Genomic DNA, 57,671 nt, shown 5'->3' on the forward strand with positions numbered 1-57,671 from the left:
GTCGAATCACACGGCGGCCGACTACCGTGAGACACCGGTCCTCGCTGAGGCCGGAACCAGATAGCCGAGCCTCCGCCGAACTCGGGGCGATTCAGCCGTAGTGTTGCCGCAGTCGGCAGATTGTTTCCACCACCGTCGGGCTTGTGCCGAGTCTTCGGTGTCGAGTGCGAGCAGGCCCAGTTGAAGCATCGCGCCGGCATGTCCCTTGCGCGCTGCGTGTTCCCACCAGGATTGGGCTTGTTCGCTGTCACCGGCATTCTTGGCCAGCCGTCCAAGACCTGTCATCGCGTGTTCGTTGCCGAGGTCTGCAGCCTGGCGCCACCATGACCGTGCCTGATCCAGGTCGCCCGTTTCGTCGGCCAAGGCGCCCAGTTCATACATCGCTATGGCACTGCCGTGCGCGGCCGCTTGTTCCCACCAGGATCGGGCTTGATCGTCACCGGTCAACGTCGCGGCCTGCCCACCCAGTCTGAGCATCGCATCCACGTGGCCGCCGTGAGCCGCTTGTTCCCACCAGGTCCTGGCGTCGATCCGATCACCATGGTGATCGGCGAGCATTCCCAGGTGGAACATTGCGTCCGCGTCCTTGCTCTGAGCGGCGCGCTCCCACCAGGACTTGGCGCCGTCGAGGTCACCGCGGAGGGCAGCCTCGAGTCCGAGATTGAAATGGCTGCTTCCGCTGCCCGCGATGTGGTCGGTGCTGTCGTCCAGTGGTGCGTCTTCTGTAGTGAACAGTTCGGCTTGTTCCCACCAGTGTTGTGCTTGGGCTGCGTCGCCTTCTTCGGCGGACAGATTGCCTAGGTAGTGCATGGCTTCGGCATCGCCGTAGTCTGCTGCTGCGGACCACCATTTTCGGGCTTTGGTGTTGTTGCCCTGCTGGTGTGCTTCCCGACCGAGGCGGACCATCGCTTCGGTGTCTTCCTGCTGGGCGGCACGTTCCCACTGGTATTCCGGTGCTGATGCCGGTCGGTCTCGTCGAAGCCATTGTGGTTTGCCGAACGTGCCAGCCATAACGCCTCCGTCTGTCGGCCGTCGATGTCGAGGTCGGCCAGTTGCTCGGCAATATAGCGGCACGGTCCGAAGCTGATCATTTCGGGGACAGAGTTGTCCGTCCCATTGCCGATGGGACTGTGGCTCGGTGGCGGTTGGTGGTGAGATCGGCACGCTCGGTCAGCGGCTGCTCACCGCCGGGTGATCTGAGTGTCCGATCTTGCAGCAACGACGGTGCGGTGGCCGCGGGCGCTGGTGTCTTGCCGCCGAGGACGGTGGATTGTCGACGGCACGTGAAAACTGGTTCTGGCTCACTTTCCGTGATGGCGCATCAGAAATCCATGGAATGGCGCTGTGGCGACTTTCGGGGTGGCCGGTCAGGTGCGGTGTTGCTCGACCCGAGTCGCGCAGTACCGATAACCATCCTGGTTGGTGACCTGTTGCCATTCGAAGGTGACATCGGCACCAACGTCTACGGTCCGGAATCCCTCGGCGACGATGTGACTGAAGTGCGCCCAGCACCCACCAGGGGTCTGAGGCGAGTCGATTACTCCCCACCCGTCTTCGTCGTGCCAGATGCGGACGATGCCGGTCGTGGGCCCGCCCGAGGTGGCGACGGGCGAATCCTGACCGGGGGACGCGGGCGATACCTGCTCGGCGCTCCCGTCGGCGTGCATCCGCCACAGTCCGGCCCGGAACGGCCGGCGACCCCGGGTAACAGGTTGTTGCCCCACAGGCCATGCCCGGGTGCATTCGTAGGCGTAATCCGATTCTGGCCGGTCGAGCCGGTGCCACTCGAATTCGACGTGATCGCCTGGGTGCAGTGCAGGGAACCCGTCGACCGCCACCGCAGCGAACCGCACGAGACAGCCACCGGGGACGTCGTCACCGTCGATCACACCCTGCATACGCTCGATGTGCCAGTCGCGCACCACTCCTCGGCTTGTCACCGGCCCAGTATCTCGTATCTCCGCCGCCGCGGGGTATCTCCGACGTCTCAGTAGCCGAGCAGGATTCGTTTACGAAGCAAGTCGAAGCCGGCACGCCCGTACATCTGCCGTTTGAGCATCTTGATGCGGTTGACGTGGCCTTCGACCGCACCGGAACTGTAGGGCAAGGCAAGACCGTTGCGGACCGCATCGTGATCGGCGTCCAGGCCCCGGACGAAGCGGTGCAGATGCGGTAGATCATCGGCGCGGACCGCGACCATCCACGTATTGAGGTGTTCACCGCGGCGTTCGGTGAGGATCTGCGCGAAAGCGGTGACGTGGGCGGCGGTGGCCTCGAGATGCTGACAGCCGGCGAGAACCTGTTTGAGTCCGATCCGATCCTCATCGGTGAGGTCACGGGGGTGGCGCAGCATCCAGGAGGTGATCTGCCGGACCTTCGGCACCGAGCCCCGCAGGGGAGCAGCTCCGGCATGACGCAGCAGCCGGACGTAACTGCGGACGGTGGTGTAGCTCCCGCGATATCCCATCGCTCGAAGTTCCTCCTAGAGGACTGCAGCGGAAGTCTGTCCGTCGCCCCACCTCACATGCGGGTAGTCGGTGAACCCATCCAACAGCCGCGGACGACCGGCCCGTGCAGATCCGAGCAGCTCGTCTACCTCGGTGGCGCGGTAGAAGCGGCGCACGGTGTTGCGTGCCAAACCGAGTTCCCCGCAGATCGCCGCGATGGACAATCCTTTGGTCTTGAGGGCCGCAACCTGCGCAAAGCGACGCTTGGTGCGTTCTGTGAGACGCGGACTCGCCTGGCGAGCAGCGAGCATCTCACCGGCGAGCTTGCGCTGTGTTTCGCAGGTTGTGGGGTCAGGGGACGACTGCGCTTCGAGCGCAGAACGCAGACAGTGGTGATGTGCGGCAACGGTTTTCTCGACAGTGGCGGCGAGATTGTGCCATAGATGCCAGCGGTCGGCGACTTCGATCGCTTCGGGTGCACCGGTCCGGGCGGCCTCGGCGTAGGCGCCGGCGCGATCGCGACAGATCACTGCGGTTCCGGGACGCCCAGCCAGCCATGCGGCCACGGTATCGGCACGCCGGTCGGGCAGGACATCGATCGGGCGGTGGGTGTTCATGTCCACCAGAACGGTTCCGTAGCGATGCCGTTTACGCAGGGCGAAGTCGTCGATCCCGAGTACCTCGACGGGGTGCACCGGTGGCTCCGGCAGGCTGCGCACCAGCCGCAACAAGGTCGAACGCCCCACCGGCATCCCCAAAGCGTCCGCCAGGCGTGCTCCGACTCGTCCGGCCAACGCCAACCCGATCCGCTCGAAACTTGCGGTCAGCAACCGGGTGCGCCGAGCATATGCCGAGGTCAGTCCGTCGACCTGTTCGGCGAATGTCCGTCGGCTGTACTGCCCGTTGGGGCACAGGAATCGGCGCACCCGAAGAACCAGGCGGCTGGGGCGGTTACCGATCGCGGCGTCGGCGAGGGTGCGGTCGTAACGGCTGTGGACCCGCACCGACTTGTTCCCGCAGTCAGGACACGAGGCGCCCTGCGTCGCCGCACATGCGCGGATACGGATCCCGGCAGCGGACGCGTCGATCGACTCGATAGTCACACCGGCCAGGTGTGGGAGCAGAACCCGCAGGTCACAGCGATTCGCAGAACACCGACAAGATCATCGTCTGCGGATCGGCGGAACCCCTAAGGGGCACCCACTTCCGTGATGATCCGATTGCGAGGTCACCGTCACCGGTTATCGGGATGAGACGGTCGCCTGGTCCCGATCCAGTGGATACCGTCGGGGCCAGGTAAGTGCGGTTGCGGCAGGTAGCAGGGGTAGAACTCGCCGGTGTGCCAAGCGCCAGCAACTGTCTCCGGATCGTCGGGTTCGAATCCTGCTCGGACTGTAGGCAGGTGTTCACGCCAGCCGACCAGTCCGGAGTCGTCGCGACCCCATACCCGCACCACCAATGTCATGACCGAATCCACCCAGCTCAGCCGTTCTATCTCGTACACCCCGGTGCCCCAGGGTCGTGCCGACAAATGTCTGGTGAGCGCAGACAGAAAGCGCATGTCCCAGTCGGTTTGTTCGAAGTCACCGTGTCGGACGGTCGGCAGTTCCTCACCGCTATCGCTGGTGTTGTAGTGCTCGTAACGGCCGTTGTATTCGGCGCCTCGGCTGCGATCCATGGTCGAAGTCTGCCAGGCAGAATCTGCGGGTTACTGTGCTGAGATATGGTGTCGCGCCATCACGCAAAGTGAGCCAGAACCAAAATTCAGGTGCCGTTGACATAAAGGCCCAGGTCAGGAGTTGTGAGACGGCTGTGGGAGTGCACAGGACGACGAGTTCCCGCTGCCGGGGCGACGTGGCCCGCGCTCAGGGCCGCCGGACCGCTGGAGGGTGGCCCCTGCCAACCTGTTGCGGAGATAGATGATCGCACGCCGAGCGAGATGGAAAGAATCACGGAATGCAGGACAGTCAATCTGCCGATTCTGCGCTGGCGTCGCCGGCAGTCATAGCTCGGCTCGATTCAGGTCACGATCGCGATGCGTAATTGCTCGCGCGTGGGCAGACGCTGTCTGTCGAGGATGTTGCTTTGGAGCAGCGCAAAGAACGATTCAATCGCGGTGTGGTGGCCGGCCGCCTCGCTACTCGGTGATCAGGTAACGTAGCGCTTCGCGAGTTTCCGGATCGGTGGAGTAGATGACCGTGCCGACCATTCCTCGGGTCAAGAGGACCTTGTAAACGTTGCGGACCAGTCGGTCGAACCGAACGTCGGTGATCTTGGCTCGGTTCTTGAAGTCGGGATCTCGGTTGGCGGCTCGATTGGTGGTGAACCGGCCGCCCCTCCACACCAGGTCGGGACCCAGGATGACGCCGTTCCAGTCGTACTCGAAGCCCTGGGCTGTGTAGACACATCCCACTTGTCCGAAGCCGCCGTCTTCGGTGGCCCACAACGGAGCAGGGGGAGCGTCGCCGGTGCGACGATCGCTCTTGCTGTTCCACGGCCGCGCCCAGCTTCCGATCTGTACATCGGGAACGAGGTTGTCGTCCTTGTCGGCGTTGCTCCACGGCCAGCAGTAGCCCGCCGTCATCCGCGCCGAGTAGCCCTGCTCCATCTGCTGCAGAAGCAGGTGCTCCATCTCCTCGGGGGTATCGGCGACGCGCACCGTGAATTGGGGGTCGGGCGACCATTTGAATGGGCCTCCGTCGGTGAGACCGAGAAGACGCTTGACCCACAAGACGTATTCTTCGCTACCACCGCAGCGGAACTGTTCGCCGAGATGCACGTGCTGTGTTTCGAGCCGATCGACGTGGCGTAGCGCTGGACCTGCTCCAGAGACCCCATTTCCCCGGGACGCACCACCTGGTGCTCGTCCAGAAGAAACACCGGCACTCGAGCCGCGGCGATGAGCTCATCGACCTGGGGCCGATCGGTCCGCAACTCGGCGCGCGTGTAGCGATCCACCGAGGTCTCCCGGATCCGGTGGGCTTCGCCGATTATCAGGACGTCAAGGCCGTTGGGCTCGGCGGACATGAACTGATTGAAGTACTTGAACATCTTCTGTACTCGAGGGGCTCGATGTCCGGCCACCTTGCGCAGAGTTTGGGTGAACGATCGTGACCCGGTGGCGTGCAGGACAGTTCGGCCCCGACGGGCCAACTCGCCGAGCAAGGACAGAGCGATGACGCTTTTGCCGCTGCCCGGACCACCCGTGACGATGATGACGCGCTTGTTGTTCGCGGCCCTCGAACTCTCCACAGCATGGAGTACAAGATCGACTGCGAGCTGCTGGTTGCCGAGAAGGTGGAACTGTGGCCGGTCGCGCACCTCGGCGGCAGCTACCTTCAGCAACTGCTGGGACGGCGCCACAGCCGACCGCATCAACGTGTCGGCGGCAGCGCGACCAGAGGTCGGCGCGAGACGGGTGCGTAGGAAGTCGTGCATGGCTCCACGGTCAGCGGCAGTGAACAATCGTCCGGTGAGGCCGGCTGGGTATGTGCGCAGGTCGGCCACAGTTCCGGGATCGGTGGCGTTGTGGAGGTATGCGATACCGGCCAACGCATCGGGTTGGTCGGATACGGCGCGCGCAAAGTCGGAGATGTACTCGCAATAGCCTTTGACCTGCGCTACGGGGTGCAGCTTGGGGGCACCCGGCATGCCGGGGACCTCGACCAATTCAGGATTGTCTTCGTAGCGGTACGCGGCCGTCCACTGCTTCAACTCGACAACCACGTACGAAGCTGCACCCGATTGTGGGTGCATTCCGGCAAGCACGACGTCTGCTCGCTGGGAGGTCAAGGGCAGGTGGTACTCGACGAGCATCTCTACGTCGCCGAGTCCCGCCTCAACGAGGTCTTGCGCAAGTGCCGGGAGGCTACGGCTCCACGATTTCTGCTCGGACAAGCCGGCTCGGCGACCGGTCTTGAACAGCATCTGCTCCAACAATTGCTCCGCAAGCGAGTCCGGTCGGTCGAGCTCGACGATACGACGGGCAGAAGTACGAAGCAGTGTCACAGTCAGGTCCCCAAGGCAGCACGAATCCAGTCGTGCGGGTGGGGACATGTCCGTGGCTGCTCGTCACAGCGGAAGTCCGTCGGGCCGCGGTGGAGAGACTATCGGAAGGGGCCGTCGCGCTCACCCCACCGCGGAGGGCGCGTCTGCGGTTCCGTTCACGCGCCGCTCTGGGCTGGGCGGCATACTTACGCAGCCGCACCAGTCCTGCAGGCGCACCTCACCGCCCGCCCGAATTCGTCGTCGGGTAGCCACCCGTACTCATCACACTTCCCGCACTTGTCGGGTACTGCGCGGGGCACTGCCAACCCCTGCCACATGGGCACCCAAGCCTGCGCATACTTCATCGGGTCCGCAGGTCGATGGACTGCCTGGGCGGTCGCGACGAGCTTTGGGACTCCGTGCACCTCGATCAAGATCTCTATGGCAGCTGCATCCTCGGGTTTGAGATATGCGAATGTAGCCGTCAATCCCGCGCGGCTGCATGCCGCTGCAAGGTTGGCGACTGACGGACTGAGCGGTGCTTTCGAGACTTGGCGCGTGCGGTTGGTTCTCGTCCTTGGTGAATCGATTCTTGAAAGACTGCCTGGCTCTCCGTTGTCCGCACGACCGCGCGTCGGCTTTTCAGGCCCCGGGGCGGTACGCGGCTCTTCGTAGATCGTCTGGATAGTGATCCACTGGCCGCGCTCGTTCTGGATCTTCTCTCGGATCAAGTAGCCCAGCTCAGCCAACTCTCGGAGGGCGGAGCGGACGGCGTCGCGCCCCTCCTTCGGTGACTTGCCGGCGATCGAGTCGGACCGAGTGCGCCAGTCGTCCGGTTTCGACAGCAACCAGATCAGCACGCCACGGGCGCGGAAGGACAAGCGCTCGTCGTTGATGACGGCATTGCTGAGGATGGTGAAGTTGCTGGCCAGGCGCGGTCCACGACGCACGCCGCCAGCCAGGGTATTCTGGCCCACGTTCGACTCCCAACTAGTCGGACAACCGGCCCGTCGGGAGTTGCCGCTCCTGGCGGGCCTTCTTCACTTGTGACGCCACGCGGGTCGGTGGCGATCTTGGAATCTTGGCATCGAAGAATGATCAACGCAAGAAAATCGTCGATTTTGTTTGTAGACAATGTGTTTCAGGCTGGGTCCGTACGTCGAAGTCCGCAATGGTCGATGTCGAGTCGGCGACTCAACTACCGGAGCGGATCATCGACCCCACCGGCATCAAGCGCCCGCTCCTGAACCCAATGTTCAGGCGCTCTTCCAAGCGCTCACGCGTCGGCCCCGTCAGGCGACGTTGGTTGAAGATAGCGAGCGTTCTCGGATAAGCGCCTCGACGCCGAGCTCTCGACCCTCGCACGCGAAGCTCATCGCATTGAGGATTTCCTCCGGTGCGATATCGCTGAGGGGGCGGGTGACGTCGGCACGTGTCGTACGGAACCCGCGCCAACGGGCCTTGTCGATCCCGACTCGGATGGTTGAAGGAGTCTGCGGGGCGAGACATCTTCTTGTCGACCATCAGTACCCGATCGATCGGATCGCGTCGATACTGAAGTGAGTAAGCGAGAGGGGGCTGCCATGGATTCAGACGACGGAATCCGGGATGGGACCGGGCACAGCGAGGAATCGCGCCGATCCGAGCTGGTTTCGAGAGCCCAGATTCATGAGCAACGAATGGATCTGTTGAGGCACTTGATCGCATTGGTGCTGGTTCTCGCCCTATTCGGAATAGTCACTTATCAGGCACTGAGCCAGGGTGATCTCGAGAATATTGCCCAAGCAACCGCACCCGTTTCGGGTCTTGCCGGAATTGCGGTGGGCTGGTTGTTCGGTGCGAGAAGCAGTTCCGCGGATTGAACCGCCTGTAAGTGTCTGTAGTGGCTGAGCGTTGTCGGCCCCCTGGAACCTGATCCCACTGCCAGACTCGCGAATTGCACGGCAGAGGAATGCCTCGGGTATCTGACCGGGATTCTCCGTGCGATCCATTGGTTCGACGGGTCCTTCGAGCAGCAGTTCCTGGACGGATATCCGCAACTGGTGCTGGCCAGGCTCCTCGATCTGATGCAGCTGCAAGGCTGACCGCACCGGCTTCGGACTGAACAGAGATTGAGTAGTTTCGACCCCGCTTTCCGGGGTCGAAACCACGTAAATCGGCAATGGAAGGGTCCGAGACTGCCTCGCGCGCTGAACCGGGGTTTGCCCGCACTACACGTAGGGCGAGCCTCGGTTCAGCGCGCGAGAGTTGTACGGGCGCAGGTGACCCGGGGAACAAGGCGCGGGCCTTCTGCGCTACGAACCCTTCCACCACGACGTGTACACGCGACCGTCGTTGCCGCAGATGAGAGCGTCGAGGTTCTTGGGCCCCCGCGCGATCGCCGTCACCTTGCGACCCGCCGGGAACACCCCGCCGATGTTGCGCCATCGGTCGCCGATGCCGGACCAGTCGCCGCCCTGGTACCACCACGAGGTGTAGACACGACCGTCGTTGCCGCAGATGAACAGGTCGATGCTGTCGCGGGACTTGGCTACCGCGCTCACCGGCGCGCCCCGCGGGAAGATCCCGCCGATGTTGCGCCACGTGTTGTTGAGGCCCGACCAGTCACCGCCCTGATACCACCAGGAGGTGTAGACGCGGCCGTCGTTGCCCGTGATGAAGGCGTCGAGGTTGCCGGCGCTGCGCGACGTGACCGCGACAGGTGCACCCGGAGGGAAGAATCCGCCGATCGAGCGCCACCGGTCGCCGATGCCGGACCAGTCGCCGCCCTGGTACCACCACGACGTGTACACGCGGCCGTCGTTGCCGGTGATGAACAGGTCGATGCTGTTCGGCGACTTGGTGATTGCGGTGACCGGTGCGCCCTTCGGGAACACGCCACCGATATTGCGCCAGTTGTTGTTGATGCCGGACCAGTCGTTGCCCTGGTACCACCAGGACGTGTAGACGCGGCCGTCGTTACCGGTGACGAACAGATCCAGATTCCCGGGGCTCCGCGAGGTGACAGAAATAGGAGCACCGGGAGGGAAGAACCCGCCGATCGAGCGCCAGCGGTCGCCGAGACCGGACCAGTCGCTACCGTGGTACCACCAGGAGGTGTAGACGCGGCCGTCGTTGCCGGTGATGAACAGGTCGATGCTGTTCGACGACTTGGCGATCGCGGTGACCGGCGCACCCTTGGGGAAGACACCACCGATGTTCCGCCACCGATCGCCGATACCCGACCAATCGTTGCCCTGGTACCACCACGACGTGTAGACGCGACCGTCGTTGCCGGTGATGAACGCGTCGAGGTTGCCGGCGCCACGCGACGTGACGGACAGAGGTGCCCCCGGCGGGAAGACGCCTCCGATGTTGCGCCATCGGTCACCGATGCCCGACCAATCGGGATACAACGTGTGCACTGCGTTGATGTCGCCCTGGGACAGGCCGTTCCGTTGCCCCATCACCACACCGGGCGGCAGCGGGGCTCTCGGCACGATGGTGGGTTGTCCGTTGGTGCTGAAGGCCGTCGCCGAGTAGTGCATGACGGAACCGAAATCGTATCCGCCGATATCGTCGCCGTCGGTGATGTGCTGGTCGAAATTGTGCGCATTGGCGGGATCGATGTTCGCGAAGCGGATCTCGACCAGAGTGTTGCGGTCCTCGCGGCTCTGCTCGTGCCACAACCCGAGTGCGTGGGCCATCTCGTGGACGACGGTGCCGACGGGAGCATTGGCAGCGATCTCGATGTCCTGATGCCCACCGCGCATACCGACGGGTGATCGGCTCGCTGTGCTCGGGCGGAACCGAACGAAGTTCGCGTGTCCCGCTCGTGCGATGAATCGTATTCGAGTGTTGGCGGTCCAGTGCGCTACTGCGTCCGTGATGCGCTGGGGATTGGGGAATGCGGGGTCGATCTCGAATGGGACGGTCGCATTCGGCCAACGCAGGTGCGCGCCTGTGATGCCTATTCCCTCGGGACCGGCCTGGGCTGCGATCTCCTCGACCGTACCCAGCACGATGTTGCCTTCGAACACGGCCAGGCCGTCCACGTCGGCGTACTGGACTTCCCGATCACCGTCGGCGGTGTGGACGACGGTTGTGCCGGCGACCGGCCCCGACCGATATTCACCGGTGTCGCCGTAGTCCTCGGCGTGGGTGAGTGGTGTTTCGTTGATGGACATGGGATGTGTTCCTTCCGTGGGGTGTGAACCGTCCCGGTCGGGAGTCGATTCGTTCGGTGCGGGGTCGATGACCTTCTCCCGCAGAGAGTTCGATTGCAGAGTCGTCAGGTGACGACGTCGACCGGAACCGTCAGAGGTCCGGCGTCACCTGTCGTCGGAACCGGGATCGATCGGGTCGACAGCAGGTCGCCGACCGCGACCGTCCCGTCGCCGACGAGGTCGACGTGGCAGCGCAGCGACAGTGCCATTGCGGCAGGCACTTCCGGTGCGGCGAGTTCGAAACGAGCGCGTCCTCCCGGTTGCACGGGAGTGCCTGCCATCGCGACACTCGCCAGCACCGGTGCACCCCCGTCGGCGAGCGAGACGTCCCTGACTTCCACCACGAGCAGTGCCGTCGTCACGGGGGCATCGGCCGGCATCGTCACGACGCCGTGGACTCGTCTCACACCCGCCCTCACGTCTGTCCGAACCGTCACCACTGGATGGCGGACACCGAATCCAGTGGTTCGGTGATCGCCTCCGCCGCGACCTGCAGATCCGCATCACGCAGGGCCTGCGGGAACCGCAGCAGTGCGCGCTGTTCGATCTCGGTCAACGGCACCTGGAAGACCCGGAACTCGTCGAGGTCGAGCACTTCGAGCTGATCGAGGTTCTGGCTCAGCAGGAAGCCTCGGGCCTTGAGCTCGCCGTTCTCCACGAACACGAGCACCTTCCAGAACTCGCGGGGGATCTTCACCCGTCTGAACTCACGGTCGTCGTCTGCGAACACCGGGCCGCCGAACGCCGACACCTTCAGGTCGTCGACCTCCACGTCTGCGAAGACCGCGTCCTCGAGCTTGCCCCAGACGCCGTCGCGGGCGCTCTGGTTGAAGTCGTCCATCTGCGGGGTGATGTTGGTGTAGAAGAAGGAGTCGGTGTTCGCCTTGGTCGCCTCGCTCATGCCGCCCCACAGCAGGTCGGCCCGTCGTGCGAGGTGCCCGCGATCGAGTCGGTTCGCTCGATACAGCTCGTTGCCGACCTGAGCGTCCGCTGCCAGACGCGGGTCTTTGACGAAGTCGATGTTCTTACGGCTGAGTTTCTTCATGGAACCGCCGTCGATGTTCCACGCCACCCAGGCCGCGAACCGGCGCGACTTGCGCATTGCCAGCGAGAAGTGCGTGTAGTGCAGCACCTCGGACCCGTCGTTCGACTGTGCGATGTCGGGCTTCACCTCGGCCGTCACTTCGGGAAGGGGGACGGGCGTCGACAGGAAGTTCTGGTCGTAGCCGACGGCTGCAACCGCCTCTACCGATGCAGGCGGGGTGAGGGTCACGCCCAGCTTCTCGAAGACCGACTGCGGCAGGCATGCCAGCGCGTGCTCGTCGGAACTTCCGTTGGCTTCGCCGGCGAAATGCAGCCCGGCCAGGACAGTGGTCGCCGCGTCGGTTCCGGATCGGAACATCCACGCCGCTCCAGAGTCGCCGCCGCTGCTGATCTCACCATCGGCTGCAGGGTGCTTCGGGTCGGGTCCGATCTCGAATCCACCGATCGACCTCGTGCCGACCCCTCCGTACGTGATCTTGGCGATCACGTCGACGCGACGCACCAGACCGTGAGTGATGCCGGTGGTGCGGCCACTCTTGATCACCTTGTCGCCGAGTTCGGGTTCCCCTAGAGCATCCGGAACCACGTCGAGCCCACAGATCTCCGGATCGAATTGCCGATCCTCGATCGTCGCCACGGCACAGTCCCCGGCCGGCCCCAGGTGCGACCGCACGAGTCGTCCTATCCGGTTGTCGTCGACACGGTTGTCGTCGTGCGGACCCGGCTGGACGATCGTGTCGCCCACCCGACCCGTCGCGTTGTGCAGCACGTGCCAGTTGCTCAGGATGTACGGGGTGTGGTTGTCGACGTCGTAGACGATGCATCCGATCGTCCCGGCACTGACACTCATGTGCCCGACGCTCACGCCCGGGAGGATCGGATCCATTCGCGCCTTCCGGGGCGGCGTTGCTGCCTCCGGGACGCGATGGAATGCGGCTTCGTACGACCGCTCGATCACATCGGTCGGAACCTCCACACCGTTCACGGTGATGCTCTCGGGAAGGGGGGAGGTACCCAATGCTTCGAGAGCCTCGGGCTCCGATACCTTCTCGTTCACCGTGAACTGCACGGCGAGCTCGTCGGTGGGTTTGCCGTCCACGTGCTTGTATCCGACGCCGACGGACGAGACGTTCGGGTCGTCGAGGTAGTCCGCGCCCTTGGTGCGGATGAACTTCCGCAGGGCGACGGCGAGTGCGTCCTTCGCGGGACGCTGAGTGCGGTTGGTTCTGCCGTTCTTTGTAGCCATCATTGATCCTTTGGTGTGGTGTCGGTAAACGAAGCGCGGCTGATTCACGAGTTTCGATCTGGAAGAGCGCGGTCCCGACCGCGGTCTGTGAGAAGAAAGCTACGAGCGCACAATCACTCCGGGCAGAGTAGACGGCTACTCGATTCGTGGTGGCACAGCGAATTCGGTGCTGCGGAAGGGCTTCGTGCATCCGTCACGGCAACCCTGAATGGGTCCGTGAGTCGCGTGGCGAACGAGTAGGGGAGTACTCGTGACCGCATGTATCCGTCGGTTCTACGGTGATTGAGGGTCGAAGAAGTACGGAACTCCCGACAGAGGTTGCGATATGCACACGCTCGAAGGCTGCAGAACTCTATCTCGGTATCGGACGGCCGGAACCGTTGCTGCGTTGGCGCTCTGTGTCTTGGGAGTCGCGGCGTGCGATCGGACGTCGGGGGGATCGGAGTCGCCGACCTCGTCGGTGACGGAAACCGTGCCTGGAACGTTTCCCGAGTCAGCGCCGCCGACAGTCGAAAATACGGCGTGGTCGGAGACGCCGTCGTACATGGAGACAACGCCGTACGTGGTCCCGACGCGCTCCTATGGGTCTCGACCGACTCCAGGATTAACTACGCCTGGGCCGACGACTACGCCACTGCCGACGATTCCCGGAATTACGTCGGATCCATCCGTCGGTGGGCCAGGTAGCGTCGTTCCGCCCGCGGGGAATGTGCCGGTCCCCGATGAGTGATGAAGCGACCCGCTCGACCGCAGCGCATCCGACACACATGTGGGCCGGTCTGCTCGCCGGTATCGTCGCGCCGACGACCCTACTCACCGGGCTGTGTTACTACTTCGGTTTCGTCTCCGCCCGAGCGTATTTCGCGTACTTCGGTGTCGACACCGGCGCCTTCGGTTTCACGACGGCCGATTACGTGCTGCGCAGCGTCAGCGTCCTGTATCCCGCCCTCGTCTCGTTTCTGGCGGTGGCGTGTGTGGCGTTCTGGGTCCGGACCTACGGTCTGCGGCTGGTTCGGCGAGGCCGACAACGTCGAGTCGTCAGACATGCCGGATGGAGCGCAATCGGTGTGGGAGTGCTGTTCGTCGCCCTGTCGGTCTCGGCCGTTATGGTGCCGCAGTTGTCCCCGGTGCGCAGCGCGACGCTCGTGCCTGTCTTCCTGGCTGTGGGAGCGGTGCTGATCATCGTCGGAGTCGGCATCCGGTCGGCTCTCGGGGCGGACGGTGTCTCGACGGTGTCGGCCGCAGAGCGATCGACCTGGCTGTTCGCGGGTGTTGCGCTCGTGCTGGCACTGTTCTGGTGCACCAACATCTTCGCCACCGAGTACGGACGTGGTCAGGCGCAGAACGTCGCGGCCGAGCTGTGGGACAAGGAGACCGTCGTCGTCCTCGATACCGCCGACCGCCTGTATGCGCCTGCGAACCTCGTGCACGAAACCGTACTCGATCCGAGGTCGGATGAACGATTCGGTTATCGGTACCAATGTCTGAGAACGCTGCTGGTCAACCAGAACTACTGGGTGTTGCTGCCTGCGCGGTGGACGACCGAGTACGGATATGTCCTGGTTCTCCCCGTCGACGAATACTCGCGCATCAGCATGACGAGACTCGGAGGGATCGCCGAGACCGACGCCGCGAACTGGGATGCGGAGTGGACGTGCCCGGAGGTCGCGCCGTTCTGAGACGCCGCGGGACCGCAATCGGGTAGGACACTACGCGTGCCCGCCGTCTCCGGGCGCGTGACGATCGTTTCACCAGCTTCGAACCGATGGGCAAGGGTGATCGACATGCCGAAGAACATCGTCTACTGCGCCGACGGGACCTGGAGCTCGGGCAAGCTCACGAACACGAACGTTCACCGTTTCCACGAAGCGCTCGCGTCGACTTCCACCCAGGTCAAGTTGTACGACCCCGGAGTGGGCACCGGCGGAAACCTGCTCTCTCGCTTGCGGGGCGGGGCCTTCGGGGAAGGTCTCGTCGAGAACGTGCGGGAAGGCTATGGGCGTATCGCCGAAGTGTTCGAAGAAGGAGACCGCCTCTTCCTCATCGGCTTCAGTCGCGGCGCGTATACGGCGCGGAGCCTCGGCGGGATGATCTCCTACTGCGGGTTGCCGTCCGGCCGCCCGACCGATCGTCTCGTCGATCAGGCATTCCACGCGTACCGCAACCGGACGGGCGGCGATAAGAAGTGGGCCGACCCTCCCGTCGAAGTCCGCATGGTGGATGGGCACATCGAGATGATCGGTGTGTGGGACACGGTGGGAACGCTCGGGATCCCGGGGGCGCTCTTCGGCCGTCTCGACCAGAAGGCCTATGGATTCCTGGACACGCGACTCCACCCCGATGTGAAGGCCGCCTACCACGCACTCTCTCTCGACGAGAAGCGTCGCCAGTTCCCGCCGACACTGTGGGATGATGAGCCGGCAGACGAACAGGTCGTCGAACAGGTCTGGTTCGCGGGAGTGCACTGCGACGTCGGCGGTGGATACCCGTCGACCTCGCTGGCCGACATCACTCTGGCCTGGATGTTGTCCAATGCCGAAAGGCACGGTGTAGAGATCGATCCGGCTGTCGCCGAGACCTATCCTGCGCTCCTGCTGGACTGCACCGAGGCGCTTGGGCCGGTCGACGAATCGTGGAATCCACTGTGGGGATTACCGAATCGCCGGAAGGTCGCCGACGGCGCTCTCGTGGCCGACTCTGTGGTCTACCGGGTGACCATGCAACCTCGATACTCACCGCCGCTGGCCATGGACAGCAACCCACGGCGTTTGGCGAGATCGTACAGGCTCGCCTCGGTGGTCTACATATAGCCGCTTTCGGAAGATCGGGCCGCTACCGACCGGCTCCGATGTCGACGAGGGGAAACTCCATGTTCACACCATTGCTCTTACCGACGCGTCACCCACGGCAGTATCTCTCCGAGATCAAGAGGCGGTCGCAGGCTGCCTCGCCGCTGCTGGAAGGTCGTCTGCCGTGGCTCGCCGCCGAGTTGGTCGGGCGGATCCCTACGATCCGACGGCTCGCCAGCAGGGCCGTGATCAACAAGTACGCATATGCAGTTCCGCCGCGCCCACGCCCACTGACGTTGGCCGCCGATTACACGACGTGGACGAGCCTGACCGACCGCACCTACAGCGGACGCCACCTTCCGCCGTCCACCGAGTCGCCGGAGGAACTGCCGGCCGTCGAGGACGTGGTGGCGCTGTTCCGGCGAAACCGGGACTTGCCCTCCACCGACACGAGCGTGTGGTTCGCGTTCTTCGCGCAGTGGTTCACCGACAGCTTTCTGCGCACGAACAAGGACGATCCGAAGAAGAACGACTCCAACCACGAGATCGATCTCTGCCAGATCTACGGGGTGAATCAGCACAAGACGGAGATGCTGCGGGCTCACTACGGAGGTCGCCTCGACAGTCAGATCATCAAAGATGCGGAATATCCTCCATTCCTGTTCGCCGCTCGGGAGCCGGGCGAGACCCCGACCATTGCACCGCAATTCAACGGACTGCACGACGAGGAGTATCTTCTGGGGACAATTCTTCGCCTGTGCCCGGACGAGCGGAAGAGCTCTGTGTTCGCAGTCGGACTCGAGCACGGCAACAGCACGATCGGCAATACCGTCCTGAACGTGCTTTTCCTGCGCGAACACAACCGGATCGCCGGCCTCCTGGAAACTGCGTACCCGGAGTGGGACGACGATCGGCTGTTCGAAACCACCCGCAACATCATGATCGTCCTCCTACTGAAGATCGTCATCGAGGAGTACATCAAGCACATCGGCCCGTTCGATTTCCCCATCGAGTTCGTGCCGTTCATTGCCGACGGTGAACGGTGGAATCGAACAAATTGGTGTGCAATCGAATTCAACCTCCTGTACCGGTGGCACTCGCTGATTCCCGATTCGGTGGTGTTCGATTCGCGGCGGATGTGCTCGAGCGAGTTCGTCGACAACAACCCACTCGTCCTCGACCGGGGAGTCGACTCGATCATCGAACAGTTCTCGCGACAGAAGGCGTCGAGGATCGGGCTGGGGAACACCCCGGCCTTCCTGGTCGATCGGAATCCCCTTTGCCCCGAACGTGAGTCGGTCGAAGAGAGGACCGTCCAGTTGATGCGACAGGCGCGGCTGCGCTCGTACAACGACTACCGTGAAGCGTTCGGACTCGACCGGTTGACGAGCTTCGCCGCCCTCACTCCGAACGCCGAACTACAACAGAAACTGGAAAAGCTCTACGGAGATACCGACCAGGTCGAGTGGTACGTGGGCGTCTTCGCCGAGGACTATCCACCTCGACGCATGATGGGCGAACTGCTCACCACGATGGTCGCGCACGACGCGTTCACCCAGGCGTTCACGAATCCGCTGCTTGCACGCAACGTCTACAACGAGGACACCTTCTCGAAGGTCGGCATGGAGATCATCGAGCAGACACACAACCTTCAGGAGATCGTCGCCCGAAATTCGAAGCGCACTGAGAAGGCATACGCGAGCTTCCGCGTCGAGTGAACGATATCCCCGACCTTCAGAGGAGCCTCGCGACGACCGGCGCGTGATCGGAACACGCCGCAGCGCGCCGCAAGGTGGGATCTGCGGTGATGCCGGGGAGGGAGGCTGTCACGGTGCTCGCGGCATCGAGGTGGTCGAGCAATCGATGGCTGATCAGGATGTGATCGATCAACTCGCGCTGGCCCTCGAAGATCCGCGAGAACCGGCGCTCCTCGGGAATCAGTGGCGCGACGTTCCACAAGCGGGTTCTGTCGCCGCGATCCGGGCGAGGGTATCCGCCGGTCCCGATCTGGGATCCGGGCGGTCCGTGGAGGACCTGCGTGGTGGCGGCGCCGGCGGTGTCGTTGAGGTCGCCGAGCACGATCACAGCGGGGTCGTCGCGCGTGGGGCGGTGGCCGGTCGGATCCTCGAGCAGGGCGGTCGCGGCAGCTCGTACGGTGGCTGCTTCGGCCGCCCGCCGGTAGAGCGCGTAGGCGCCGAAGCGGGCACGTTCGTCCTCGTCATGCGGAGCGAATCGGTTACCGGGATACGTGAGCAGTTTCGACTTCAGGTGCGTGGTGAGCAGGTCGAGCATGCCGATCTCCGTCTCGACCCGAACCTTCAACGCACCGCGCCCCATCCGGGACGCGAAACTGTGCGGATCCGATCCGTCGGATATCCGTATGGACCCCAGTGGCTCCGGGAAAGCGGTGATATCGGCCGAATCGAGGAACGGGAGCCGGGACGCGAATCCCACCCGAATTCCGCGGGCGTCCGGACAGGCAGACAGGCATCGGTGCCAATGATCCGGCAGGAGTGCGGTCAGGTCGGCGAGGGCTTCGGGATCACCGACTTCCTGGACGGCGAGGATATCGACGTCGATCTCGGTGACGGCGTCGGCAAGAGCATCGAGTTTTCGCTGGTAGACCCAGTCGTTGGGTGGCCCGAATGCGTGTCCTGGCCGGTACAGATTCTCGAGGTTCCACGTCGCGACGGTGACCATGTGTCCTCCCGGGTGCGTGCGCCGTCACGATGTGGATGGCGACGGCGCCGTGTTCTCCTTCGAGCATGGGGGGAGGCCATGGGAGTGTCGCGAGTAGCGCACTACTCGTTGCGCATCAAGCGCCCCAGTTGTTCTCGATCACACACATCGAGCTTGATGCACGCGCGATACAGGTGGCCTTCGACGGTGCGGACCGAGACGACCAGCCTGTCGGCGATCTGCCGGTTCGTGAGGCCGGTGGCCACGAGCGCAGCGATCTCTCGTTCCCGGGAGGTCAGGGGAAGAGGATGAGCCGCCGATTGGATTGCCGGTGTCGTGACACCACCACATCGCGAAGCCAATTTGAATGCATGGGCGGCAGATTCGGTACTCTGCCGCTTGTTCCCGTCATGGGTGTGTGCGGATGCGGCGAGTGCGGCGGCGTCCGCAGCATGAAGGAGTAATCGACGCTTCTCGAACTCGCCGCTGACCGCGTCCAGACATGCCGCGTCTGCCTTGGCGACAGCGTAGGCGTGCCGGGCCTGGACCGACACCACCGGACCGTCGACGTGGTCGACGAGTTCGGCCAGGCGGTCTGCGACGGTGCGATCACCGAATCGCGCGGCGTCGTGGAGAGCGTCCGCTTCGACGGCGTACTGTCCGGACACACGTGCTGCCTCGGCGGCCTCGTGAGCGAGTGCGAGGCTCCGCTGTTCGGAGTTCTCGGCCGCAGCCAGCCAGGACTGCGCGATGAGTCGGCTGGGACCGTGTATCGCCGTGTGCCGACCGGTGTGTTCGTCGGCCTTGTCCAGTACGCGCCGGGCCTGCTGGGGTTGTCCGAGCACCGAATACGCCTTGGCCAGCAGGATGGTGGCCGGAAGGCGCCACGGCAGGGGAACATCGGCTGTGAGTGCAGCCAGCGACTGTTCGATCTCGGAGACCACCTCGGGGAAACAACCACGGTTCGTGTGGACCACCGCGGCCATGATCTTGGAAATGGCCCACGCGAGGTACTGGCCGGACGAGGAGAAATGCGACGTGTCGGCGACACGCTTCTCCGCAAGCGCCAGGTTGCCGACCTGGGTGAGGGCGACGACGTCGCCGTACCGGATCATCATGCGGATCATGCCGTCGGTCGGTTTCCGCATCTCGAAACAGCGGAGGGCGATAGGTTCGAAGTCGCTCCCGCGGCCGGTGACCGGCAGCGCGAGTCCCGCGCTGAACGCTGCCCATTCGACTGCCTGTGGAAGCGCAGCCGGGTCGGAGAGAACCTCCTCCACGAGAGCGAGTCCTTCGTCGATCCTGTTCTCGTGGACCGCAGTCGAGGCGGTGACGGCATCGGCGAGTGTCCGCAGGGCGGGATGGTGAATACGTTCGTGCAGCAGGGCAAGAATGTCGTGGGCACGGTCGACTTCGCCGAAGGACCAGAAGAGGACGGATACCTGCGGCAGGCCCCACTGGACGAGTTCGAGTTCGTTCAGACCGGCCGGGTCGAAGCGCGAAAGGGTCTTCGCTGCGAGCTCTGGCTGCCCCTGCCACAGGAGGGCGCGTGCGAGCAGCTCGGCGGCTGCTATTCCTCCTCCGTTCTCGCACGCCTGACGTGCGATGCGTTCGCCGAGTGGATGGTTCGACAAGAAGACGGCGTCTCTCGCGGCGGTGATGAGAAACTCGGTGTCGGGAGTGTGGTCGCTGCCCATGTACAGCTCGGCGAGCCGAATGCGTTCCGCAGCTGTGTTCGTACCGCGTCGTTGCAGCTCGTCGACGAGTCGCCCGCGAAGTTTACGAGCCGACGCGGTGCCTATCCGTGCGCGCACGACTTCGCCGAGCAGGGGATGGCTGAATCGCACGTCGAGGCGGGAGCCCTCGGGTTCGATCCGGATCAGGCCACGCAGCTCGGCCTCGTCCACAGCGTCCACGCCGGCGAGTCCGAGCAATACGTCGAGATCGAGCGGCTCACACAGCGCGAGCGGCCCGAGGGCGGCCCGGACATCGAGCCCGGCGCGATCGAGCCGCTGTTCCAGCAACTCGGTGAGACCGGGGGTTGCGGCAGTCTGTCCACGGAGTTGCCATACGCCGGAAACTCGAACCAGATGTCCGGCGTCGAGGGCACCTTCGACGAGATGCCGCAGGAACAGCGCGTTACCTCGCGACATGTCCCACATGACGTCTGCGCTCAGCTCTTCGATCTGGCCGCCCAGGACGGACCGGACGAGACGAATGCTCTCCGGCTTGCTGAACGGTCGCAACTCGATGCGCTCGAGATAGTCGTCCTTCCACAGCGACGTGACTGCGTCGGGGACGGATTCACCGGAGCGGATCGTGGCGATGATCCGTACTGCATGTTCGATCGCGAGTTGCTGAAGCAGGGTTGCCGACAGCTGGTCCAGCAAGTGAGCATCGTCGACGCCGAGCACGATGTCTCCCTGCCGGAGTAGAGATCGGCGGGCGGAGGCGACCAGCGCGACGGCATCTCGCGTCGTGGACGGATCGACGAGGGGGGCGAAGGCCCCGAGCGGAATGCCTCGTGCGGACTCGGTTCCCGCGATCCACTGAACGGGGGAGTCGAGGGAGTCGGCGACGAGGTGGGCCAGTGTGGTCTTGCCGACTCCCGCAGCGCCGATCAGGATGACGCCGTGTCCGCCCTCGGTCAGCCTGGATCGGATCGTGTCGAACTCGTCGGGACGATCGATGAGCTGCCAATTGCAGGCCACGGTAACCAAGTATAAAGAAGGCACCATAAGAAGAACACGGGTGGAACATCGTGAAGACCGTTGGGGCAATTTATTCGGGAATGTCCGAAGCGGTTGTCGGCTCCACGCGGTCGATTTTGTTCACGCGATGTCTGAATTCGCTCGAGGCGTCGTACACGCGGCGCTTGAGACGGTTGATCGAGCCCATCGGCTTGTGGTCGGCGAGTCCGTTCCACGAATTGAACGACAGTACGTCCTCCGCATAGGTGCGCAGCGCATCACTGCTCGTGTCCTGACGAGGAATTCGGATTCTGGCAACCGGAACAGGCGGTGAATCCTTCGTCGACCAGTGCGCCGTGGCATCTTCGACCGGCATCTTCCCGGGATCGGTACAGAGCTGGACGCGAACTTCGTATTCGGCGTTGTCACGTGCGAGGAATTGTTCGACGGATGCACGATGAGCGTCTTCGCCTGCGCTGCGAGGGATGCGTTGTCCGGTGAGGCGTTTGACCGGATCGGACAGGGGCGTGATGCAGATCTTGGCTACGTGGTCGCCGTAGCGGAGCGGCGCTGCCGAATGGTATGTCTCACCGAGGACGTGATCATTCGGCCTTGCGAACAACTGCACGGCTTCCGGAAGACGGACGTGCAGAGGTGTGAGGATTCGCGACGCCCCGCGAGCGAGCGTACAGGCTGCCCGAAGCAGTGGATCGGGAGTGCGCGCAAGGATCTTGGCGAGACGCATTCCCTTGCCGGCATACGAACGCACACCGGCGAACGGAAACGTGTCGCTGTTCACCAGGACGAAGTCCTGGGTCGTGTGGCCGTCGTCCGGGATGATCCGTTGTCCGCTGACGTCCAGAACCTTGAGTGCCATTCCGCGAACTCCGCGAATCTGATCGCTGCGAATCGCACCCGCCGTGCTGGACAGGCGAATGATCACCGGATACGTATTCGGGTTCGCGAACAGTCCCTGCCGGAACGGCCGAGGCAGGTTCGGATATACGGCGAGTTCTCCCCGCATGACGCCGAGTCCCTTGGCGTGAGCGTCGCGGATCGCGTGCTTGTACTTCTTCGCGGCCCATTCGTTGTTGCGGCGGAGCGACCGGACGATCTGCTCGATCAGGACATCCTCGTCGGGTTCGCGCTGCTCGAGGTCCTCGCTGTAGCGGACGAAGGTCGTCACGAGGTTCGGGTGGGTCCGGGAATCGGTGTGAGACATGATTTCTCCGAGTGTGGGACGTGTCGGTCCATATGGGTTCGGTGGCTGAACGCGCCGAACCGTGCATACGAGTCTGTCGAGGGCAGCGCAGCCGGGCATGAGTAGTGGAGTACTCGAATCCGAGTTCGGCGAGCCATCTGCGTGACAAGGCACTCGGTTGTCCGCTTGCGGAAGCCGCACGGCAGACCGCCACGCAGCGTTACGCTTCGATAGTGGATGCTTCCCAGCCACAGCGTGTCGACGTGGATGTGATCTTGAGCAGCAGCGAACTCGATGCTGGTGAAATCGACGAAGCAGCCCGAACCCTCCGGTCCGAACTGCTCGACCTGGATGTCGAGGATGTCAGGGCTCAAAGGGGTGGGGCTGCCCCTCCTGGCACCCGGGGCGTGGACGCCGAGGTGATCGGGCAACTGGTCGTCGGGATCGGGCCCAGCCTCACTGCCCTACGGCAATTGTTGGAGACCGTGCGAGGTTGGCGTTCGGATCGGCGCCAACTCGGGATCAGTGTCCGGATCGGTGAGGATCATATCGAGCTCACGGATGCCTCGCCGGAGAGCGAGAGACAGTTGGTCGACGAGTTCCTCCGCCGTCACAGGCCTGCATAACCCGCGGTGGGATCAGGGTCGACGTGCTGCGGCCGCAAGGAATGCAGACCTGCGGACACTGTGGCGACGACCAGTGCGGCCAGGAGCACAACGAAGACGATGATCAACCAGATATCGAGCCCCATCTGACTGACGGAACGCGCGGAGTAGTAGGCCGCGATCGCAGCGGCACCGGCCCATCCTGTCGCCAGCGAAACCGCGAACCGGTGTGGTGAGGCAGCTGAAACGCAGATGGGCACCACAAGTGCCATGATCACCCACACGCCGATTCCCCAACTGTCCGTGCCGACCGGATACTCGGCGACACCGAACTGCCCGGCCCCCAACACGACAGCAGAGACCACGCCCAGCGACAAGAAGATCCACGATTTCGCGGGCATGCTTGCCCGCCAGTTCAGATGTACCTCGGGAGATCGAAGTACGGCGAGTCCCGCAAGCCCGGCGGCAGGTAACAGGAGCCAGAGGCCTACGTACCAGCTCCATGTAGCCGGACCCCACATGGTCCGGGGATCCCACTGGTCCCAGATCAACCACGGGACGGCCGCACTCACTCCGAGAAGCATGCCTGCTCCTTGCAGCTTGCTCCTGAGGGAGCCACAGAGGCTGATGCCGATGACACCCGCCAGCCCTGCCATACCGAGGACCGGTAGAACCAGTTGCGGGCCCAGGTCGACCAACGTTTCATCGGAGTATCGTGCATACGGTGCAAACGGTTTCAACGCCATCAAGAGGGCGGCGAGTATCGTCGATGCGCCTGCGGAGAGCCAGAGGAGAGCATCCTTCCTCGGCGTCGGGGCAATCTCGGGGGATCCCGCAGACGAGTGGGTGACCCGTTCCTGTGTCTGCCGCGGAAAGGCAGAGGCATGTGCTGGATTCGCGTGGACCGAAGAGTTACGCATCGGTTGCGCGTCCGGGGGTTTGCGCGGCGCGGCGATATGAGGCGGCCGCGGCGGTCGCGGGGTAGCGTGCGGCCCGCTGGACGGCGACGCCTGTTTCGGTGGGAGCGAAGCCGCGGAACCGGTTCGCGACTCCGAAGAACTCCGGCGTACAGCATCCGAATCGACCGACGGCAGCACCGGCAATCGAATCTGTTCCAGAAGCGCAGCCGACGCGGCTGTGGCCACGCTACGGCTGTCGTCCTTGGTGAGCTTCTGCAGCGCCTGCTCAGCAGACTCCGCGAGGCCCAGATGCCGGCCCCTGCGAAGTTTCTGGAGTTCGTTGACAGCAGCGGCGCGGACGCTCGAGATGGGATTGTCGATCAACTGCTCGAGCTCGACCGGTAGGGGCGTCGGCTCGCTCAACCGGCGGACGCGTCGGGCGATATGCAGATCGCCCTGTACACCGAACACCCACTTGCCAGGTGTCTGATTCGGTGAACGTGCTCGTACTTTGGCATATACGTGGTCGTACAGCTCGTCGAGGGTGATCAACCCGTCCTGATTGCGATCGGCTTCGCCGGTTGCAAGCCCCCCGACCAGCGCATCGGTGAACACCGAGGGACCAGCACCGGAGGTATCTGCCAATTCTCCGCTCTCGAAGGAATACTCCATCGAACTCGACGCTGTGATCACAGCGCGACCCCGTCCACTCAAGTGTTCTTGGAGGTTCATACTGGTGTCGGCCCGATGGGTCATACCCCTTTCGAAGGCGCCGGCATAGCAGCAGTCCAGCAACAGGATGACTCGCCGGGAGCGGCTTCTGTTCATGCGACGGTTGACGAACTCCGCCGCAACCCCTGTCGCTCCGAGGCGAGTCAATTTGGTGTTCGACGCCGCGAAATACAGTTCGCCCGATTCGTCTTTGACGCCGTGACAGGAGAAGTGCAGCAGTAGAAGGTCCTCCGGGCTGCGGTCGGCGAAGAACTCCTCGACTCCTTCGCTCACCACGTGGGCGGGCTCGTCCAAGAGCATGCGCACATCGAAGCCCCCGATCTGAGGATCCTTCAAGACGGATGCGAGAGCCTCGGCGTCCTGCGCAGGGGCTCGGAGTCGCTGCAAACCTGAGTCTTGATAGTCGGCACAAGCGACGATCAAGGCGCTACGTCGACCGGTCACCATAACCACCTGCCCGCACTCATACTGTGTCCGTGCAGCCGCCGAGATGCACTGCCCTCCCGTCGACAGACGGCCGGATTCGGCTTCTGTCTTCCGCTGTTCGGCTACGTCGGATTCATCTTCATCGGACTGCTCTCCCTGATGTAGACACAGCCTCCCTCGTCGGCGATCGGCAGTCAGGAGTAGTCGACTACCTGCATTTCGCGTGTCAGCTCGGGTACATCGACCGCGAACGGGGTCGGTAGCGGGCGGAACCACTCCACCGCCACCGCGCGCGACCCGCGGGCTCCTTCTTGTCGCGGGTGAACACCGCCGCACCGAGGCCGCAAGGCGGAGAGCCGACGCGAAAGCTACAGATCGTCGCGCAACCCGCAACGTTTCGGCCGAAAGCCGCCGCAACTCGGGTCGAATGACAAACAATGGATTTCGGCGACGAGTAGGCGAATGAGAAAGGCACTGGAAGGTCAATACCCGCCCGCTCCGGCTGGGTCGATACCAGGCTGGAGCCTGGCGTTTTCGGGATGCGCGATGATCGAAGCAGTCTTGGGACTCCATGCGAGGGACGACGAGCCCGTGGAGCCGCGATCCGGACCGGATGCGCGGATCGACGACGACACAGGTGTCGGCGGTATCTCGCTCGAGAGGCTGCTCGAGGCGGCGACATTGACAGCTGCTCAGGCCGCACTGCTCGTCACGGATGTCGTCGACCAGCTCGAACTGGCGCACGGACGAGACAGATACCCGACGAGTCTCCGAAGCGATGCCGCGACGGTGTCCGAGAGTGGACACCTCACCATCGAATGCGACGGGCCCGCGAGATCCTGGGACGACCTGCGAGCCGCGGTGTCAGGAGTGCTCCGGCAGATCGCGACGAACTGTCGCAGCGCGGCACTTGCAGACCGAGTGGACGAGTCGATCGCCGAATCATCGGATCTCGCCGGCTTGGCGAGATCGGTCCGACGTTCTGCCGCAAAGGAATTCGACCCTTCCGAGGTGGAAAGGAAAAGGTCCCAGCTGGCCGCGCTCGTCGCAGCCGTGCTGGGACGCGATCACCCGGAGAGCCACGTGGATCGAACGGACGTTTCGGACAAGCCCCTCCCCGCGAAGCGGTCCTCCCTCGCTTCGAGCACGTGGCATCCCCCCGTAGGGAAGGTCTGGCACCGCAAGAAGAGACGGCCGTCGCGGCTCCGAGGACTACTCGCTCTGCTTGCGGTCCTGGCGCTCGTCGGATCGGTGTGGGCAGCTCCCACTGCATGGTCGGAGCTGAAGCGGGGCTGGAGCGCGCTTCTGGACCCGGTGGAGACACCGATGTCGGACCAGATAAGTCCGGTATCGCCGCCACCACCGGAACCCGAAGTGGCACCCCCGCCGGCCGAGCCAGGAGCTGTCGAACCCGGTCCTGTCGATACCGGCCTTCCGGGCGCCGCCGGGCCGATCACCCGGGTGGCCGCGACATTCGCCAACGGCGCCTGTGAGGCGGGACGATCGTGCACCATCCGGGTCGACATCGGAGTCGACCCGGCTGCGAATGTCGGTGCGGTGACATGGAATCTGACCGTCTACGACCGATGCACGGGCGACGTCCGGCCGGGTGGTGAGGTTACGGTGCCGACGGGTGGGCAGGAGGCATACGGGATCGGCCGCGTCGACCTGCCGGCCGACTCCGCGTTCGGCATCGCGGCGACAACGAGTGTCCCCGCCGCGGCCGCCTCGGAGCCGGTGTACGTGCCCGTGGAGAACGCGACCTGTCCGCCCGGGGACTCCGATGCAGGCAGATAAGCGGGACAGTCACAAGTCCGACCCCTGGCTCGTCGCGGCGGCAGTCGCCCTGGTGGCACTCGGCATGCTCAACATGCTCGCCACCGGCATGACATCGCTTGCGGTGCGCCATGCGATTCTCGCCCTGGTCGGCCTCGGTGCCATGTGGGCGACGTCGCGGATGCGGATCGCTGCCATGGGCCGCTTCGGCTGGGTGCTGCTGACCGTGTCGGTCGTCCTGCTCGCGGCGGTGCCGTTGATCGGTATCGCCACGAAGGGCGCTCAGCGCTGGCTGAACCTCGGCATCTTCACCCTGCAACCCTCGGAGATCGCCAAGCTCGCTCTCGTCCTGGTACCCGCCGCGATACTCGCCGGTGGGTACACGCTCCGCAGGTTCGTTGCGGTGCTGGGTGTCGCCGCCGTGCCGATCGCGCTGGTCGCGCTGCAGCCCGACCTGTCGACGGCCCTGGTGCTCGTGGCCACCGTGATCCTCATGCTGATCCTCGCCAAGGTGCCGCTGCGGTCGCTGCTCCCGCTGTTTGCGCTGGGTGTCGCCTCACTCCCGCTGGCCGTGCTGTTCCTCCGCCCGTACCAGCTCGAGCGGATCCACGTATTCCTCTCGAACGACGCAGACCCCCAGGGATCGGGCTGGGCGGCATGGCAGGCGGACATCGCGATCGGCAGCGCGGGATGGTGGGGGCTCGGCCGCCAGCCGGATTACGGCCTGAGAGCCGAGTATCTGCCCGAATCGGAACACGACCTCGCCTTTGCCAGCCTGGTGTACGGATGGGGCCTGGTCGCCGGACTGGCCGTTGTGGTGGCGGTCGTGGTCATCGTCTGGCGGGCGGTGCGCGCAGCCCGAACGGCACGGACCCGGGAAGCAGCGCTCATCGCGGCAGGGATCGGCGGGGTGTTCGGAATCCACACCGCGGTCTCGATCGCCCAGAGCTTGTCGCTGCTGCCGCACACCGGTATGCCGATTCCCCTGTTCAGTTACGGGGGCACGGCCTCGATCGTCGGATTCGCGTCCATCGGGTTGGTACTCGCAGTCCGCCGCGACGGCGTGACCCGGTCGCTGTGGGCCATGGAGTCACCCCGGCGCCGCCGCCCACGCGGAGTGTCGACAGGTGCAGTCACGCTGACGGCATCGCTCGTCGCGATGTCGGTGTTCGCCTGGCAACTGCAGTCCGCTCACGGCGCAGAGCTGCGCGCGACGAGCGACACGCAGATGTTGCGTTGCCTCAGGCTCCCCGCCGAACGCGGTCAGCTCCTGGACCGCAACGGTGTGCCGGTCGCGGTCAATGTCGCCGAGTACACCGTCTCGGTGGTCACACGCATGTTCGCGGACGGCGACCCTGCGGTGCGCGACGAACTCGCCGCACTCCTCGGCATCACCCACGACAAGCTCGAGGAGGAGCTCCGCAACGGGGAGGAGGACCTGCAGGTCGTACTCGGACGCGTCGGGGCCGAGCAGGCTCGGCAGATCGTGGACGCCCGGCTGCCCTGGGTACTCGTGTACCCCACCGGCCGCCGGCAGTATCCGCAGGGGCCGGTGCTGGCATCGATCCTCGGGTACGTCGGGGTCGCAGATCAGCAGGACATGCAGTTCTGGCCGAACCTCGCACTCGGGTCGCGAGTGGGCAAGGCAGGACTGGAGAAGCAGTACGACGCGTTGCTTCGCGGGGTCGACGGCAAGCAGTGCATGTACGTCGATCCGGCCGGGCAGCCGATCGGCACAGGGGAGCGGGTCGATCCGGTGCGGGGTCACGACCTGCGGTTGCACCTCGATCTCGGCATGCAGCAGGCCGCGACCGACGCGCTCGCCCAGGCAGTGGGCACGAGCGGGGGTGACCTGGGTGCGGCGGTAGTGATGGATGTCCGAACCGGGGGTGTGCTGGCCCTCGCCAGCGTCCCCGGCTACGACAACAACGTCTACGGCCCACCTGTCGACCCCGTTGCGCTCGCAGCGCAGACCGAGGGCTCGGGCCCGGGGCGGATGCTCAACCACGCCGTCCAGACGGCAGCGCCTCCCGGTTCGACGTTCAAGATCGTGACGGCTTCTGCGAATGCGGCGTCCCACATCTTGTCCCCGGATGCCGTACTCGCGGGTGGGGCCTCGTACACCTACGGTGGGCAAACGTTCGCGAACTGGCAGCCGATGGGGCCGAACGATCTGCTCGGGGCGATCCAGTGGTCGGACAATGTCTATTTCTACCAACTCGCAGATCTCGTCGGCCCCGAGCGCATTGCGACGACCGCTACCGAACTGGGCGCGGGCACGCGGTCGGGGATCGATCTACCGAGCGAGTCCGAGGGGTTCGTCGGCACACCGGAGAACGTCGGAAGTATCGGTGGAACCTGGTATCCGGGGTCGACTCTGCTGATGGGAATAGGTCAGGGCACCGTCACTGCGACCCCGCTGCAGGTCGCACGCTGGACGGCGGGCATCGCCTCCGGGGCGATGGTGACGCCGCAGCTCGCGGCGGCGTACGGCTCGGGGGAGGGTGTGCCTGTCCCTACCGAGGAACCTCATCGGTTGTCTTTTGCGGACGAACTCGGTCCTGTGCGAGCGGGTATGCGGGCGTCCGCGGCGGCCGGTACCGCCGGCCAATTGGCAAGTCTCCCGGTGCCGGCCGGTGCGAAGACCGGTACTGCGGAGGACCCGTCGGCGCCCGGAAAGGGCCTCAATGCCTGGTTTTCCGCGGTTGTACCCTTCGACGCGCCCGAGATCGTGGTGACAGCGTTGATACGCGGGGGCGGATTCGGTTCCGCGACAGCCGGGCCGGTGGTCCAGAGTCTCCTCGAGCGCTACCTCGCGCAAACCCCGGGCACGGAGCCGGCCCGCTGAGATGCCGAACCCGTGGACGATCAGGAGCTGTAAGCCGCGACCACCTCGGGATGGTCCATGCACGCCGTCGCACCTTCTGCGACGCAGGTGAGTGGGCGCTCGGCAGTCTTCACAGGGAGCCCGAAAGCGTCTTCGAGCAGCTGCGACAGGCCACGCAGCATCGACCCACCGCCGATGGCCAGAATGCCTTCGGTCATCACGTCACCGATAGCCCGCGGGGGCAGATCGTCGAGGCTCTCGGAGAGGGTCTGCACGATGCTGTTCGTGGTGGGCCGCAGGGCATCCATGAGCTCCTCGATTTCGAGGGTCACCAGTCGCGCCCGGCCGGTCGAGGCGTCGCTGCCCTCCACCACGAGTGACCGTTCGTCGGCGGTCTCGGGTGCGCCCACCTTTGCTCGCTCGGCGGTGAGTTCACCGACGAGGATGCCGTGTTCCGCGCGTAGATACCGGTGTATCGCTCGCGTCAGGTCGTCTCCTGCGGTTCGGCAACTGCGGTGGGAAAGGACTCCGCCGTAACAGATGGCGGTGACTTCCGAAGTGCCACCGCCGATGTCGACGATGAGATGAGTGCGGGGTTCGAGTGGATTGAAACCGCAGCCGAGGGCACCGGCGACCGGTTCCGGTATCAATCCCACCTTCCGGAGACCGGCCTCGTGCCCGACCTCGAGCAACGCACGACGCTCGAGGGGGGTGGCGCCTGCGGGAACTGCGATGACGCCTGCGGGCCGTAACCCGTACCGTCGGCGCGGAGCCGACTGTTTGATAACGGCTGTGAGGAACGCCCGAGCCGTTCCGAGGTCCACGATCACGCCGTCACGTATCGGACGAACCGGCATGATCCCGCCGGGAGTGCGGTCGACGAGGTCGTTCGCCTCCTGACCGATCGCGAGCGCCCGGTGCGGATCCGAGGTCCGAACCATCATCAGCGACGGCTCGTTCAAGACTATGCCGTCTTCGGGGGTACCGACGACGGTGTTGGCTGTTCCGAGATCGATACCGAATCCACGCACGTCGGCCTCCGAGACGATTCCAGCAAGATTTTTTCCGATGTGTGGCAGAGACATGGGGAAATGTGGTGTACCAAAGTTACCGCTGTCGAATTCGATTCAGCACCGTGTTTGCCGGAATGATATTTACGATGTTCTCCGAATGCTCGGTAGACGACCGGGCCGTTACCTGCGCATCGCGGCCGGATGGCGGTACTTGGTATTTCTGGTCCCTATTCGATTGGCCTACAACGGGAATGATGATCCGGCCATCGTCGGCTCGGGTATCGCTCTAGGCTCGAACGGTGGCGATTCTCGTAACGGGGGCGACCGGAAACGTCGGCAGACTGGTGGTGGACGAACTGTTGCGTGCAGGCGCCCCGGTCGTGCGCGCGCTGACGGTGAATCCCGCTCGCGCGGCATTGCCCGAGGGGGTGGAGGTTGCGAAAGGTTATGTAGGCAGGCCGGAATCCCTCGACGGCGTGTTCGACGGCATCGACACCGTATATCTTGCTCCGGTTCCTGCGGTGGCGCGGGAAGTTGCGGTACTCGCTCGGGACGCGGGCGTGCGACGGCTCGTCACCCTCACCGGCGGCCCCGGGACGGAGTGGTACGGCATCGAAGCCGACGTGGAGGCATCCGGGCTGGAATGTACCCACCTCGAACCGGGTGAGTTTATGAGCAACGCGACAATCTGGGCGGAGCAGATCCGCACGACCGGCCGTGTCGTCGGCGCCTATCCCACCGCGGCGAACGCTCCGATCGCGCTGGAGGACATCGCTGCGGTCGCGGCTCGGGCGCTGCTCGACGAGTCGCATTCGGGGCGAACGTACGAACTCACCGGACCGGAGTTGCTGACCCACCCGCAAATCGTGCACGAGATCGGACGTGTGCTCGGCCGCGACGTGCCGTTCGTCGAAGCGCCGCGTGAGGAGGCAGAAGAAGCGCTATCTCGCGTGATGGGGGAGTACGCCGGGTGGTATCTGGACGGCCGCGCTGCGTTCGTCGACCGGCCGCAACTGCCGACTACGGCGGTTGCGGACGTGCTCGGCAGGCCGGCGACGACCTTCGCGCAGTGGGCAGAGAAGAACGCCGGCCTGTTCCGCTGACCCGAGATTTCGCGCCGTACGAATCAGCCGGCGAGTTCCGCGAACAACGCCCGCGCGGTCTGGACGGCCGCATCTTCGTCACCGTCGATCACGGCAGCCACGAGCGCGGTGTGTTCGGGCTCGAATGCGAGCCCGGTGACGCGGACGTGCCGGTCGATGGTGCGGCGGATCGACGGGAGCAGCGAGTCGTAGAACTCGAGATACACCGCATTGTGGCTGGCCTCGACGATGGCCCTGTGCAATGCAACGTCGGCGTCCACCGCAGCAGCGGTGTCGGAGCCGCCGAAGAGTCGGTTGCGATCGGCGAGCAACTGCTCGAGCCGGGCGGCATCCTCGGGAGTGCGGCGACGGGCGGCCAGAACGGCGGCGGTGACGTCGAGCGTCTGCCGCAACTCCAGTACGTCGCGCTCGTGGGCGGTGGCGAAGTACTTGCCGAGTGTGCCGCTGAGATGGGAGGTGGCGACGACATAGGTACCCGATCCCTGGCGGCGTTCGAGCAAGCCGATGTGCACGAGCGCCTGCACGGCTTCGCGGACAGTGTTACGGCCGGTGCCGGTGAACTCGCACAGTTGGGGTTCGGTGGGGATACGGTCGCCGACCTTCCAGCGTCCGCTGCAGATCTCACTGCGCAACTGTTCGGTGACCTGCTCGATCAGGTTGGTGCGGCGAACAGGTTTTCCCAAAGTCATCCCATCATCCTATGATTTCGATTGTGAGTCTGCTTCGTGGTCGTCTGCTGGTGTTCGGTGCGATCACGATGTCGGCGCTCGTCCTGCGACTCGCGGTCACCTCGTTCAGCCCCCTCGCTGCGCAGATCAGCGAGGAGATCGGCTTCTCCTCCACGATCGTCGGCGTGTTCGGCATGATCCCGACTGCGATGTTTGCGGCGTTCGGCCTCGCCACCCCGATGCTCGGCCGCAGATGGGGACTCGAACGCACAGCGCTGATCGCGATGCTCATGGCGGGCACAGGTATGGCCCTGCGTGCGCTGATGACCGATACGTGGTCGCTGCTGCTTCTGTCCGGTCTCGCGCTGGGCGGAATGGGCATCGGCAATGTCGTCATCCCTCCTCTGGTCAAACGCTATTTCTCCGACGGCCTGGCACTGGTCAGTTCGGTGTACATCGTGGGTGTCCAGCTGAGTACCATCGTGCCCGCTTTCGTGGCGGTACCTCTCGCCGACGCATTCGGATGGCGCGTCTCGCTGGGGGTGTGGGCGCTGGTCGCATTCGCTGCGGCACTGCCGTGGCTATGGGTCCTGTGGCGTCGTCGCTTTGCCGAGTCCGAGGATGCGCTGCCCGCCGATCGACATGCTCCCGGGAGGGTATGGCGCTCACCGGTGGGCTGGGGAATGGCCGGCATGTTCGGCATGACCTCCCTCGTCACGTACTCGATGTTCACGTGGATCCCCGACATACTCGCCGATGCGGGCGCAAGCCCGGCGTTCGGTGGCGCGATGGTCGGCTTGTTCGCCCTGTTGGGTCTGGTCTCCGCCTTCGGCGCTCCGTCGCTGTGTGCCCGGATGGAGAACCCCTTCCCTGTGGTCCTGGCGTGCGGTGCGTGCTTCCTCGCGGCATTCGCCGGCCTGTGGATTGCACCGATGAGTGCCCCGATCCTGTGGGTCGTGCTGCTCGGACTCGGACCGAGCACCTTCCCGATGGCGCTGACCCTCATCAACCTGCGTTCCCGCACGCACGCCGGGTCCGCGGCGCTGTCCGGCTTCACTCAGGGCGTGGGCTACACCGCAGCGTGTCTCGGGCCTCTGCTGTTCGGTGTCTTCCACGACCTCACCTCGGGATGGACCGCGTCGTTCGCGCTCATGACGGTCGCTGTTGCGATCCTGATGACCGGTGCCTATCAGGCGTGCAAGCCACGCGTGGTGGAGGACAGTTGGCACGCCGGCCGTCGGGTGGCCCGGGCGAGCTCTACGGATTAGGCCGCCCCCGCGGTTGCGCGAACGTCTCACTGAGCGGACAGGTAGTTGGTCCGTGCCGACCGTATTGACAGGGTTCCAGTGACGCGCGTCACACAGCTGTCCAGTGATGGCGCGTCATCGACCCTGTTCCTACGACCTCAGGAGCGCTTGATGGAGCAACCCGCGTCCACGTCCATCGAGGAAGCGAACACCGCCTCCGATGTGCCGGCATCCGGCGATCTCTCGCAACTGCGGAAGGTCACGCTGTCGAGCCTGCTGGGCACCACTATCGAGTATTACGACTTCCTGCTCTACAGCACGATGGCCGCACTGATCTTCGGCGATCTGTTCTTTCCGTCGTCGAACTCCGCGGTCTCGACGATCGCAGCGTTCGGAACACTCGCTGCCGGTTACGTCGCGCGACCGCTCGGCGGCCTGGTGTTCGGGCACTTCGGTGACAGTCTGGGACGCAAGTCCATGCTCGTCATCACGATGGTGATGATGGGTATCGCGAGCTTCGCGATCGGCATCCTGCCCACCTACGAGCAGATCGGCGTGTTGGCGCCCATCCTGCTCGTGACACTGCGGGTCGTGCAGGGCATCGCCGTCGGCGGCGAATGGGGCGGTGCGGCACTGATGGTCGCCGAGCACTCCGACGATCGCCGGCGCGGTTTGTGGACCGGCCTCATGCAACTCGGGTCGCCGATCGGATTCCTGCTGTCGACGGCGGCGGTCATGCTCGCGACCCTGCTGCCGGACGAGTCGTTCGAATCGTGGGGCTGGCGCATTCCCTTCATCGCGAGCGCGGCGCTCCTGGCGATCGGCCTCTACATCCGTATGAGCGTGGTCGAGAGCCCGGTCTTCGAGGAGGCTGCGGAGAAGTCGAAGGCTGCGGCGAGCGAGAAACCGCCGGTGCTGCAACTGCTCCGGAGCCCGCGTCCGCTGATCCTCGCGTGCGCGGTGGGCATCGGGCCGTTCGCCATGACCGCGCTCATCACCTCGCACATCATCTCGTACACCACCTCGGTCGGGTACGAGTCGTCAACGGTCATGCGGATTCTCGTGCTGATGTCGGTCGTCTCGATCATCGCGATCCCGAGCTTCTCGGCGCTGTCGGACCGTGTGGGCCGCCGCGCGGTGAGCCTCACGGGCGCGGCGGTGGCCGTGCTCTTCGCCTTCCCCCTGTACGCGATGATCGACACCGGTTCGGTCGTGCTGCTGACCGTGGCCCTGCTGATGGCGCAGTCGGTGCAGGCCGCCATGTACGCGCCGCTCGCGCCGATGCTGTCGGAGATGTTCGGCACGAACGTGCGCTACACCGGTGTCTCGTTCGGTTACCAGTTCGCCAGCCTCATCGGTGCCGGTTTCACGCCGATGATCGCCGCGAGCCTGCTGGTCGCCTCGGACGGATCGAGCCTGCCGCTGAGCATCATCCTCGCGGGTACCGCCTTCGTCACGATCATCGCGGCCTGGACCGCATCGGAAACGAGCGGAAAGAACCTCGCCGGCAGCGGGTCGGAATAGAACTCGAGACGATTCGTGTGGGTTGGGCCCCGCTGGGCGGGGTCCAACCCACACAAGTCGTCCAGGCCGTGGCCGTGATCAGGACGGCCTCCGGCACCGTGCGAGACCGGCACTGCGCATGGTCGTGGAGTGCTCCGGCTGTTCTACTGGAGGCAGACGCCGAACAGAGGAGAACCTCCTATGAGCGACACGAAGCCGAACACGGTCTCCCCGGAGTGGCTGTACGAGCAGCTGGGGGACGAGGATCTCGTCATCGTCGATGCCACCGTGCACCTGAGCATGCCGCCGGACGGATCGGTGCACATCGAACCCGGGTTGGCGACCTACCTGGAGGAGCACATTCCCGGCGCGGTGTACGCCGACCTGTTCACCGACTTCTCCGACCACCTGGCACCGCAACCGTTCACGGCGGCATCGTCGGAGCGATTCGCGATCGCCGCCGGGGCGGTGGGGATCGGGGAGGGGCGACGCGTCGTGCTGTACGACCAGAAGAACGGCATCTGGGCAGCGCGACTGTGGTGGCAACTGCGGCTCGAAGGTTTCGACGACGCCGCCGTGCTCGACGGAGGGCTGCCTGCGTGGAAGCTCTCCGGATATCCGGTCTCCGACGAGCAGGTGGTGCCGCGTGGCGCGACCTTCACTCCGAACCATCGTCCGGGCCTTGTCTTCTCGACCGAGGAGATCGCAGCGTCGCTCGACGACCCGAACACACTGATCATCAACGCGCTGGACCCCGCTACCTACCGCGGGGAGAGCCCGTCCTATCCGCGGCGCGGGCACATCCCCGGCAGCATCAACATCCCGTTCGGCGATCTCGTCGACTCCGAGACGGGTCGGTTGAAGGCGGCGGCGGAGCTGCGGGACATCTTCGAGAAGGCGGGTGCGCTGAATCCGGAGGTGAAGCCGGTGACCTACTGCGGCGGCGGTATCGCGGCTGCGGGGCTTGCCCATGCGCTCGCTGCCGCCGGCCGGTCGGATGCCGCGGTCTACGACGGTTCACTCAATGCGTGGACCGCCGACGAATCGCTGCCGCTCGTGGAAGGCCCCGACCCTCGCTGAGTGGTGAACTTCGGTGTTCTCCACCTCGGTATTCGCGGTCGAGAACACCGAAGTCGTGTCCGGCCGTTGCCCTTATTAGAGCAAACATGATCTAATCGCTGCCACAAGCGAAAGGTGGCGACGATGATCGCATTTCTGAACTCGACAGCGTTCACCGTGTCCGGTGTGCCCACGACGTGGGCCGAGGTGTTCGGTTTCGTCACCGGTGCATGGTGTGTGTACTTGGTCGGGCGGCAGTCGATCCACAACTGGCCCATCGGCATCGCAAACAATCTCGTGTGGATCCTGCTCTTCGCGACCGCCGGACTCTACGCGGATTCCGGACTTCAGGTGGTCTACATCGCCCTCGCGGTGTGGGGATGGAGCAACTGGGCGCGGGGGCGAGAGGGGAACGCCCTGCCGGTGACGGCTACGAGCACGGCCGAATGGGGTGCGCTCGCAGTCGTCGGCGTCGCCTCGGTGATCGCTCTGACCGCACTACTCGAGGTGGCGACGAACTCCACCGTCGCGTTCTGGGATGCGGCCACCACGGTGCTGTCCCTGCTGGCGACCTGGGGACAGGCGAAGAAGCGGTGGGAGTCCTGGCTGCTGTGGATTGCGGCCGATCTGATCTACATCCCGCTCTACCTGCACAAGGGTCTGACGTTGACGGCACTGCTGTACGTGGGATTCCTGCTTCTGTGCGTCCGCGGACTGATCGCCTGGCGCCGGTCGATGGTGACCGAGCGGAAACTCGTGGAGGTGTGCTGATGTATCGGCACGCGCTCGTCATAGGCAAGTTCTATCCACCCCATGCCGGTCATCATCACCTCGTGCGATGCGCGGCGGACATCGCCGACCGCGTCACCGTCGTGGTGATGTCTTCTGCGGCAGAGTCGATTCCGTTGGAAGATCGGGTGTCCTGGATGCGGGAGTCGCACGTCGGCGACCCGACGGTCTCGATCACCGGAATTCCTTGCGACGCACCGATGGATCTCGAGTCGAGCGCCGTCTGGGCCGCGCAGGTGGCCTGCATGAAAGCGGCCGTGCGCGCCGTCACCGACATTCCTGTCGATGCGGTGGTATCCAGTGAGAAGTACGGTGACGAACTCGCGCAACGCTTCTCGGCCACCCATGTGTGCGTCGACCCGGAACGCATCGTGTACCCGGTATCCGGGACTGCGTGCCGCACGGATCTGGCTCGCTGTTGGGACGACCTCGATGCACCGGCGCGGGCGGGACTCACGACTCGCATCGTCGTCCTCGGCTCCGAGTCGACAGGCACCACGACGGTCAGCCGTGCACTGGCCCGCCGGTACCGGAAACGCGGAGGTGTCTGGGCGCGGACGCGGTGGGTGGCCGAGTACGGGCGTCGCGCCACCCACGACAAACTCGAGCAGGCTCGCGAGGTCGATCCGACCACGACGATGGACGACCTCGTCTGGACCAGTGACGACTTCGCCCACATCGCAGTCGAACAGTCCAGGCAGGAGGACGACGCGGCTCGCCGGGGATCACCGTTGCTGGTCTGTGACACCGATGCCTTCGCGACAACCGTGTGGGAACGTCGCTATCTCGGTAGCAGCGGCGGAGCATGGCCGGGTGTCCGCGAGCGGCGAGCGCTGTATCTGGTCACCGATCACGTCGGCGTCCCCTTTGTCCAGGACGGTATTCGGGACGGTGAGCACATCCGCGGCCGAATGACGGACTGGTTCGTCGACGCTCTCACCGCGACGGGGCGCTCCTGGGTGTTGCTCACGGGCACGCTCGAGGAACGGATAGATCTGGCGGAACGAGTGACAGACCAGGCGCTGCGTGTGAGTTCGGAGTTCGGGGTGCCGTTCCAGCTATGAACTTCGGTGTCTCCGACATCGGTATTCGCGGTCGGGAACACCGAAGATTCGGTTTCGTCTTTCCCCTTTCACGTTATACAGGATCCGTCGCCCTCATGAGGATCGAAAATCCGGTTCATACTCGCCGGAACAGCATCGGATCAGCAGGTGGGGAACCGGAATGGGATACATACTCGACCTTCAGGACATCGACCGGACGACGATCTCGGACGTGGGTGGCAAGGCGGCGAACCTCGGAGAGTTGCGACGCATCGACGGTGTCGACGTGCCGGACGGCTTCTGTGTGACGACAGGAGCCTTCCGCGCGATTCTCTGCAAGGCGCCGCACATTGACGAGCTGCTCGAGCAACTTGCGCGGGTTCGCCCCGAGGATCGGGCCGGCATCGCAGCGCTGAGCAGTCAGGTCCGGAAGGAGATCGAAGGGTGCCCGATGCCGGACGGTCTCGCCGAGGAGATCGTCGGACGTCTCCACGCACTCGGCGGTGATGCCGTCGCCGTGCGCTCCAGCGCGACCGCCGAAGACCTGCCCACGGCTTCATTTGCAGGACAACAGGACAGCTACCTGAATGTCGGCGGAGCGGAGGAGGTGATCCGGCACGTCCACAAGTGCTGGGCATCGCTGTTCACCGAGCGCGCCGTCGCTTACCGGCTGCGTAACGGTTTCGGCCACGGCGGGGTCGGGATGGCCGTGATCGTGCAACGGATGGTGTTCCCACAGGCGTCGGGCGTCCTGTTCACCGCCGATCCCGTCATTTCCGACCGCACGGTCGCACGGGTGGACGCGGGATTCGGGCTCGGGGACGAGCTGGTGTCCGGTCTGGTGAACGCAGACGTGTACACCGTGCGGGCGGACAAAGTCGTGGACAGAATGCAGCGACAGGAGACACCGGTCCTGACCGACCCGCAGATCCGAGATCTCGTACACCTGGGACGGACGATCGAAGCGCATTTCGGGTGTCCGCAGGACATCGAGTGGTGCCTGGTGGGCGGTGCTTTCCGGATCGTGCAGAGCCGTCCGATCACCACTCTGTTCCCGATCCCGGAGGCCGATGACGACGAGAACCACGTATATGTCTCCGTCGGCCATCAGCAGATGATGACCGACGCGATGAAGCCGCTCGGGATCTCCGTGTGGCAAATGACGAGCCGGGCGCCCATGCGTCACGCGGGTGGGAGGTTGTTCGTCGACGTCACGTCGATGCTGGCCTCGCCTGCGCGGGGGCCCGAACTGGCGGCGGCGCTCGGTACATCCGACCCGCTGATCGGGGACGCGCTGCAGACCGTTCTCGATCGCGGATTCGTTCCGGTACGTCCGGACGACGATTCGCCCGGTGCGCCGGTCGGTCTTCCGCCGGCCTCACCCGACCTCGACCCCGCCATCGTCCCGGCACTCATAGCGCAGGGAGAAGCATCGGTCGCCGAATGCGCGCAGGCGATCGAAGGCAAATCCGGACCGGCGCTGCTCGACTTCATCCGTGCCGATATCGCGGAGCTGCAGCGGAGGCTGTTCGATCCACGCAGCGGGGAGGCGATCATGGCGGGAATGGAGGCTGCGACCCGGCTGAACCATCTGGTCGCGGATTGGTTGGGGGAGAGGAACGTTGCAGACACCATCAGTCGATCGGTGCCGCACAACGTCACGTCCGAGATGGGCCTGATGCTGCTCGACGTCGCAGACGCCATCCGGCCGTACCCGGAGGTGGTGACATTCCTGAAGTCGTTGGAAGACAGTGGATTCGACGACGAATGTTTCCTCCGCGAACTGGAACAGCGAGAGGGAGGCACGCCCGCGCGGGCGGCCTTCGACGAATACCTGACCCGGTACGGCATGCGGTGCGTCGGAGAAATCGACATCACGCGACCCCGGTGGAGTGAACAGCCCACCGCTCTCGTGCCGGCGGTTCTGAGCAACATCGAGAACTTCGATCCGGGAGAACGTCGACGACGCGTCGAACGCGGCAGCCGGGAGTCGCGGCAGAAGGAAGCGATACTGCTCGAGGGCGTGCGCGCGTTGCCGGACGGGGAGCAGAAGGCGGACGAGATCAAGGGTCTGATCGACCGAATCCGGAACTTCGCGGGATACCGCGAGTATCCGAAGTACGCAATGGTCGCTCGCTACTTCGTCTACAAGCAGGCCTTGTTGCGTGAAGCCGGACGTCTGGTCGCCGCCGGGGTGATCCGCGAGAAGGAGGACATCTTCTACCTGCGGTTCGACGAACTCGAGGGGGCAGTGAGGACGTCTCGACCGTACGACGAGGTCGTCGCCGAACGGAAAAGCGAATTCGTCGCGTTCGAAGCACTGAAACCGCCGCGCGTGCTCCTGTCGACGGGGGAGGCCCTCTCCGGTGCGTACCGCCGGGAGAATCTGCCCGAGGGCGCGCTGGTGGGATTGGCCGTCTCTGCCGGAATCGTCGAAGGCCGGGCGCGGGTCGTCACCGACATCTCCCGGGCCGATCTGGCCCCGGGCGACATCCTTGTCACCGCATACACCGACCCGAGTTGGACACCCTCGTTCGTGGCGGTCGACGGACTGGTGACGGAGGTCGGGGGCCTGATGACCCACGGTGCTGTGATCGCCCGCGAGTACGGACTGCCGGCCGTGGTGGGGGTACAGAACGCCACCGGTCTCATTCGTGATGGGCAACGAATCCGCGTGAACGGCGCGGGCGGGTACGTCGAGATCCTGGCCTGAGGTGCGCAGGCGACCCGCACTCGGGTTTCGTACGCATTTCACGGGTGTTCTCCACGTGAAACAGGCCCGCAGTGTGGCTCTCTCGCCCCGCCTCTCCTTACAATCCGGGAATGAGCAACAGGTCGGTCACCAGTTACGACGTCGCCCGCCGCGCGGGTGTGTCGCAGTCGACCGTCTCACGTGCGCTGCGCGACGATCCGCGAGTCGTCGAGGACACGCGGGTGCGTATCCGGGCGCTGGCGAAGGAGATGGGCTACGTACCTCATGTCACGGCACGGAGCCTGATTACCCGGAAATCGTGGACGATCGGCATCGTCAGCGGCGACCTGCACAATCCGTCGTATCCCACGCTCGTGAACACCCTCCAGGACTGCTTCGCCGGCAACGACTACCGGGTGTTGCTCATGAGCGACCGCACCGAGGGATCCTTGGAGAAGGACATCCTCGCCCTCCGCGGCGGACTGGTGGACGGGGTCGTGTTCATCTCCTCCCGGCTCGATTCTCCGATGGTGTCGGAGATGATCGACTGGAACATCCCACTGGTGATTCTCAACCGTGACGTGGACGGTAAGTACGCCGACAAGGTGGACCGGGTGACCTCGGACAATGCCGGCGGGGGCCGGCTCGTCGCGCAACATCTCGTGGAGATGGGGCATACGAGGATCGGTCTGATCTCAGGACCGTTGCAGCACCCGAGTATCCGGCTGCGTGAGTTGGGTTTCCGTGAGGAGCTCGAGGACCGGGGCATCGTGGTCGAGGAGCGGCATATTCACCGGGGCCCGGTGGATGCTGCCACCGGGCTCGAGGGTGGACTTGCTCTGCTCGCTGCTCCGGACCGTCCGACGGCGGTCTTCTGTGCCACCGACTACATCGCCTACGGCACCATCGACGCCGCCCAGCGGCTGAAGCTCGATGTGCCGGGGGATGTTTCGATAGTCGGTTACAACGATCTGCAGCAGTCGAGCTGGGCGATCTTCGATCTCACGACGGTGCGCCAACCGTTCGGTGAGATGGCTGCGGCTGCGGCAGAACTTCTCCTCGCACGGATCGACGGAACAGCAGACCGTCCCGTACACCGCAGCTTCGGGGTTCAGTGGGTGGAGCGAGGGAGCGCGTCGTGCCATCCCGCGGCGTGTGCGGATCTTGTCCTCGATCGTTAACACGGGCAACAGATCTGTTACCGGTGGGCACGAAGACGGCAACAACTGCTGGATACATTCGAATGCACAGCGAGTCGGGCAGTGTGGCCGGGTCGCGTCCTCGAATCTCCCCGCCCGTCAGGAGTGCGTGACATGGAAATCGGTGTGTTCATTCCCATCGGAAACAACGGTTGGCTCATCTCCAAGAGTGCCCCGCAGTACATGCCCTCGTTCGAACTCAACAAGACGATCGTGCAGAAGGCGGAGAAGCACGGCCTCGACTTCGCCCTGTCGATGATCAAGCTCAAGGGTTTCGGTGGCGAGACCGAGTTCTGGGATCACAATCTCGAATCGTTCACGCTCATGGCCGGTCTTGCGGCGGTAACCGAGAAGATCAAGCTGTTCGCTTCCACTCCGATCCTGACCCTGCCGCCGGCGATGGTGGCCCGGATGGCGTCGACGATCGATTCGATCGCTCCTGGCCGGTTCGGTGTGAACATCGTGACCGGTTGGGCGCCCAACGAGTACACGCAGATGGGGTTGTGGCCGGGCGAAGAGTACTTCGGTTATCGCTACGCGCAGGCCACCGAGTATGTGACGGTGATGAAGCAGTTGTGGGCGGACGGGGTCAGTAATTTCAAGGGCGAGCACTACACGATGGACGAGTGTGTGCTGTCGCCGAGTCCGTCCGGCGGTGGGGTTCCGATCGTGGCGGCCGGGCAGTCCAAGAGTGGTATGAAGTTCGCCTCGGAGATGGCGGATTTCAATTTCATCATGGGTTCGGGTATCAACACTCCGACGGCGATCTCGGAGTCGGTGGCCACTCTCGTCGAGGCGGCCGGTGAGACGGGCCGGGATGTGGGTGCGTTGACGTTGTTCATGATCATTGCCGATGAGACGGATGAAGCGGCGCAGGCGAAGTGGCAGGATTACCACGACAATGCCGATCTGGCGGCGCTGGGGTATATGGCGGATCAGTCGGCGGCCGATGCCACCGCGGACGATGCGTCGACGGCGAAGACCATTTCGTTGCCCGAGGGTGCGGTGAATTTCAATATGGGCACGCTGGTGGGTTCCTACGAGACGGTGGCGAGGATGCTCGACGAGGTCGCTGAGCTCGAGGGCATCAAGGGCGTCATGCTCACGTTCGACGATTTCGTCGAGGGTATCGAGAACTTCGGTACCCGGATCCAGCCGTTGATGAAGAGCCGCACCACCATCCAGGCCGCCGCAGCCTGACACGAACGCAGCCCGACAACACCGCCGTCACTCGACGGACGGACAATCGACCAGGCCCCCGGCCAGCTCGAATCACAAGGAGGCTCGACCCTCCACGTGGTTCGGGGCCGGGGGTCTGCTCTGCGCTGCCGATCGCGTCGGCAGGGTCGAACCCGAGTCTTCCCGTCCGGCAGTTACATCCCGGACGGGAAGGTCGAAAGTCGTTCACACCCCGGACGTGTCCATCCCGGCCACCGTGCGGTAGATACCGGCCGAGACGTGGAGACGTTGTCCCGTGATGAAGCGGGCCTCCTCCGAGGCGAGGAAACGCACGGCGTTCGCGACATCGATCGACTCTACGGCACGTCCCATGGGGGACGGGGACACCAGCCGGGCGAGGGTCGTCGGCTCCAATGCGTTCAGTTTCTCGTTCGCGATGAGCCCCGGCACCACCGAATTGACGGTGATGCCGTGGCGACCGAACTCCAGAGCCAGAGTTCGTGTCAGTCCGTCGGTTGCCGCCTTCGACACGGCATAGTTCGCGTTCCGGGAGCTGCCGGTCGCGCCGATCGATGTGACGTTCACGATCCGGCCGAACCCCCGTTCCACCATCGCGGGGACCACTGCCTGCGCGCACCACCAGGAAGTCCGGAGGTTCGCATCGAGCGTGAACTCCAGATCTTCCGGCTGCAACGACTCGAAGGCTCCCGTGCGCATGCCACCGGCGTTGTTCACGAGGATCTCCACAGGCCCGAGTTCCTCTGTGACCCTGCGTACTACGTCCAGAGCGCATTCCTGGTGATCGATCGTTCCCTCGATCACGCGCACCTCGGTCAGCGTCTTCAGTTCGTTCGCAAGCCGGTCGACCGACGGATTCGATTTCCGGACCTGGAGGGCGACCGACGCGCCCCCTTCCGCCAGCACGTGTGCGATCACCGACCCGGTGTGTCCTCCGGCGGCTGTCACCAGGGCGACACGGTTCTCTACCTGCATTTTCTGTATTCCCTTCGGCAGCAGGAAGTTAGAGCTACAGGAGTATGGAATCACGCATCACCCTCCCCGTCGAACCCGTTCTCGGCGGTTGAGACGACTGTCCTCATATACCGAGGGGCGTTATCAACATGGGATGCGTGATCGTCCCGGATTATTAACCCCCAGGAAATCGATTCCCGGCAAATGGGGTGCAGAATCATGTTCATGCGAATCCCCGTGCAAGCGAATGCTGTCCGCATGTCCCGTTGTTCCGTCCGATGAAACCCCACGTCCAGTACCGGCACGTGACCGAGTCGGCCTGGATGAATCTCGGGGCGGGCGCCCGATGCCGCGAACTCAACCGTGATGAGAGCGAGGATGCGACGATCTCGCTCTTCGAGGTGCCAGACGGATGGTCCGACGCCGAAATCGGTCTGGGGAACGGTGATCTCGAGGTGTTCGTCCTCGAAGGGGAACTCCTCTTCGAGGACGGTGCATCAGGAGCGGCGGGGAGCTACCATCGCTGGCTCTCCGGGACAGGTTCCACTGCGGTCGTGCGATCCGCGTGTCCCGTTGTGATGCTCGTCCAGCGGGTGGGGGTTGTCGTGCCGCCCCGGGGCGGAGCAGACGTTGTGCTCCACACGGATCCGGTCGATTTTTTGTGGAGGGCCCACGGGCAGGGCAGAAATCGATCCGAGATGGCAGTTCTCCGTGAGGATCCAGACACGGGGTCCCAGACCTATGCGCTCAGGCTTCCCCCGGGGTGGGTCGGACGCGCGGGGCAGCATTTCCACACCGTGTCGGAGGAGGCATTCATCGTCACCGGCGACGTCGCCCTCGAGGAGGAACCGGTTTACGCCTCGGGAAGTTACCTCTTCCGACCCCCTCATGTGGTGCACGGTGCTCGCGAACGCAGCGAGACCGGGTGCTTCGCGCTCACTTGGACAAGTGGGCCAATAGATTTCAACTACGTGACCGTCGAAGGTCCGATGCCCGTACCGAGCGGTATCCCGCGCTCGGGCGGATGCTTCGGAATCCACTCGCACCAGATCGATTCGGAGAACCACACGTGATCGTTTCAACTCTCGGACCGGCCGTGCGCCGGCGTGCGCTCCGCTGGACTGCTGTGGCCACCGCCCTCACCTTTGCGGTGAGCGGTTGCGCGGGTGCCGGCGGTGCGACCTCCACGAACGGAGCGTCGAGCGACAACCAGCTCACCCTGTCCGTGCCGGCGGTGCCGAACACGCTCTACCCGCTGATGGAGCCGGTCGCAGCGCAGTTCGCGCACCTCCCGATGCTCAGCAGCCTGCTGCAGTACGAACCCCAGGAACGTGGCGAGTCGGTGCTCCCCGGTGTGGACCAGGTGGTCCCCGGGCTGGCGGAGTCGTACGAGCTCGTACCCGAAGGGCTGGTCCTGAAGCTGCGTGACGCCACGTCGGCGGCCGGAAACCCCCTCACCGCAGAGGATGTCGCCTACACCTTCGAGCGGGCGGTCGCGGTCGAGGACTCCATCGGGAAGTTCCTCATGACCACCGGCGGCCTCGATCCCGCCGAGCCCGTCACCATCATCGACGAGGGCACCGTCCGGCTGAACGGTGCGGTCACACCCCTGGTCCTGTTCGCGATCACCTACTACTATCCCGGCATTCTCGACAGCACCGCTGTGAAGGAACACGCTACGGAGGACGATCCGTGGGCGGCGGAGTGGCTGCGCACGAACAGCGCCAACTTCGGTCCGTACACGGTAGAGTCGTTCCAGCCCGGTGAACGTATCGTCTACACCGCCAACGAGAACTACTGGGAGGGCGAGCCGCCCTACGACAGCGTGGTGGTGCTGAGTGCCGGTGCCCAGTCGCCAGTCCAGCTGCTCAAGTCCGGGTCCGCCGATTTCGCGGCCCGCGTGCCGGGCAACGTCTACGACGAGATGAAGGACGTCGCCGGGTTCGACACCTACGTCTCTCCCTCGTTGAGTCAGCAGGTGGTCGTGCTCAACAAGAAGGCGATCCCGGCGCTCGCGAACGCCGACGTGCGACGGGCCATGTCCATGGCGGTCGACCGGCAGCTGCTCGCCGACACCGTGTACAGCGGCACGGCCGAGCCCTCGGAATCGGTGTTGTCGTCCAGCGTCCCTGGCGTGGACGGTGCCCCCGGTAAGTACTTCTCGTACGACCTGGAGGAGGCGAAGCGGCTCATGGCGTCGACGCCCTTCGCCGACGGCTTCGATCTGACCCTCACCGTCAGCGCCGGTTCAGCGCCGGGCGTCGACGCGAACAGTGTCGCGATCGCCCTGCAGTCCGTATGGAAGGAGTTGGGGGTGAGGGTGCAGATCGAGAACGTCGGTAGCGCGTCGCGCTTCTCGGAGGTGCAGACGACGTCGTCGTTCGACGCCCTGCTCACCAGTGAGGCGCCGGCCGCCGCCGACATCGCTTACGCCATGAGCCTGCTGCACACGAAGGGTGGCCCCTTCAACTACGGCTTCGACGACGAGCCCGTCGTCAACGACCTGGTGGCCCAGGCGGTCGCTCAGCCCCTCGGTGAGGAGCGCACCCGGCTGGGTGTCGAGGCGGTCGCGGCGTGGAACGAGACGATGGGATCGATCCCGCTGGTAGATACCGGCATCGCCTATGTCGCGGCCGACGGTACCTGCGGACTCGCCACGTACCCCTATCTCGCACCGCTCGCCTACCGTTTGTCGCCCTGCTGAACGCAGGACCGGCACCAACGCGACGAAAGGGAACGACAGTGACTGATCGGACCGTCATCGTGCGGACCGCCGATATGGAGTGGGCACCGGTGCCCAACGCTCCAGGCTTGTTCACCAAACTGCTCCGCGCACGCCCGGGAGGCGGGCGCACCGCGCTCCAGCGGATCGACACGAACGAGGGCTACACGCCCCCGACCCGTGCTCACTTCCACAATGTCTACGAAGAGATCATGTGCGTGAAGGGCGCCATGAGTTTCGATTCGGTGATGTGGCTCGAACCGGTCGACTACGTCTACCACCCTCCGCGTACGGTCCACGGCTTCATGAGCGCGCTGAAGGAGGAGGCCTGGTTCTTGTCCCGGGTGGGCGGGGCCCTCGATTTCAACTACATCGACGAACCCCTCGCCCGCGAGGCGTACGCCGTCGGCCGGTATCCGGAGACGAGACCGCTCGTCTACGCACCCCAGCCACTCGGGAGCGAGCAGGGGGACGACGGGGTCAAGGCGGTTCCCCTGAGCATCGACGCGGCCAGCGGCGTGGGGAGCCGGGTGGTGGAACTGCCCGCGGGCGCAGGCTACGACCTCGGGGGCCACGAGGACACGGACGTCGAGTTCTTCGTGGTGACCGGAGCCGTGACGTACAGGGGCGCCGACCTGGAGGAGGGGACGTTCGTGTTCTCGCCCGGGCGGTCCTCGGACACCGAGCCTCTCGTCGCCTCCGCCGGAGGTGCCGTGGTGTACGTGACCTTCCTGCCGAAGGAGGATGACGATGCGTAGGGCCGTGGTAGCCAGACCCGGTGTCGTCGACGTCGTGGACGCGCCTATCCCTGCCATCACCGAGAACCAGGTGCTGGTGCGCGTTCTTCGGTTTTCACCCTACGGCACCGACATCGAGATCGCCGCTGCCCGCGAGCCCCGCTATCTTCGGAACTCCTATCCCATCGGATTCGGTGTGGATTTCGCAGGTGTGGTCGAGCAGGTGGGTGCCGCAGTAGAGCGCTGGTCGGTCGGCGAGCGCGTCACCGCCACGGGCCTACCGGCGTGCGGGACGTGCCGGATGTGTCTTGCCGGCCGGGCGAACCTGTGCCGGGGCTTCATCGCCGGTGAGTTCCCCCGCCAGGAGGTCGCACAGGAGTACATCGCTGTGGACGCATCGCATCTCACCCGCATTCCCCTCGGGGTGGACCTCGACGACGCGGCGATGCTGTCCGGAGTCATGACGGCGGTCAACGGATTCGACCTCGTACGAACCGAGAGCGGCGAGGACTGCGTCGTGGTCGGCCTGGGCGCGATGGGACTTGCCGCGGTGGCGGTCGCCGTGGCACTCGGTCTCCGTGTCATCGGACTCGGCGTGGGAGAGGAGAACCGGCGCATGGCACGCGAACTCGGCTGCCACAAGGTCATCGACGTCCCCGAGCGCAACTTCCCGATCCGCGACCTGGTTCATGAGGTGCTGCCGGACGGCCCCTCGGTGGTCTACGAATCTACCTGCAGCGATTGGGGTATCGCCCAGTCGTTCGAGGTGTGTGGATACGGCGGCCGGGTCGCGCTCCTGGGTGGAGGGTCACTTCCCGTCGACGGATGGGCGCTGATCGAGCGGGAACTGACGGTCGTCGGCGTCCGTGCTGCCCCGAACAAGGAGAAGTCGCTCCACCTGCTGGAGCAGGCTTCCCTCGACCTGAAGCCCACTATTGCGCGGCGGATCACGCTCGAGGAACTTCCTGTGGTCTTCGACGGATGGATCAATCGGACCCCGGATCGGGTGAGAGGGAGGGTGATGGTGGATGTCTCAAACGGTTGATCGAACTGCTCTGCCCGCGTCCCCGGCGCCGGACGTCCCGGACGCGTCCCCGGCGTCCCCGCCCAGCGGTCCCTCCGGGCTAAGGGTGTGGCAGCGCCTGCCCTGGGGGGTGCGCTACTTCCTCGGACGTCTCGCTCTCGTACCGGTGACCCTGTTCGCGCTGTGCACTCTGGCCTTCGGTCTGGTGAATCTGATCCCGAGCAATCCCGCCGGTGTCCTTCTCGGCGACTTCGCGACGCCAGAGGAGATCGCCCGGGTCAATGCCGAACTAGGTCTCGACCAGAGCCTCTGGGCCCGCTACGTGGAGTTCCTGAAGGCACTGGCAAGCGGCTCACTGGGAGAGTCCTACTTCACCGGCGAGTCCGTCACGGCCGCACTGGGTGCCCGCGCGGCGTCGACACTCGAACTCGTCGTCGGCGCATGGATCGTCGCCCTCGTGCTCGGTACCGCCCTCGGCGTGGCCATGGCGTACTGGAAGTCGCCGGTCGGACGATCGTCGATCAGCACAGGTGTCGCACTGATTCAGGCCATCCCGGACTTCGTCCTGGGCATCCTGGGCAGCCTCGTGTTCTTCTACTTCCTCGGCGCACTGCCGCTCCCGTTGGGGCAGCTCCCCATGACAGCGGCACCACCTTCGGCCATCACCGGCGCAGCGTTCCTGGACGCTCTGCTCACCGGCGACTGGAGCACGGCCGGTGCGGCCGCCCAACAGATGATCCTGCCGATCGCGGCGCTCGGGATCTCCGGCAGCGTCGTGTTCGCCCGGGTCGTGTACGCGGCGGCCTCCGAGGTCTTCGCATCGTCGCATACCGCGTTCGCCCGTGCCCGTGGACTGAGTGAACCGACCGTCGTCCGCCTCGCGGTGCGTGCCTCGCTCCTGCCCGCGGTGGCGGCAAGCGGCATCGTCGTCGGTGGCCTGATCGGCGGCAGCGCGGTGGTCGAGGTCGTCTTCAACTGGCAGGGGCTCGGCCAGTGGGGCGCCGAGGGCGCGCTCGAGGCAGACATTCCGGTGCTCGAGGGCTACATCATTGCCGGCGCGGGCTTGGCACTGCTCGCGTACATCGTCGCCGACATGTCCATGTATTGGCTCGATCCGAGAGTGCGGGTGAAGAGATGAAACGTCCCGACTGGAGTGTCGTCGTCGCCCTCGTCGTGGTGATGGGACTCTTGCTGGCAGGCTTCGGCCCCCTGCCCTTCGACCCGCGGCAACCGCACCTCGAGGCGATCCTGGCGGGTCCCGGCACCACCCACTGGTTCGGAACGGATCGCAGCGGCCTCGACGTGTTCTCCGTGACGCTCGCTGCGACCGCGGAGATCCTGCCCATTGCGCTCGTGGGGACGTTGGTCGGCGGAGTGCTCGGCGTCGTTCTCGGCGCCTTGGCGGCCTCGGTCCTGTCGGGCCGGGCGTCGGGTTCGGCCGGCCGCAGCGAATGGCTCCTGCGCCTCCTCGACATGTTGCAGTCACTGCCCGTCGCCGTCCTGATGATTATCGTGGTCGGTATCGGGGGTCGGGGCACCAACGTCGCCGGGGTGATCGCCGCCCTCGCGTTGGTCAATATCCCGCTGTTCGCGAAGGTCACCTACGCCCAAGCACTGTCGGTGGTCCATGAACCGTACGTCGTCGCGGCGCGCGGTTACGGAGCCTCTCGAATGCGAATCGCATTACGGCACATACTTCCCGGGGTGTCGGGCATCGTCGCCGGCCAATTCTCGCTGTCGATCGGCAACGCGATCATCGCCCTCGCAGCATTGGGTTTTCTGGGAATCGGCATCGCGCCGCCCGACCCGAGCTGGGGCGAACTCATCCGGCAGGGCTCGGAGGAGGTCGCCAGCGGGGTCTGGTGGCTGCTGGTCTTCCCGACCGCCACGATCTGCGCGCTCGTCCTGGCACTGAATGCTCTGGCACGTCGCCTCTCGAACAGGAAGGGGATGGCTCATGCCTGAGTCCGCAGTGCTCGGCACACGGCGAGACCGCCTCGGTACACAGGCGGAGCCGGTGCTGTCCGTCTCGCACCTGAACGTCACCTATCCAGGACAGCAGCCCGGCAGCAGCGCCGTGGACGACGTATCGATCGACCTGCACCGTGGCGAGATCGTCGCCGTGGTGGGGGAGTCCGGGTCCGGTAAGTCCACCCTCGTCCGCTCCGTGATCCGGCTGCTGCCGGCCTCGGCCGAGATCCGGGGAACGATCGGTGTCGTGGCACGCGACGGCAGCCGGTATGACGACCTGCTCGCGCTTCCGGACCGCACATTGCGTCAGATCCGCGGCCGGGTTGTCGGATTCGTCCCCCAGAGCACGTCCGGGGCGCTGAATCCGGTGATCTCGATCCGCCGCCAGTTCGAACTCACCCTGCGGTCCGAGCGGATGGGCAGGAAGGAGATTCGGGAACGGGCGATCGAGGCGCTGTTCGATGCCGGGGTCCGGGACGTCGACGCCGTGTGGCAGGCCTACCCCCATGAACTGAGCGGTGGTCTCGCCCAACGGGTCGTGATCGCGCTGGCCATCTGCAAACGACCCAGTGTTCTGCTGGCCGACGAACCTACGACCGCCCTGGACCCGATCGTCCAGGCCGACGTGCTGGCACGCCTGCGGCACACCGTGATGGAGACCCGCTCGGCGGCGCTGCTGATCACCCACGACCTCGGTGTGGCGGCACGCTATGCCGATCGCATTGTCGTGATGCTGAACGGCCGGGCCGTCGAATCCGGAGCGGTGGCCGACGTCGTCTCCGATCCGCAGCACCCGTACACGCGTGAACTTCTGGCGTCCGGCATAGGACGCGGCGCGGACCTGCTCGGGATCAGGGAACCGGCACTCAGCGGAACCGAACCGAAGGAGACCGATCGATGACGACGGTGGAACTCGACTCCGCGACCGGTGTCGCCGAGGAGTCGCACAAGGCGCGGAGCTGCGCGGTTTCCCTCCGGAACGTGACCAAGCGTTACCGGAAGGGCAACCGGGATGTGTTGGCGCTCGACCGGGTGAACCTGACGATTCGCGCGGGGGAGCGGCTGGCGCTCATCGGTGAGAGCGGATCGGGGAAATCCACGATCGGCAAGCTCGTCCTGGGACAGATCCAGTCGGACGAGGGAGAAGTGGACGTCCTCGGAACCGGAACGCTCACCGGCAAGGAACACTCCCGGCAACTGGCCCGTCGCGTGGGATTCGTGTTCCAACAGCCGTTCGACTCGCTCGACCCGCGGATGAAGGTCGGCTCGTCTCTGGCCGAACCCCTGCGCATTCACCGGCGCGACCTGTCGAAGGCCGAGATCACCGAGCGGGTATCCGACGGGCTCTCTGCCGTGGGGCTTCCCCGCGAGTTCGTCTCCCGCTATCCGGGACAACTGAGTGGCGGTCAGGCACAACGCGTATGCATCGCGCGGGCGTTGATGTTGCAGCCCGATCTGCTCGTGCTCGACGAACCGACCTCGGCGCTGGACGCGACAAGCCAACGCGAGGTGCTGCGTCTCCTGTGCGATCTACACAGTGCACGAGAGATCGCTTGGTTGTTCATCACGCACGACCTGCGCGTCGCCGAAGCGATCACCGACACGACGGTGGTCCTGCGACACGGCGTCATGGTCGAGTACGGCCCGACGGTCGACGTGCTGGGAAATCCCTCCACCGACTACGCCCGCCGGCTTATCGACGCCAGCCTCGGATCAGGTCTCCACGCCGCGGAGTTCGCTACCGAGGTACTCGGGAAGGTGGCGCGGTGACGACACAGGAGACGAGCCGGACGCCGGCCGGCACTCGGGTGTGTTACGACGCGAACGAGTCCCGACGGGTACCCCTGCCCGGCGGTAACGGATCGTGGACGGTGCTCCGCCGGTCGTCGGACGGGGTCGTGCTGTCGGCGATCGTCCACCTGGCACCCGGATTCATTCGCTCCCTCCGAATGCGCGCGGGGGAATTGCCGACGATCGGCTACGTCCTCGGGGGGATGCTCAGGATTCGGGGAACGGAGTGCCGCCGCGGCACGATGGTGGCGCTGCGCCCCCGCGACGACGAGGAACTCACCGTCACCAGCAGCGAGGGCGCAACCGTGGTGCTCATCCGCCGTTCCGACAACGGCGCTTGCCCGGGGCTTGCCGACAGCGGGGAGACCGTTCTGGTGGCGACGCCGGAGGATATGCCGGTGGTCGAGTCGGTCGTGGCAGGGAAGAAGACAGGTATCACCCGCAGGGTCATGTGGGTGGATTCGACCCTCGGTGGCGATATCCGCGAGCTGACCGTGCCGCCCGGATTCGTCGGAGCCGGCCGCGGTCACCATCCTTGCGGCGAGGAGATCCTCTGCCTGGGCGGCGCGATCACGGCGGACGAACAACACGAGATGAAGCAGGGTTGGTATCTGTACAACCCGGCAGGGTACGTGCACGGCGGGCACGAGTTCTCCGAACACGGAACAACACTGCTCGAATGGCACGACGGCGCTTGGGATCTGATCCTCGAGCCCGCATGACCGGTGCTGTGACGACGGCGCCGTACCGGAAGTGCGGTGCGCGGCGGCGCGGCGCGAAGAGCATCGCACACAGTTCGTAAGCGACGTGGAGGAGTGCACATGGCGACGAGGAACGCCGTCGATACACAGAAACGCCCCGAGAAGGCGTCACGGACGTCCGGGAGCGGCTCCGAGAGCCACCGCCGCCGACTGGGTGTACTGCTCGGATTCACCGAGGAATTCCATACCCAGACGGTCCAGGAGATCGCTGCGCGCGTGGACATCCCGGTCAGCTCGGCGTACCGCTATGTCAGTCAGCTCCGAGAGGTCGGACTGCTCGAGGAAGCCGAGTTCGGCGGCTACCGTGTCTCCCTGCGCGCGGTCGAGCTCGCCCGGGCCGCGCGGGCCGGCTCCGCAGGCATCGTCGAGGTGACGCGGCCGGTGCTCGAGCGGCTGACCCGTGAATACGGTGAAACCTCGCTCCTCATCAGGCGACTGGGCCATGCCGTCGTTGCTGTAGATATGGAGGAGACCCGGTCCTCGGTACGGCTGGCGTTCGAACGCGGGCGCCTCATGCCCCTGCACCAGGGCGCCGCGGCACGCGTTCTGCTGGCGGCCATGAAACCCAAGGAACGTGCCGAGTACTACGCCTCGATCTACTCCTTCAGCGCGAATCCGGATCTGCCGGGCGATGCCGAACTCACCGAGATCGGCGAGCAAGGCTGGGCCGAGAGCTTCGGCCAGATCGAGGAAGGCATCTGGGGATGTGCCGCGGTCATCAAGGCGCGCCGCCAGGTCGTCGCCGCGTTGAGCATGGCCGGACCCATTTATCGATTGGACGCGACCCGACGCGAACAGGTGAAGACTGCGGTGAAAGACGCCGCGGACGAGATCAACGCACACCTGGCGGGCATCGAGTTCTGAAGGATCGAGCCGGGTGTAGCCCGCCGCGCGGTAACTCTAAAACACTTTCTGCACAATTATTTAGGGGTTTCAATGGGATTGGATGTCACCGGCTACCGAGCGAAGATCGGAGTGGTGGTTCCTTCGACGAACACCGTCGTCGAACACGATTGTGCACTGCTGGCGCCGCACGGCGTGACCTTCCATGTAGGCCGCTCCTACGTGGAGCACCCCGCGATGGACGACCATGAGACGTTCATGGGGCTCCAGAAGCAGATCAACGACTCGACGGCCGTGGCACTGCGCGATGTGATGACGACCGAACCCACCCACATCATGATGGGCATGTCGGCCCCCACCTTCTGCGACGGGGTGGCCGGCAACGAGGAGTTCCGTCGTCGCGTCACCGCGCAGGTGGGAGGTCTCCCGGTCACGACGGGTGCCTCCGCCTGCCGCGCCGCGCTCGAAGCACTCGAGGTCAAAAGGATCGCGGTGTTCTCGCCCTACCAGCCGGTCGCCGACCGATGGGTCGACCAGTACTTCGGGGAGGCGGGATTCGACGTCCTCCACGTGACGGGTCTGCGCATCCCGTCGGCCACGGCGATCGCCGAGGTCGGGCCGGAACAGATCATCGATGTGCTCCGGCGGATCGACGGACCGGAGGTCGAGGCGATCGTCCAGGTTGGAACCAATCTCTCGATGATCCGCGTCGCGGATCAGGCCGAACACTGGCTCGGCAAGCCGGTGATCGCGATCAATGCGGCCACCATCTGGCACACGCTGCGGACGGCGGGGTTCGACGACACCTGGGGTGACGCCGGGACGTTGCTGCGGCACCACTGACCGATATCTCTCGAAGGAGCTCGACAGAATGATGCAGGATACGAATCCGGCCGAACTCGATGCCGACGTCATCGTGGTGGGGGGCGGCCCGGTCGGGACCACCACCGCGCTCAAGCTGGCCCGCGGCGGGATGCGCGTGATCGTGCTGGAGGCACGGGAAGCGAACCTCCTGGAGGGGCGCGCCACCACCTTTCACCCTCCGACGCTGGAGATGCTCGAATCCATCGGACTCACAGAGGAACTCGTGCGGCGCGGACTCAGGGCGTCCTACTACCAGTTTCGTGACGCGAAACTGGGCAAGATCGTCGAACTCGATTTCGGCGTCCTGCACGAGGACACGCGTTACCCGTATCGGCTGCAGCTCGAGCAGAGTCACCTCACGCAGCTCGCTGTCGAAGCGCTGGAAGCGCATCCACTCGCAGATTTCCGGACCGGTTCCCGTGTGGAGTCCGTGACGCAGCTGTCCGGCAGTGTCGAGGTGCACGACGACGGTGGCGAGATCCTCCGGTCACGTTACGTCGTCGCGGCCGACGGTATGCGCAGCGTGGTGCGGACCGGTCTGGGACTCGACTTCAGCGGACACACCTACCCGGAGAGATATCTGGTGCTCGCCACGAATCTGCCCCTGCACGAGATCTTGGACGATCTCGCTGCGGTCAACTACGTCGCGGACCCGGAGTCCTGGCACGTGCTCCTCCGTAACCCGGCGGGGTGGCGGATCCTCTTCCCGGCTCCGCCCAGCGCAGGAACCGACGAAGAGGTGCTCGCCGACGACTACGTCCGTCGTGAACTCCGGCGCGTCCTGCCGGAGGCCGACCTGCCCGACCTCGAGCGTGTGACGCTCTACGAGGTGCACCGTAAGGTCGCCGAACGATTCCGGGTCGGGGACATCTTCCTGGCGGGCGACGCTGCGCACGTCAACAATCCACTCGGCGGCATGGGCATGAACAGCGGCATCCACGACGGCATGTTGCTCGCCGACGTCTTACTCGCAGGAGCCGACTCCGGCGCCTTGGACCGGTGGGCAGACAGCCGACGGGCGGTCGCGCTCGAATTCGTCGGTGAAGAGACCGAAGGAAACTGGGAGGCGCTCCGCGAGGACGACGAGGAACGCCGGGCGCAGAAGCGGGAGGAATGGCGTGCGCTCGAAGCGGACCAGACTGCTCAGCGGGAGTTCCTGTTGCGCTCGTCCATGCTGGCCAGCCTGAAGTAGAAGAGGTTTCCCGAGCCGCGGGGTGCCGGTGCACCCGCGGCTCGGTGTCGCTTCGTGCTCGGCCGCACTGATCGTTAACACGGGCAACAGATCTGTTACCGGTGGGCACGAATACGGCAACAACTGCTGGATACATTCGAATGCACAGCGAGTCGGGCAGTGTGGCCGGGTCGCGTCCTCGAATCTCCCCGCCCGTCAGGAGTGCGTGACATGGAAATCGGTGTGTTCATTCCCATCGGAAACAACGGTTGGCTCATCTCCAAGAGTGCCCCGCAGTACATGCCCTCGTTCGAACTCAACAAGACGATCGTGCAGAAGGCGGAGAAGCACGGCCTCGACTTCGCCCTGTCGATGATCAAGCTCAAGGGTTTCGGTGGCGAGACCGAGTTCTGGGATCACAATCTCGAATCGTTCACGCTCATGGCCGGTCTTGCGGCGGTAACCGAGAAGATCAAGCTGTTCGCTTCCACTCCGATCCTGACCCTGCCGCCGGCGATGGTGGCCCGGATGGCGTCGACGATCGATTCGATCGCTCCTGGCCGGTTCGGTGTGAACATCGTGACCGGTTGGGCGCCCAACGAGTACACGCAGATGGGGTTGTGGCCGGGCGAAGAGTACTTCGGTTATCGCTACGCGCAGGCCACCGAGTATGTGACGGTGATGAAGCAGTTGTGGGCGGACGGGGTCAGTAATTTCAAGGGCGAGCACTACACGATGGACGAGTGTGTGCTGTCGCCGAGTCCGTCCGGCGGTGGGGTTCCGATCGTGGCGGCCGGGCAGTCCAAGAGTGGTATGAAGTTCGCCTCGGAGATGGCGGATTTCAATTTCATCATGGGTTCGGGTATCAACACTCCGACGGCGATCTCGGAGTCGGTGGCCACTCTCGTCGAGGCGGCCGGTGAGACGGGCCGGGATGTGGGTGCGTTGACGTTGTTCATGATCATTGCCGATGAGACGGATGAAGCGGCGCAGGCGAAGTGGCAGGATTACCACGACAATGCCGATCTGGCGGCGCTGGGGTATATGGCGGATCAGTCGGCGGCCGATGCCACCGCGGACGATGCGTCGACGGCGAAGACCATTTCGTTGCCCGAGGGTGCGGTGAATTTCAATATGGGCACGCTGGTGGGTTCCTACGAGACGGTGGCGAGGATGCTCGACGAGGTCGCTGAGCTCGAGGGCATCAAGGGCGTCATGCTCACGTTCGACGATTTCGTCGAGGGTATCGAGAACTTCGGTACCCGGATCCAGCCGTTGATGAAGAGCCGCACCACCATCCAGGCCGCCGCAGCCTGACACGAACGGCGGGTGGGAGTGCGAGCGTCGAGCCGCGCTCCCACCCGCCATCCCATTTCCCGGAGGTTCCTTTTGACTTCGCGCACCCTCGACGTCGCCATCGTTCAGGCCGGCGAACTGACCGAGGACCTCCTCGGCAACCTTGCCGGACTCTCCGCCCTCGTGCGCGCGGCAGCGTCGCCCGACGACGACGGCGCCACACCGGACCTGGTGGTCCTGCCAGAGCTGATCACCACCCCCTACTTCTGCACCAGCCACGAGGTCGACCGCACGTCCTGGGCCGAGACCATCCCCGGCGGCGCCACCGACCTGTTCGGTGCACTCGCGCGAGAACTGGGATGCGCCATCGCCTTCGGGGTCTTCGAACGTACCGCCCACGACGTCACCCATAACTCCGTCGTGATGATCGACGCCACCGGGGAGATCCTGAACTGGCGCACCTCCGATGGC

At 64.9% G+C, this 57,671-nt stretch carries 45 protein-coding genes and 2 pseudogenes (1 of these 47 running past the window's edge); 29 read left to right on the forward strand and 18 right to left on the reverse strand.

What is annotated here, in order from left to right:
• Positions 1-21: 21 nt before the first annotated feature.
• The 11 genes and pseudogenes from ABZ789_RS14275 to ABZ789_RS14325 all read right to left on the reverse strand — a co-directional run bounded on the left by ABZ789_RS14275 (position 22) and on the right by ABZ789_RS14325 (position 12,929).
• Complete coding sequence (locus ABZ789_RS14275) at positions 22-1,011, reverse strand: tetratricopeptide repeat protein (RefSeq protein WP_358424678.1); 990 nt, start codon at positions 1,009-1,011, stop codon at positions 22-24.
• A gap of 356 nt (positions 1,012-1,367) precedes the next feature.
• On the reverse strand, positions 1,368-1,940 hold the full coding sequence (locus ABZ789_RS14280; protein ID WP_358424680.1) for a cold shock domain-containing protein: 573 nt from the start codon (positions 1,938-1,940) through the stop codon (positions 1,368-1,370).
• Between the two features lie 47 nt (positions 1,941-1,987).
• Positions 1,988-2,467 (reverse strand): transposase, encoded by a 480-nt coding sequence (locus ABZ789_RS14285; protein ID WP_358424682.1) that lies wholly within the window; start codon positions 2,465-2,467, stop codon positions 1,988-1,990.
• Between the two features lie 15 nt (positions 2,468-2,482).
• On the reverse strand, positions 2,483-3,550 hold the full coding sequence (locus tag ABZ789_RS14290) for an ISL3 family transposase (RefSeq protein WP_358424684.1): 1,068 nt from the start codon (positions 3,548-3,550) through the stop codon (positions 2,483-2,485).
• Between the two features lie 131 nt (positions 3,551-3,681).
• Entirely contained in the window at positions 3,682-4,125 is a 444-nt protein-coding gene (locus ABZ789_RS14295; protein ID WP_358424686.1) for a hypothetical protein, read from the reverse strand.
• Between the two features lie 281 nt (positions 4,126-4,406).
• Positions 4,407-4,580 (reverse strand): annotated as a pseudogene (locus ABZ789_RS14300) (IS3 family transposase); the annotation flags it as partial.
• A gap of 4 nt (positions 4,581-4,584) precedes the next feature.
• Positions 4,585-6,503: pseudogene (locus ABZ789_RS14305) on the reverse strand (DUF2075 domain-containing protein).
• A gap of 137 nt (positions 6,504-6,640) precedes the next feature.
• A complete protein-coding gene (locus ABZ789_RS14310; RefSeq protein ID WP_358424688.1) occupies positions 6,641-7,411 on the reverse strand; it encodes a helix-turn-helix domain-containing protein in 771 nt (256 codons plus the stop codon).
• A 1,317-nt stretch (positions 7,412-8,728) separates the two neighbouring features.
• Positions 8,729-10,600 carry a M12 family metallopeptidase gene (locus ABZ789_RS14315; RefSeq protein ID WP_358424690.1) on the reverse strand — a complete coding sequence of 624 codons (1,872 nt, stop codon included), beginning with the start codon at positions 10,598-10,600 and terminating at the stop codon, positions 8,729-8,731.
• Between the two features lie 104 nt (positions 10,601-10,704).
• Positions 10,705-11,046: a hypothetical protein gene (locus tag ABZ789_RS14320; RefSeq protein WP_358424692.1), complete on the reverse strand. Its 342-nt coding sequence runs from the start codon at positions 11,044-11,046 to the stop codon at positions 10,705-10,707.
• 26 nt (positions 11,047-11,072) lie between these two features.
• Positions 11,073-12,929 (reverse strand): DNA/RNA non-specific endonuclease, encoded by a 1,857-nt coding sequence (locus tag ABZ789_RS14325; protein ID WP_358424694.1) that lies wholly within the window; start codon positions 12,927-12,929, stop codon positions 11,073-11,075.
• A 722-nt stretch (positions 12,930-13,651) separates the two neighbouring features.
• Here ABZ789_RS14325 and ABZ789_RS14330 point away from each other — a divergent pair.
• The 3 genes from ABZ789_RS14330 (at position 13,652) to ABZ789_RS14340 (ending at position 17,436) form a co-directional block, all read left to right on the forward strand.
• A complete protein-coding gene (locus tag ABZ789_RS14330) occupies positions 13,652-14,608 on the forward strand; it encodes a hypothetical protein (RefSeq protein ID WP_358424696.1) in 957 nt (318 codons plus the stop codon).
• A gap of 105 nt (positions 14,609-14,713) precedes the next feature.
• Positions 14,714-15,739 (forward strand): DUF2235 domain-containing protein, encoded by a 1,026-nt coding sequence (locus tag ABZ789_RS14335; RefSeq protein WP_358424698.1) that lies wholly within the window; start codon positions 14,714-14,716, stop codon positions 15,737-15,739.
• 59 nt (positions 15,740-15,798) lie between these two features.
• The gene (locus ABZ789_RS14340) at positions 15,799-17,436 is read left to right on the forward strand and encodes a peroxidase family protein (RefSeq protein WP_358424700.1); all 1,638 of its coding nucleotides are present in this window, start codon (positions 15,799-15,801) and stop codon (positions 17,434-17,436) included.
• Positions 17,437-17,452: 16 nt separating this feature from the next.
• On the opposite strand, the gene ABZ789_RS14345 is transcribed toward ABZ789_RS14340, so the two are convergent.
• From ABZ789_RS14345 to ABZ789_RS14355, 3 genes are all read right to left on the reverse strand, one after another.
• Positions 17,453-18,418: an endonuclease/exonuclease/phosphatase family protein gene (locus ABZ789_RS14345; protein ID WP_358424702.1), complete on the reverse strand. Its 966-nt coding sequence runs from the start codon at positions 18,416-18,418 to the stop codon at positions 17,453-17,455.
• Positions 18,419-18,519: 101 nt separating this feature from the next.
• Positions 18,520-21,108: a LuxR C-terminal-related transcriptional regulator gene (locus tag ABZ789_RS14350; RefSeq protein ID WP_358424704.1), complete on the reverse strand. Its 2,589-nt coding sequence runs from the start codon at positions 21,106-21,108 to the stop codon at positions 18,520-18,522.
• A 70-nt stretch (positions 21,109-21,178) separates the two neighbouring features.
• Complete coding sequence (locus ABZ789_RS14355) at positions 21,179-22,309, reverse strand: catalase family protein (protein ID WP_358424706.1); 1,131 nt, start codon at positions 22,307-22,309, stop codon at positions 21,179-21,181.
• A gap of 212 nt (positions 22,310-22,521) precedes the next feature.
• Between ABZ789_RS14355 and ABZ789_RS14360 the strand changes: the two genes are divergently transcribed.
• Entirely contained in the window at positions 22,522-22,914 is a 393-nt protein-coding gene (locus ABZ789_RS14360; protein ID WP_358424708.1) for a hypothetical protein, read from the forward strand.
• On the opposite strand, the gene ABZ789_RS14365 is transcribed toward ABZ789_RS14360, so the two are convergent.
• The gene (locus ABZ789_RS14365) at positions 22,899-25,523 is read right to left on the reverse strand and encodes a caspase family protein (RefSeq protein WP_358424710.1); all 2,625 of its coding nucleotides are present in this window, start codon (positions 25,521-25,523) and stop codon (positions 22,899-22,901) included. The genes ABZ789_RS14360 and ABZ789_RS14365 overlap by 16 nt on opposite strands.
• Here ABZ789_RS14365 and ABZ789_RS14370 point away from each other — a divergent pair.
• Both ABZ789_RS14370 and ABZ789_RS14375 read left to right on the forward strand, forming a co-directional pair.
• Complete coding sequence (locus tag ABZ789_RS14370; protein ID WP_358424712.1) at positions 25,497-26,747, forward strand: hypothetical protein; 1,251 nt, start codon at positions 25,497-25,499, stop codon at positions 26,745-26,747. The two genes, ABZ789_RS14365 and ABZ789_RS14370, sit on opposite strands and share 27 nt — an antisense overlap.
• Entirely contained in the window at positions 26,734-29,574 is a 2,841-nt protein-coding gene (locus tag ABZ789_RS14375; RefSeq protein WP_358424714.1) for an FtsW/RodA/SpoVE family cell cycle protein, read from the forward strand. The genes ABZ789_RS14370 and ABZ789_RS14375 overlap by 14 nt, the downstream gene beginning before the upstream one ends.
• 20 nt (positions 29,575-29,594) lie before the next feature.
• Here the strand turns inward: ABZ789_RS14375 and ABZ789_RS14380 are convergent, their stop codons facing one another.
• Entirely contained in the window at positions 29,595-30,584 is a 990-nt protein-coding gene (locus ABZ789_RS14380; RefSeq protein ID WP_358424951.1) for a rod shape-determining protein, read from the reverse strand.
• A gap of 281 nt (positions 30,585-30,865) precedes the next feature.
• On the opposite strand from ABZ789_RS14380, the gene ABZ789_RS14385 reads away from it, so the two are divergent.
• A complete protein-coding gene (locus ABZ789_RS14385) occupies positions 30,866-31,669 on the forward strand; it encodes an NAD(P)H-binding protein (RefSeq protein WP_358424716.1) in 804 nt (267 codons plus the stop codon).
• A 23-nt stretch (positions 31,670-31,692) separates the two neighbouring features.
• On the opposite strand, the gene ABZ789_RS14390 is transcribed toward ABZ789_RS14385, so the two are convergent.
• The gene (locus ABZ789_RS14390; RefSeq protein WP_358424718.1) at positions 31,693-32,358 is read right to left on the reverse strand and encodes a FadR/GntR family transcriptional regulator; all 666 of its coding nucleotides are present in this window, start codon (positions 32,356-32,358) and stop codon (positions 31,693-31,695) included.
• A gap of 11 nt (positions 32,359-32,369) precedes the next feature.
• Between ABZ789_RS14390 and ABZ789_RS14395 the strand changes: the two genes are divergently transcribed.
• The 8 genes from ABZ789_RS14395 (at position 32,370) to rutA (ABZ789_RS14430) (ending at position 43,069) form a co-directional block, all read left to right on the forward strand.
• Entirely contained in the window at positions 32,370-33,605 is a 1,236-nt protein-coding gene (locus ABZ789_RS14395) for an MFS transporter (RefSeq protein WP_358424720.1), read from the forward strand.
• A gap of 150 nt (positions 33,606-33,755) precedes the next feature.
• Positions 33,756-35,108 (forward strand): MFS transporter, encoded by a 1,353-nt coding sequence (locus tag ABZ789_RS14400; RefSeq protein ID WP_358424722.1) that lies wholly within the window; start codon positions 33,756-33,758, stop codon positions 35,106-35,108.
• Positions 35,109-35,288: 180 nt separating this feature from the next.
• Complete coding sequence (locus tag ABZ789_RS14405; protein WP_358424724.1) at positions 35,289-36,167, forward strand: sulfurtransferase; 879 nt, start codon at positions 35,289-35,291, stop codon at positions 36,165-36,167.
• Positions 36,168-36,290: 123 nt separating this feature from the next.
• Entirely contained in the window at positions 36,291-36,917 is a 627-nt protein-coding gene (gene pnuC, locus ABZ789_RS14410; protein ID WP_358424726.1) for a nicotinamide riboside transporter PnuC, read from the forward strand.
• Positions 36,917-37,999 (forward strand): AAA family ATPase, encoded by a 1,083-nt coding sequence (locus ABZ789_RS14415; protein WP_358424728.1) that lies wholly within the window; start codon positions 36,917-36,919, stop codon positions 37,997-37,999. Before pnuC ends, ABZ789_RS14415 begins: the two co-directional genes overlap by 1 nt.
• 160 nt (positions 38,000-38,159) lie before the next feature.
• On the forward strand, positions 38,160-40,691 hold the full coding sequence (gene rph / locus ABZ789_RS14420) for a rifamycin-inactivating phosphotransferase (RefSeq protein ID WP_358424730.1): 2,532 nt from the start codon (positions 38,160-38,162) through the stop codon (positions 40,689-40,691).
• A 110-nt stretch (positions 40,692-40,801) separates the two neighbouring features.
• A complete protein-coding gene (locus ABZ789_RS14425) occupies positions 40,802-41,851 on the forward strand; it encodes a LacI family DNA-binding transcriptional regulator (RefSeq protein WP_358424732.1) in 1,050 nt (349 codons plus the stop codon).
• Between the two features lie 132 nt (positions 41,852-41,983).
• Positions 41,984-43,069: a pyrimidine utilization protein A gene (gene rutA, locus ABZ789_RS14430; protein ID WP_358424734.1), complete on the forward strand. Its 1,086-nt coding sequence runs from the start codon at positions 41,984-41,986 to the stop codon at positions 43,067-43,069.
• A 204-nt stretch (positions 43,070-43,273) separates the two neighbouring features.
• On the opposite strand, the gene ABZ789_RS14435 is transcribed toward rutA (ABZ789_RS14430), so the two are convergent.
• Positions 43,274-44,041 carry an SDR family oxidoreductase gene (locus ABZ789_RS14435; protein ID WP_358424736.1) on the reverse strand — a complete coding sequence of 256 codons (768 nt, stop codon included), beginning with the start codon at positions 44,039-44,041 and terminating at the stop codon, positions 43,274-43,276.
• A 284-nt stretch (positions 44,042-44,325) separates the two neighbouring features.
• On the opposite strand from ABZ789_RS14435, the gene ABZ789_RS14440 reads away from it, so the two are divergent.
• The 14 genes from ABZ789_RS14440 to ABZ789_RS14505 all read left to right on the forward strand — a co-directional run.
• Entirely contained in the window at positions 44,326-45,093 is a 768-nt protein-coding gene (locus tag ABZ789_RS14440) for a hypothetical protein (protein WP_358424738.1), read from the forward strand.
• Positions 45,090-46,724, forward strand: coding sequence for an ABC transporter substrate-binding protein (locus tag ABZ789_RS14445; RefSeq protein WP_358424740.1), 1,635 nt, complete (start codon positions 45,090-45,092; stop codon positions 46,722-46,724). Before ABZ789_RS14440 ends, ABZ789_RS14445 begins: the two co-directional genes overlap by 4 nt.
• Positions 46,725-46,762: 38 nt before the next feature.
• The gene (locus ABZ789_RS14450; RefSeq protein WP_358424741.1) at positions 46,763-47,500 is read left to right on the forward strand and encodes a hypothetical protein; all 738 of its coding nucleotides are present in this window, start codon (positions 46,763-46,765) and stop codon (positions 47,498-47,500) included.
• The gene (locus ABZ789_RS14455; protein ID WP_358424743.1) at positions 47,493-48,524 is read left to right on the forward strand and encodes an alcohol dehydrogenase catalytic domain-containing protein; all 1,032 of its coding nucleotides are present in this window, start codon (positions 47,493-47,495) and stop codon (positions 48,522-48,524) included. Before ABZ789_RS14450 ends, ABZ789_RS14455 begins: the two co-directional genes overlap by 8 nt.
• Positions 48,508-49,641 carry an ABC transporter permease gene (locus tag ABZ789_RS14460; RefSeq protein WP_358424745.1) on the forward strand — a complete coding sequence of 378 codons (1,134 nt, stop codon included), beginning with the start codon at positions 48,508-48,510 and terminating at the stop codon, positions 49,639-49,641. The genes ABZ789_RS14455 and ABZ789_RS14460 overlap by 17 nt, the downstream gene beginning before the upstream one ends.
• Positions 49,638-50,468 carry an ABC transporter permease gene (locus ABZ789_RS14465; protein WP_358424747.1) on the forward strand — a complete coding sequence of 277 codons (831 nt, stop codon included), beginning with the start codon at positions 49,638-49,640 and terminating at the stop codon, positions 50,466-50,468. Before ABZ789_RS14460 ends, ABZ789_RS14465 begins: the two co-directional genes overlap by 4 nt.
• On the forward strand, positions 50,461-51,375 hold the full coding sequence (locus tag ABZ789_RS14470) for an ABC transporter ATP-binding protein (RefSeq protein ID WP_358424749.1): 915 nt from the start codon (positions 50,461-50,463) through the stop codon (positions 51,373-51,375). Before ABZ789_RS14465 ends, ABZ789_RS14470 begins: the two co-directional genes overlap by 8 nt.
• A complete protein-coding gene (locus ABZ789_RS14475) occupies positions 51,372-52,244 on the forward strand; it encodes a dipeptide/oligopeptide/nickel ABC transporter ATP-binding protein (protein ID WP_358424751.1) in 873 nt (290 codons plus the stop codon). The genes ABZ789_RS14470 and ABZ789_RS14475 overlap by 4 nt, the downstream gene beginning before the upstream one ends.
• On the forward strand, positions 52,241-52,987 hold the full coding sequence (locus ABZ789_RS14480; RefSeq protein ID WP_358424753.1) for a hypothetical protein: 747 nt from the start codon (positions 52,241-52,243) through the stop codon (positions 52,985-52,987). Before ABZ789_RS14475 ends, ABZ789_RS14480 begins: the two co-directional genes overlap by 4 nt.
• Positions 52,988-53,086: 99 nt before the next feature.
• On the forward strand, positions 53,087-53,890 hold the full coding sequence (locus ABZ789_RS14485; RefSeq protein WP_358424755.1) for an IclR family transcriptional regulator: 804 nt from the start codon (positions 53,087-53,089) through the stop codon (positions 53,888-53,890).
• 72 nt (positions 53,891-53,962) lie between these two features.
• Complete coding sequence (locus tag ABZ789_RS14490; protein WP_358424757.1) at positions 53,963-54,712, forward strand: arylmalonate decarboxylase; 750 nt, start codon at positions 53,963-53,965, stop codon at positions 54,710-54,712.
• Between the two features lie 28 nt (positions 54,713-54,740).
• Complete coding sequence (locus tag ABZ789_RS14495) at positions 54,741-55,925, forward strand: NAD(P)/FAD-dependent oxidoreductase (RefSeq protein WP_358424759.1); 1,185 nt, start codon at positions 54,741-54,743, stop codon at positions 55,923-55,925.
• Between the two features lie 210 nt (positions 55,926-56,135).
• Positions 56,136-57,221: a pyrimidine utilization protein A gene (rutA, locus tag ABZ789_RS14500; protein WP_358424734.1), complete on the forward strand. Its 1,086-nt coding sequence runs from the start codon at positions 56,136-56,138 to the stop codon at positions 57,219-57,221.
• A 72-nt stretch (positions 57,222-57,293) separates the two neighbouring features.
• Positions 57,294-57,671: the beginning of a carbon-nitrogen hydrolase family protein gene (locus tag ABZ789_RS14505; RefSeq protein WP_358424761.1), read on the forward strand. The gene runs 591 nt beyond the window's last position; 378 of the gene's 969 nt are visible here — the first part of the coding sequence; the start codon lies at positions 57,294-57,296; its stop codon lies off the right edge, out of view.

The sequence above is a fragment of the Rhodococcus sp. NPDC047139 genome, from assembly GCF_040643435.1.
In the GTDB taxonomy this organism is placed as follows: domain Bacteria; phylum Actinomycetota; class Actinomycetes; order Mycobacteriales; family Mycobacteriaceae; genus Rhodococcus.

Excerpts from the sequence above, each read along its gene's own strand:
- ABZ789_RS14275 (WP_358424678.1), bottom strand. The coding sequence starts at position 1,011 with ATGGCTGGCACGTTCGGCAAACCACAATGGCTTCGACGAGACCGACCG.
- ABZ789_RS14285 (WP_358424682.1), bottom strand. The coding sequence starts at position 2,467 with ATGGGATATCGCGGGAGCTACACCACCGTCCGCAGTTACGTCCGGCTG.
- ABZ789_RS14295 (WP_358424686.1), bottom strand. The coding sequence starts at position 4,125 with ATGGATCGCAGCCGAGGCGCCGAATACAACGGCCGTTACGAGCACTAC.
- ABZ789_RS14315 (WP_358424690.1), bottom strand. The coding sequence starts at position 10,600 with ATGTCCATCAACGAAACACCACTCACCCACGCCGAGGACTACGGCGAC.
- ABZ789_RS14325 (WP_358424694.1), bottom strand. The coding sequence starts at position 12,929 with ATGGCTACAAAGAACGGCAGAACCAACCGCACTCAGCGTCCCGCGAAG.
- ABZ789_RS14330 (WP_358424696.1), top strand. The coding sequence starts at position 13,652 with ATGAGTGATGAAGCGACCCGCTCGACCGCAGCGCATCCGACACACATG.
- ABZ789_RS14335 (WP_358424698.1), top strand. The coding sequence starts at position 14,714 with ATGCCGAAGAACATCGTCTACTGCGCCGACGGGACCTGGAGCTCGGGC.
- ABZ789_RS14340 (WP_358424700.1), top strand. The coding sequence starts at position 15,799 with ATGTTCACACCATTGCTCTTACCGACGCGTCACCCACGGCAGTATCTC.
- ABZ789_RS14345 (WP_358424702.1), bottom strand. The coding sequence starts at position 18,418 with ATGGTCACCGTCGCGACGTGGAACCTCGAGAATCTGTACCGGCCAGGA.
- ABZ789_RS14355 (WP_358424706.1), bottom strand. The coding sequence starts at position 22,309 with ATGTCTCACACCGATTCCCGGACCCACCCGAACCTCGTGACGACCTTC.
- ABZ789_RS14370 (WP_358424712.1), top strand. The coding sequence starts at position 25,497 with ATGATCGAAGCAGTCTTGGGACTCCATGCGAGGGACGACGAGCCCGTG.
- ABZ789_RS14365 (WP_358424710.1), bottom strand. The coding sequence starts at position 25,523 with ATGGAGTCCCAAGACTGCTTCGATCATCGCGCATCCCGAAAACGCCAG.
- ABZ789_RS14375 (WP_358424714.1), top strand. The coding sequence starts at position 26,734 with ATGCAGGCAGATAAGCGGGACAGTCACAAGTCCGACCCCTGGCTCGTC.
- ABZ789_RS14390 (WP_358424718.1), bottom strand. The coding sequence starts at position 32,358 with ATGACTTTGGGAAAACCTGTTCGCCGCACCAACCTGATCGAGCAGGTC.
- ABZ789_RS14395 (WP_358424720.1), top strand. The coding sequence starts at position 32,370 with ATGATTTCGATTGTGAGTCTGCTTCGTGGTCGTCTGCTGGTGTTCGGT.
- ABZ789_RS14400 (WP_358424722.1), top strand. The coding sequence starts at position 33,756 with ATGGAGCAACCCGCGTCCACGTCCATCGAGGAAGCGAACACCGCCTCC.
- ABZ789_RS14405 (WP_358424724.1), top strand. The coding sequence starts at position 35,289 with ATGAGCGACACGAAGCCGAACACGGTCTCCCCGGAGTGGCTGTACGAG.
- pnuC (WP_358424726.1), top strand. The coding sequence starts at position 36,291 with ATGATCGCATTTCTGAACTCGACAGCGTTCACCGTGTCCGGTGTGCCC.
- ABZ789_RS14415 (WP_358424728.1), top strand. The coding sequence starts at position 36,917 with ATGTATCGGCACGCGCTCGTCATAGGCAAGTTCTATCCACCCCATGCC.
- rph (WP_358424730.1), top strand. The coding sequence starts at position 38,160 with ATGGGATACATACTCGACCTTCAGGACATCGACCGGACGACGATCTCG.
- ABZ789_RS14425 (WP_358424732.1), top strand. The coding sequence starts at position 40,802 with ATGAGCAACAGGTCGGTCACCAGTTACGACGTCGCCCGCCGCGCGGGT.
- rutA (WP_358424734.1), top strand. The coding sequence starts at position 41,984 with ATGGAAATCGGTGTGTTCATTCCCATCGGAAACAACGGTTGGCTCATC.
- ABZ789_RS14435 (WP_358424736.1), bottom strand. The coding sequence starts at position 44,041 with ATGCAGGTAGAGAACCGTGTCGCCCTGGTGACAGCCGCCGGAGGACAC.
- ABZ789_RS14455 (WP_358424743.1), top strand. The coding sequence starts at position 47,493 with ATGCGTAGGGCCGTGGTAGCCAGACCCGGTGTCGTCGACGTCGTGGAC.
- ABZ789_RS14460 (WP_358424745.1), top strand. The coding sequence starts at position 48,508 with ATGTCTCAAACGGTTGATCGAACTGCTCTGCCCGCGTCCCCGGCGCCG.
- ABZ789_RS14465 (WP_358424747.1), top strand. The coding sequence starts at position 49,638 with ATGAAACGTCCCGACTGGAGTGTCGTCGTCGCCCTCGTCGTGGTGATG.
- ABZ789_RS14470 (WP_358424749.1), top strand. The coding sequence starts at position 50,461 with ATGCCTGAGTCCGCAGTGCTCGGCACACGGCGAGACCGCCTCGGTACA.
- ABZ789_RS14475 (WP_358424751.1), top strand. The coding sequence starts at position 51,372 with ATGACGACGGTGGAACTCGACTCCGCGACCGGTGTCGCCGAGGAGTCG.
- ABZ789_RS14485 (WP_358424755.1), top strand. The coding sequence starts at position 53,087 with ATGGCGACGAGGAACGCCGTCGATACACAGAAACGCCCCGAGAAGGCG.
- ABZ789_RS14490 (WP_358424757.1), top strand. The coding sequence starts at position 53,963 with ATGGGATTGGATGTCACCGGCTACCGAGCGAAGATCGGAGTGGTGGTT.
- ABZ789_RS14495 (WP_358424759.1), top strand. The coding sequence starts at position 54,741 with ATGATGCAGGATACGAATCCGGCCGAACTCGATGCCGACGTCATCGTG.
- rutA (WP_358424734.1), top strand. The coding sequence starts at position 56,136 with ATGGAAATCGGTGTGTTCATTCCCATCGGAAACAACGGTTGGCTCATC.